Origin of the sequence: Citrobacter freundii complex sp. CFNIH4 (assembly GCF_002934505.1) — a bacterium.
Lineage (GTDB): Bacteria > Pseudomonadota > Gammaproteobacteria > Enterobacterales > Enterobacteriaceae > Citrobacter > Citrobacter freundii.
Genome location: NZ_CP026231.1, coordinates 1,544,933 through 1,602,603, shown reverse-complemented (window position 1 = coordinate 1,602,603; position 57,671 = coordinate 1,544,933). Strand labels below are relative to the sequence as shown.

The window sequence follows — 57,671 nt, the reverse complement described above, 5'->3', positions numbered from 1 at the left end:
CCTCAGTTACACCTGCTTTCCGGCGCAACCATGCTGGGTGCATTTTTTATTCTTACCGACCCCGTTACGGCCTCGACAACTAACCGCGGCCGCCTGATTTTTGGCGCACTTGCGGGGTTGTTAGTATGGTTGATTCGCAGTTTTGGCGGTTATCCTGACGGTGTAGCCTTTGCTGTATTACTGGCAAATATCACGGTTCCCCTGATTGATTATTACACCCGCCCTCGCGTGTACGGACATCGCTAAGGACTCCCAATGCTGAAAACGATTCGTAAACACGGTATTACGCTGGCACTGTTTGCTGCTGGTTCAACGGGATTAACCGCGGCAATCAATCAATTAACCAAGTCCACCATTGATGAACAGGCCGCGCTGCAGCAAAAAGCACTGTTCGATCAGGTGCTACCTGGCGATCGCTACAATAATAACTTGTCTGAGAGCTGTTATCTGGTCAATGCGCAGGCATTGGGCAAAGGTACTAACCGCGTGTATATTGCCCGCCAGGACGACCGTCCCGTTGCAGCAATTCTTGAAGCTACGGCGCCAGATGGGTATTCCGGGGCGATTCAACTGCTGGTCGGTGTCGATTTTACGGGTACCGTGTTGGGTACGCGGGTAACCGAGCATCATGAAACCCCGGGACTGGGCGATAAAATCGAACTGCGACTGTCCGACTGGATCACCCACTTTAGCGGCAAAACGATCGCTACGGGTAACGATGCCCACTGGGCTGTGAAAAAAGACGGCGGCGACTTTGACCAGTTTACTGGCGCAACCATTACGCCGCGGGCGGTAGTAAACGCAGTAAAACGCGCCGGTTTGTATGCGCAGACGCTACCCGCGCAGCTTCCTCAACTTAGCGCCTGTGGAGAATAAATCATGAGCGAAATTAAAGACGTTATTGTCCAGGGGTTATGGAAAAATAACTCCGCGCTTGTGCAGCTACTCGGGATGTGTCCGCTGTTGGCCGTTACCTCTACCGCCACTAACGCGCTGGGGCTGGGGCTCGCGACGACGCTCGTTCTGACGCTGACCAACCTGACGATTTCGGCCCTTCGTCGCTGGACTCCGCCTGAAATCCGTATTCCAATTTATGTCATGATCATCGCCTCCGTGGTGAGTGCGGTGCAGATGCTGATCAATGCCTATGCCTTTGGCCTGTATCAGTCTCTGGGCATCTTTATCCCACTGATTGTGACCAACTGTATTGTTGTTGGCCGCGCAGAGGCCTTCGCCGCCAAAAAAGGCCCTGCATTATCCGCACTCGATGGTTTTTCCATCGGTATGGGGGCGACCGGCGCCATGTTTGTTCTGGGCTCGCTGCGCGAAATAATTGGTAACGGTACACTGTTTGATGGCGCAGACGGTTTGTTGGGTAGCTGGGCCAAAGTATTGCGCGTTGAGATCTTCCATACTGATACGCCGTTTCTGCTGGCCATGCTGCCACCAGGCGCGTTTATTGGTCTGGGCTTGATGCTGGCAGTTAAGTACCTGATTGATGAGAGAATGAAGAAACGTCGTGCCGAAGCGGCTGTCGCGGACAGTCCAGCTGGTGAAACAGGGAATGTCTCATGAACAAAGCAAAACGTCTGGAAATACTGACTCGCCTGCGGGATAACAACCCGCATCCGACAACCGAGCTTAATTTTACATCGCCGTTTGAACTGCTGATTTCGGTCTTGCTATCCGCTCAGGCCACCGATGTCAGCGTCAATAAAGCGACGGCTAAACTATACCCCGTCGCCAATACGCCTGCTGCGATGCTGGAGCTCGGAGTTGAAGGTGTTAAGTCCTACATCAAGACAATCGGTTTGTTTAACAGCAAAGCGGAAAACGTAATTAAAACCTGCCGCATTCTGCTGGAACAACATAATGGTGAAGTGCCTGAAGACCGTGCTGCGTTAGAAGCTCTCCCTGGCGTTGGGCGCAAGACGGCTAATGTGGTGTTAAATACCGCCTTTGGCTGGCCCACTATTGCCGTAGATACCCACATTTTCCGGGTATGTAACCGGACACAATTCGCCCCAGGTAAAAACGTCGAGCAGGTAGAAGAAAAGCTACTGAAAGTCGTACCCAGTGAATTTAAAGTCGATTGCCACCACTGGTTAATTCTTCATGGCCGCTACACCTGTATAGCCAGAAAGCCACGTTGTGGTTCCTGTATCATCGAAGATCTCTGCGAATTCAAAGAGAAAGTCGATATCTAATGCTGCCGGGGCATCCTCTTTGCCCCATACATACATAACGTTTAGTTATGCACTCCCCAAAGTTTCTTTTCCCGACAATGATGCCATTCAATTGCTCATATCTAATGCAATATTCTTGTTAATTAACACCTGAGCAGGTTAATCGTTTTTTTAGCAAAAGAAATTTCTATCTATACGTGATCCAGATCATCCAGCTAACACAATGTTAATAAGTTTTTATTTTTTAGTTAAGGTGACAATTAGATGACCTAACTGCACAGTTTATAAACAAAACATTACACTGCCTATTTTTCAGATAATGGCCTATATCACTGGATTCAACCTTAAATAGCAGAACATATCGCCACATTCCGGTTTTAGCGGTGATTAAACAGTGTAAAAATCTGCCATTTTACAAATGAAGAAATTTAACGCTAGATAACATTTCGCAGCTCCGACGATTTCACCAGTCATGATATATGTAACAGATTATTACAAACCACTTGTCTGAATGGTCAAGATAGTGAACATTACTTGCCGTTTCCCCTCCCACTATAACAATCGGACGGATGAACTTGACTCATCACGTACCTGAACACCCCCGTTGATATGGGATGTAAAAAAAGAGGTAAAAGTGTCTACTGCAAACAATAAACCAACAGAAAGCGTAAGTTTAAACGCCTTCAAACAACCAAAAGCGTTCTATCTCATTTTCTCTATTGAGCTGTGGGAACGTTTTGGTTATTACGGCCTGCAAGGGATTATGGCCGTCTACCTGGTTAAACAGCTGGGTATGTCAGAAGCGGATTCCATCACCCTTTTCTCGTCCTTTAGCGCCCTGGTGTACGGTCTGGTTGCCATTGGCGGCTGGTTAGGTGATAAAGTTCTGGGAACAAAACGTGTCATTATGCTGGGTGCCGTTGTCCTGGCCATCGGTTATGCGCTGGTAGCATGGTCCGGTCACGATGCGGGTATCGTTTATATGGGCATGGCGGCTATCGCGGTCGGTAACGGCCTGTTTAAAGCAAACCCATCCTCCCTGCTCTCTACCTGCTATGCCAAAGATGACCCGCGTCTTGATGGTGCATTTACCATGTACTACATGTCCGTCAACATCGGTTCATTCTTCTCTATGCTGGCAACGCCATGGTTAGCTGCGCGTTACGGCTGGAGCACCGCGTTTGCGCTGAGCGTCGTGGGTATGCTGATTACCGTTGTTAACTTCGCATTCTGTCAGCGCTGGGTTAAACAATACGGTTCTAAACCTGACTTTGAACCAATCAACTTCCGTAACCTGCTGCTGACTATCGTTGGCGTTGTGGTTCTGATCGCGATTGCGACCTGGCTGCTGCACAACCAGCAGATCGCACGTATGGTTCTGGGTGTAATTGCCATTGGTATCGTGTTTATCTTCGGTAAAGAAGCCTTCACCATGAAAGGCGCTGCGCGTCGTAAAATGATCGTCGCCTTCATTCTGATGCTGGAAGCGATTATCTTCTTCGTGCTGTACAGCCAGATGCCGACTTCACTGAACTTCTTTGCGATTCGTAACGTTGAGCACTCTATTCTTGGCATTGCTTTCGAACCTGAACAGTACCAGGCGCTGAACCCGTTCTGGATCATCATTGGTAGCCCAATCCTCGCCGCTATCTATAACAAGATGGGCGATACCCTGCCGATGCCGACCAAGTTTGCGATTGGTATGGTGTTGTGTTCCGGTGCATTCCTGATCCTGCCGCTGGGCGCGAAATTCGCTACCGATGCGGGCATCGTTTCCGTTAACTGGCTGATTATCTGCTATGGCCTGCAAAGTATCGGTGAGCTGATGATCTCCGGTCTGGGTCTGGCAATGGTGGCACAGCTGGTTCCGCAACGCCTGATGGGCTTCATCATGGGTAGCTGGTTCCTGACCACTGCCGGTGCAAACATCATCGGTGGCTACGTCGCTAACATGATGGCTGTACCAGAGAATGTGACTGACCCGCTGATGTCCCTTGAAGTCTACGGTCGTGTGTTCCTGCAGATTGGTGTTGCGACGGCTGTTATCGCTGTTCTGATGCTGCTGACGGCTCCGAAACTGAACCGTATGACTCAGGATGACGAAGCCGATGAGAAAGCCGCTAAGGCCGCGACAGCGTAATTCTCAGGGAAACTCATTTTCAGGCCGCTAACTGTTGTTAGCGGCTTTTTTTTTGCATGAGGTAGCACTACCATACGATATACCTCAGCCAAAAGGAGTTACCGATGAAACTGTTCTACAAACCGGGCGCTTGTTCTCTCGCTTCCCACATCACACTTCGTGAGAGCGGTAAAGATTTCACGCTGGATGGTGTTGATCTGATGAAGAAACGTCTGGAAAATGGCGATGATTTTTTCGCGGTAAACCCAAAAGGGCAAGTTCCAGCACTGCTGCTGGATGATGGTACGCTACTTACCGAAGGTGTCGCCATCATGCAATACCTGGCGGACAGCGTGCCAGACCGTCAGCTCCTTGCCCCTACCAGCAGCCTCTCCCGTTACAAAACCATCGAATGGCTTAACTACATTGCGACAGAACTGCATAAAGGCTTTACGCCACTGTTCCGTCCCGATACGCCGGAAGACTTCAAGCCAACCGTTCGCGCGCTGCTGGAGAAAAAAATGCAGTATGTGAACGACTCGCTAAAAGATAACCAATGGATCTGCGGCCCGCGCTTCAGCATCGCCGATGCCTACCTGTTTACCGTACTGCGTTGGGCCTATGCGGTTAAGCTGAATATGGCAGGATTAAGCCATATTGACGCGTATATGGCGCGTATGGCTGAACGCCCGGCGGTTGCCGCGGCGCTTAAAGCAGAAGGGTTAAATTAATTGTTGCTGCCGGGTGGTGCTTGCGCTTGCCCGGCCTACAGCTAAAAATATGCCCGATAAGCGTGAACGCCATCGGGCATTGATTACAACTGCGTTGCGCTGAAGTAGTGTTCAGGCTTGGCAATGCGATCCTGCGCGGCCACCACCTGCAACTCATACTCGTGCATCTCTTCAGTGGCGATCATCACTTCGTACACTGCCGCAGTCACATGCTCAAGCGCCTGCTGTAAAGACGCGCCCTGCAACAGTTTCACCAGCAACAAGCCACTGGTAACATCACCCACACCAACCGGTTGACGTGCGCCAAAATCGACCAGCGGGCGACTGATATGCCACGCCTGTTCAGCGGTGACCAGCAGCATCTCGAAACGGTCGGTGCTAATACCTGCGCGTGCCAGATGCTTCACCAGTACAATTTCAGGTCCCTGAGCGATCAGTTCACGCGCCGCCGCAACAGCCTCATCAACATTGTCCACCGCATGCTCGCACAGAATTTCGAGCTCAACCAAATTAGGGGCAATAATGTCACTAGCCGGAAGCGCATGACGTACATGAAATTCCGCCACACCCGGAGCTACGATACACCCCTTTTCAGGGTGTCCCATCACCGGATCGCAAAAGTATTTTGCCTGCGGGTTGGCCGCTTTTACTTTACGTACAATACCCAGAATATGCTCGCCCTGTTCAGCGGAGCCAAGATAGCCGCTCAGTACTGCGTCACAGGTCTGGAGTTTATCAATATCAGCAATGCCCTGGACAATTTCAGTCAGGTGGCTCGGCGGCATAACGCAACCGGTCCATTTGCCATACTGCGTGTGGTTTGAAAACTGGACGGTATTCAACGGCCAGACGTTTGCGCCAAGACGACGCATCGGAAATTCTGCTGCACTGTTGCCCGCATGGCCAAAAACAACGTGGGACTGGATGGCGAGGATATTCTTCATTTTACTTATCACAACCCTGAAAAAATAAAGGGGCGTAGTTTCCCACGCCCCTGCTAACTCAATCTTACTTCCAGCAAATCAGACAATAGTTCTTCTTGCCACGGCGCAGTAAGGTATAGCGCCCGAACAGGATATCACTCTCCTGGAAGAAATATTCCGGATCGGACTGCTTCTCACCGTTGATGGTCACTGCGTTAGACGCAATGGTCTTACGGGCCTGACCGCGAGAAGGTTGCAGCTCGGAGTCCACCAGCGCCTGCATCAAATCGGCACCTTTGTCCATCTCGATCATCGGCACGCCATCCTGCGCCAGCTGTTCGAAATCTGCTTCACTCAAATCGCTGAGATTGCCGTTGAACAAGCTTTCGGTAATGCGTTTTGCCGCGACCAGACCTTCTTCACCGTGAACCAGACGCGTAACCTGTTCGGCCAGAACATACTGGGCGCGTGGCGCTTTACCGCTGTTCTTATCCTCTTCTTCCAGCGCATTGATCTCTTCAATGTCCATGAAAGTGAAGAATTTCAGGAAGCGATAAACGTCCGCATCGGCGGTGTTAATCCAGAACTGGTAGAATTTATACGGACTGGTTTTCTTCGGATCCAGCCACACTGCGCCGCCTTCCGTCTTACCGAACTTGGTGCCATCAGCTTTAGTAATCAGCGGAACGGTCAGACCAAACACCTGATTCTGATGCAGACGACGGGTCAAATCGATACCCGAAGTAATGTTACCCCACTGGTCAGAACCACCAATCTGCAGCGCCACGCCGTGTAGTTTATTCAGGCAGGCAAAGTCATAACCCTGCAGCAGGTTGTAAGAAAACTCAGTAAAGGAGATCCCCTGATCGTCACGGTTCAGACGCTGCTTAACCGCTTCTTTGTTGATCATCTGGTTGACGGAGAAGTGTTTGCCGATATCACGCAGGAAAGTCAGTACGTTCATACTGCCAAACCAGTCGTAGTTGTTCGCAGCAATCGCCGAGTTGTCGCCACAGTCGAAATCGAGGAACGGTGCAACCTGTTTGCGGATTTTATCCACCCACTCCTGCACAGTGTCTTCGGTATTCAGTTTACGCTCGGCGGCTTTAAAGCTCGGGTCACCAATCAGACCGGTTGCGCCACCTACCAGTGCGACAGGCTTATGGCCTGCCTGCTGGAAGCGTTTCAGGCATAACAATGGAACCAGATGCCCCAAATGCAAGCTGTCAGCGGTAGGATCGAAGCCGCAATAGAGCGCGATCGGGCCTTGCGCCAGTCGCTCTGCTAACGCTTCCTCGTCCGTCACCTGGGCCACCAGCCCCCGCTCTTGCAATTGTTTAATCAAGTTACTGCTTGCCATCAAAATCTCCATGTATAAAACGACTGCACCTTTGCCGGTACACGACTTTTCGCCTGATGCGAAAGAAACATAGAATAAAGCGCCGGATTGATCAGCACCAGCGCTTAAAACAAGAAATTTGCATCTTTAAGGGGCCAGGCGATCAATTTTCCACGCGTTATCTTCGCGTTGGTATAAAAAACGATCGTGTAAGCGGTTTTCACCACCTTGCCAGAACTCCATTTGCTCAATACTCACGCGAAAGCCGCCCCAGAAACTGGGCAGTGGAACTTCTCCTTGCTGAAACTTCTGCTTCAGTTCGAGAAATTTACTTTCGAGAATACCACGAGCTGAGATCCTGCTGGATTGCTTAGAGACCCAGGCGCCAATCTGGCTGTCGCGTGGGCGACTGTGGAAGTATTTCACTACTTCTAACGTGGAGAGACGCTCAGCCTTACCGATCACCATCACCTGTCTTTCCAGCGTATGCCAGGGAAATAAAAGGCTGATGCGTGGGTTTTTCTCGATCTGATGCGCCTTACGGCTGCCAAGGTTGGTATAGAACACCAGCCCTTTGTCATCATAATGTTTGAGTAACACGATACGCTGATACGGCTGGCCATTTTCATCGACGGTCGCAACGACCATCGCGGTGGGATCGGCCAGTTTGGCGTCACAGGCTTGCCCCAGCCAGCGCTCAAACAGCGCAAGGGGTTCGGCGGGAAGATCGCGGCGGCGAAGACCGCCTTTCGTGTATTCACGGCGCAGATGCGCGATTTGCTGCAATTCGTCGTTATCAGACATGATCTTGGGCTACGGATTGTCAGTGGGTGACGCTATTGTGCGCCGCCCAGGTGAAAATCTCAACGCTTCGGGTTCTGTAACTGACAGTTATTTAGCACAATTCTGTCTCGTTTATAGACCGTTGCCTCGTCGCCTTTAGACCAGAAAACGTAGATCCCATCGGTATAGCGCGCACCTGATGCCGACACGCCCTGTTTGAGGTTCAATAGCTGATTATCATAAACAAAGCTTGCCGTCTGGCGGGTATTGTTCAGCTTGACGGTAAGCGGTTTTTCGTCGCAGCGGTATTCGAGCGTATCCGTTTGCATACGCTCAACAAATTGGTTGTATACGCTACACCCGCTAAGCAGTACCGGCAGACACACTAACAATAGTTTTTTCATAGCCATATCCTGAAGACTTTCCTGGTCCCGGAGGGTAATGGAACCCTCCCTAATATCCCTAGTTTACCGGCATACGGTGCTGAATAATTTCAGTTAACTCTGAGTTTGTGGGTTAGCAGGATAAATCGCCCCTAAAACGCTCGGCTCTGATGCGCCAGTCACAGAAGGCAGATTTCCAGGTAATCCGGCCAGTGTCCGCCACGCCAGCCAGGCAAAGGCTAACGCTTCCATATCATCGCCGCTGATCCCGGCTTCATCCGTTGAGGTGACCTCTGTTCCCGGCAATAGTGCCGCCAGACGCATCATCAGCAGCGGATTACGGCTTCCTCCACCGCAGACCATGAGCCGTTCACAACCGCCGCTTAGCAAGACCTGCTCTGAAATGGTCACCGCGGTCAGTTCGGCAAGCGACGCCTGCACATCCCGCGGACTAATCCCCGGGAACTGCACCAGATGACGTTCTATCCAGCCATAATTGAAATACTCACGACCAGTGCTTTTCGGCGCAGGCGCGGAGAAATAAGGGTCGTTAAGCATATTTTGCAGTAACGGCAGGATAATCATTCCCGAAATGGCCCACTGCGCATCTTTGTCGTAAGGTTGACCGCATTGCCGCCAGATCCAGGCATCCATCAGCATATTGCCCGGCCCGGTGTCGTATCCACGAACGGGTTGTTGCGGAATAAGCAGAGACAGATTGGCAATCCCGCCGATGTTTAACACCATCCGCCGTTCCGTTGGATGTGCCAGCAGTGCCTGATGAAACGCGGGAACGAGCGGTGCACCCTGCCCGCCAAGGGCGATATCACGTCGACGAAAATCGCCGACTACGGTTATCCCTGTACGCGCAACAATCTGGTTGTTATCGCCAATTTGCAGCGTGTGTGGCGCAGCACCGTTCGGTTCATGCCACACGGTTTGCCCGTGGCAACCAATCGCAACGATATCCTGCGGTTTCAATTTTTCTTGCGCCAATAACGCATTCACTGCCTCAGCAAATAAATAACCGAGCTGTGCGTCCAACTGACCAAACTGAGAAAGTGTAAGCTGCTGCCCCTGGCAGATATCCAGAATCGCTTGTTTAACATGAATGGGGATGGGCCAGGTCAGACTCGCCTGCTGCGCAACCATCGTTTCATCTATTGTCGCCAGCACAACATCGACGCCATCAAGGCTGGTTCCAGACATTACACCGATAAAACGGCCCGATTTCATAGGTCATCCTTTTAAGCAAATTAGCCTTGACACTCAACCATAAAGTGTCGACTAATGCCATGCTTCCTTAATGATTTTTGGTGGCTAATCATTACAATGATCGTTTAATTACATCAATTACATGAATGATTCGTTTATACTCGGTTGATCCGATTTCGGTTAAGATTTTCATATTGTTCCAGTAGAACATGTGATCTTAGGCTCACAAATGCCATATAATTTAACCATGAAGGGTGCTTTATTAGCGTTTCGTGGTGACAAAGGAGATTTGTAAATGATTAAACGTGTGCTGATTGTTTCATTAATGGGCGTATCTTTAGCGGGTTGCGTTAACAATGATAGCCTTTCAGGTGACGTGTATACCGCATCCGAAGCGAAACAAGTTCAGAACGTTACCTACGGTACGATTGTTCATGTTCGTCCGGTGCAAATCCAGGGTGGCGATGACGCAAACGTGATTGGTGCTATTGGTGGTGCGGTACTCGGCGGGTTCCTCGGTAACACCGTCGGCGGCGGTACGGGTCGTTCATTAGCGACGGCTGCAGGCGCAGTTGCCGGTGGCGTAGCGGGTCAAGGCGTACAAGGTGCGATGAATAAAACCCAGGGTGTGGAACTGGAAATCCGTAAGGATGATGGTAATACCATCATGGTGGTTCAGAAACAGGGTGCGACCAAGTTTTCAGCCGGCCAGCGCGTTGTTATGGCTAACAACGGCAGCCAGGTTACCGTGTCTCCACGCTAATCAAATTCACGTGTGGTCAGACTCTGGCCACACGTCATTTGTTGCTTCAGCCCTGTGACTGCAGCTCAATAATATTGTGTTCCAGCCTGGCGACCAGTTTAATCAGCAGATCAATTTCCTCAGCTGAAATCCCTTCCAAAATTTCTCCACGCGTCTTGTTGATAACCGCTTCCATATCAGCGATCAACGGCTCTGCTTTTTCTGTCAGTTTAATTCTCTTTGCCCGACGATCGCTGGCGCAAGTCTGTCGTGAAATGAGTCCCTTTTCCTCTAACTGGTCAAGCGTACGTACCAACGAAGGCTGCTCGATGCCAATCGCTTTAGCCAACTGAATCTGCGATTGATCCGGCGGCAACTGATGAATGTTGTGCAGCGTAACCCAATGCGTCTGCGTCAACTCCAGAGGTTTCAGGCGATGGTCAATCAGAGCACGCCAAATGCGCACCAACCGTGCCAGATCAGAACCTAATGGCGATTCCAATTTCATCTCCTTATAATTAGCTTGCTAAGTTATTGTGCTGATTTTAGAATAGTGTGCAGCATTTGTATTCCCAAAACAAATGTATTGCCAAATTTGCTTACCGGCTGACATTTTTTCAGACATCATGCGTTACGGAGACTCATTGTCTCTTTTTTGCTAAACCTATAGCAATGCTCTCTTCCGCCAAGGATTTTGCCCGTGAAGTTTATGTTTAATGCAACAGGATTGCCCCTACAAGATTTAATGATCGGCGCATCTGTCTACTTCCCTCCTGTTTTCAAGGCGATTGTAGCAGGCTTTATTCTCTGGTTGGTTGTTCATCGCCTACTGCGCGACTGGATTTACTCTGGCGAAATCTGGCATCCCTTGTTAATGGATCTGTCACTCTTTACGCTTTGCGTATGTCTGGCCTTTGTTATGCTGATAGCGTGGTGATTATGTCGCTTAAAACCGTTAAATACTTCTCCACTATTATAGTCGCTGCAATCGCAGTTTTCGCCGGATGGTGGATGTGGAATTACTATATGCAATCGCCCTGGACACGTGATGGCAAAGTGCGAGCTGAGCAGGTCAGCATTACGCCACAGGTGTCAGGTAGCATTAGCGAACTCTATATAAAAGATAACCAGTTTGTGAATAAAGGCGATGTCCTTTTTATTATCGACAAGACACCATTTCACATTGCTGAACTGAATGCGCAAGCGCAACTTGCAAAAGCGCAGTCTGACCTGGCGAAAGCCAATAACGAAGCCAACCGCCGCCGTCATTTATCGCAAAATTACATCTCAGCCGAGGATCTGGATACCGCAAATCTCAACGTGAAAGCCATGCAGGCGAGTGTTGAAGCAGCAGAGGCCAGTCTGCGCCAGGCACAGTGGCAATTGACGCAAACGGTGGTCAAAGCCCCCGTAGCGGGCTGGGTCACCAATCTTTCAACCCGTCCTGGAGACTACGCTTCAACCGGGAAACCTCTGTTTGCTCTCGTCGACAGTCACTCTTTTTATGTAATGGGGTATTTTGAAGAAACTAAGTTGCGCCACATTCGCGAAGGTGCACCTGCCCTCATCACGCTCTACAGCGGTGATATAAAGTTACAGGGTCACGTTTCCAGTATTGGTCGTGCTATCTACGATCAAAGTGTGGAAAGTGATTCCGGCCTGATTCCAGATATCAAGCCCAACGTGCCGTGGGTGCGTCTGGCGCAGCGTATCCCGGTACGCATCGAATTCGACGCCCTGCCGCGGGATGTAACGCTGGTATCAGGTACAACCTGCAGCGTATCCATCGGCCAGCGTAAATGAAACTACCCCGCCTGACACCTGGCAATTTGCCGTGGTTTAAAGCCACGGCGGCACAGTGGCGTTATGCGCTGCGTAACACCATTGCGATGTGTCTGGCGTTAACTTTTGCTTATTATCTGAATCTGGACGAACCCTATTGGGCGATGACCTCAGCGGCGGTGGTCAGTTTTCCCACCGTTGGCGGGGTTATCAGCAAAAGTCTGGGTCGCGTGGCGGGGAGCTTACTGGGTGCCACCGCCGCATTGATTATTGCCGGTCATACCCTTAATGAGCCGTGGTTGTTCTTGCTGAGCATGTCGGTGTGGATCGGTTTTTGTACCTGGGCCTGTGCGCATTTCACCAATAACGTTGCCTACGCCTTTCAACTGGCAGGTTATACGGCGGCAATCATTGCGTTTCCCATGGTCAATACCGTGGAAATTACGCAGTTATGGGATATCGCGCAGGCACGCGTGTGTGAAGTCATCGTCGGTATCTTGTGTGGCGGTGTGATGATGATGATCCTGCCCAGCACCTCCGATGGCATCACGTTACTGACTGCATTGAAAAACATGCATTCACGTTTACTGGAACATGCCAGCCTACTCTGGCAACCAGAAACCACGGACGCCATTCGCACAGCCCATGAAGGTGTTATCGGTCAGATTCTTACCATGAACCTGCTGCGTATTCAGGCGTTCTGGAGCCACTACCGTTTTCGCCGACAAAATGCTTTGCTCAATTCGCTGTTGCATCAACAGTTAAGGATGACCAGCGTGATTTCCAGTCTGCGCAGGATGCTGCTGAACTGGCCTAATCCCCCGTCCAATACCCGGGAAATTATCGAACAGTTGCTCAGCGAACTGATAAAATCCAATGCTAATAGCTACACCGTTGCACGTATTATTGCCCCACTGCGACCCGTCGATGCACGCGACTATCGACACGTCGCCTTCTGGCAACGACTGCGTTATTTTTGTCGGCTCTATCTGCGCAGCAGTCATTATCTGCATTTACTGGAAAATGGCGTTACCGCCGAGCGTATTAATATCGTCCGCACGCCGGGGCTTGCCCGTCATACCGATAATGCGGAAGCTATCTGGAGCGGGTTACGTACGTTCTGCACTTTGATGCTTATCGGCGCATGGAGCATTGGCGCACAATGGGAATCAGGCTCTGGCGCACTCACGCTCGCCGCCATCAGCAGCGTGCTGTATTCCGCCGTTGCCACGCCGTTCAAGTCGCTTTCTTTGCTGATGCGCACACTGGTTCTGCTGTCGCTGTTTAGCTTTGTGGTTAAGTTTGGCCTGATGGTGCAAATTTCCGACCTCTGGCAATTCATTCTCTTTCTCTTCCCGCTACTCGCCACCATGCAACTGTTAAAGCTGCAAATGCCAGCGCTGGCAGGTCTTTGGGGGCAACTGATTGTATTTATGGGTTCGTTTATCGCGGTGACCAATCCGCCGGTATATGATTTTGCTGATTTCCTGAATGACAATATGGCGAAAATCACTGGCGTGGCGCTGTCATGGCTGGCCTTCGCCATTCTGCGGCCTGGATCGGATGCACGGAAAAGTCGCCGCCATATTCGCGCCCTGCGCCGGGATTTTGTCGATCAGCTCAGCCGACACCCATCACTCAGTGAAAACGAATTTGAATCGCTGACCTATCATCACGTCAGCCAGCTCAGCAGCAGTCAGGATGCGCTGGCGCGACGCTGGTTATTACGTTGGGGGGTCGTATTGCTGAACTGCTCGCACGTGGTGTGGCAACTGCGCACCTGGGAGGCGCGTTCGGATCCGCTGGCTCGCGTCAGGGACGTGTGTATCTCTCTGCTGCGCGATGTAATGAGCGAACGTGGCGTCCAGCAACGACCACTGAATGCCACGCTGAGTGAGCTACAACGCATCTGCGATACGCTTGCCCACCATCATCAACCTGCTGCACAGGAGTTATCGGCATTGGTCTGGCGGCTACACTGCTCGCTTTCACAACTCGAACAGGCGCCACCGCCGGGCACTCTCAGTAGTTGATTATTTGATAACACCACAGGCGTAGCGCGCTCCGCCACCGCCAAGCGGTTTCGGTTGATCGGACATATTATCGCCGCCCACATGGATCATCAGCTCTTTGCCTTTAACCTCATCGAGCGTTTTGAGGCGCGGCGCAATGACCGGTGTTGTGGCGTTTCCGTCGTTATTCACCACCAGCAGCGGCAGGTCACCCATATGACCTGCGCCTTCCGGGCCTTCGTGTTTGCCGGTTTGGTGCGGATCATAATGGCCTCCAGCCGATTCCGCGGCTGAGGCTTTCCCTTCTTTAATCGCCGGTTGGCAGCTGCCGTTCATATGCACGTGGAAGCCATGTTCTCCCGGCGGCAACGCTTTCAGATCGGGCGAAAACTCCAGCCCCTTTGCGGTTTCAGCAATAGTGACCGTACCAATCGCCTGGCCAACGCCTTGCGACGTGACCAGATTCATCGTCACTTTTTCTTCAATGGCAGCCTGCGCACCTGCACAGGCGAGTAGAGTGATGATGGCCAAACTCAAACGCTTCATAAGACCTCCGTCCAAAAGGTGTCTGATTGTTAAGTGTAAACCAGTGACGCAATTTTGAACGGAGATGCACCAAAAACACGATTAAGGTACGTCGTAACCCAGTGCAGCTTTACGAATGCGGAACCATTGCTGGCGAGACATGTTCAGCGTCTCAGACTCAATGGCGGCGCGTACGCGCTCTATTTTTCCTGAGCCAATAATCGGCAGCGGCTGAGACGGCAAACGTAAAATCCAGGCGTACACCACCTGCTCAATAGACTGCGCGTTTAACTCTTCTACGATCGCGGCAAGTTCATTTCGTAATGGCTGGAACGCATCGTCATTAAACAAGCGACCGCCGCCGAGGCAGGACCAGGCCATTGGACGAATACGCAACTGTTGCAGTTGATCTAAAGTGCCATCCAGCAGGAGCGGCTGATGTACCGGAGAGATTTCAACCTGGTTGGTCGCCAGCGTAAACGGCAGACGCGATTGCAACAATGAGAACTGTGCCGGGGTGAAATTAGAGACACCAAAGTGACGCACTTTGCCACTGTGGTGCAATTTTTTGAAAGCGTCGGCGACGTCGTCAGCATCCATAAGCGGATCGGGACGGTGGATGAGCAACAGATCAATATGATCGGTCGCCAGCAGCTTCAGCGATTCTTCCGCACTGGCAATAATATGCGCGCTGTCGGTAATGTAATGTCCCAGCGCATTTTCCGCGCGCGCCGTCGTCGCGATCCCGCATTTGGTCACAATCTGCATTTTTTCACGCAAATACGGAGCCAGTTTCATTGCCTCACCAAACGCCGCTTCACACTGGTATCCACCGTAGATATCGGCGTGATCGACGGTGGTCACGCCCAGATCCAGATGCTCTTCAATAAAGCTGACTAGCTGGCGCGCGGACATATTCCAGTCCATCAGGCGCCAGTACCCCATCACAAAGCGAGAAAATTCTGGGCCTTGCGGCGCAATAGTAATACGCTGAACCATAGCAGCTTCCTTTTAAGTGAATGTGCCTCGAGTATACGCAATTACGCTTTTAAAAGAGTGAAGGTTGTTGCGGTTCTTCCGAAGGGTTGGCTTTGTTCGCTCGTAATTTACGCATCAGGCGCTGACGACAAAGCCGTAGCACTTCCTGCTTTTGGGCATCGCTCATCTTTTGCCAGTTAAAACGTTCATCCCGACTGCGAAAACAGCCACGGCAAAATCCGCGTTCGTCAGACTGACATATTCCACGGCATGGGCTCTGGACGGGGAAAAACTCCAGCTGTTCGGCCACATCCCCTCCTTTAGTAAGATTGATATACTTATTGAAGACGTTAACTGAATTTCTCGCAAGCGCTATTGCATTAGACCGACTGGTCTATTACACTCCTTTACATGAACAAAATCACTGAACACGATACACGCGAACATCTGCTGGCGACTGGCGAATTGCTGTGTATGCAGCGCGGCTTCACCGGCATGGGTTTAAGCGAACTACTGAAAACCGCTGAAGTGCCCAAAGGTTCGTTTTATCATTATTTTCGCTCTAAAGAAGCGTTCGGTGTCGCGATGCTGGAACGCCACTATGCGGCCTATCATCAGCGACTGGCTACGCACTTTGATATGGGGGCGGGAAACTACCGCGACCGCATTCTGGCCTACTATCAGGAAACCCTGAACCAGTTTAGCCAGCACGGCATTATTAGCGGCTGTTTAACTGTAAAACTGTCTGCCGAAGTGTGCGATCTGTCAGAAGATATGCGCACAGCGATGGATAAAGGCGCGCGGCACATTATTGTGCTGTTAGCGCAGGCACTGGAGAAAGGTCAGGCCAGCCATTGTCTGTCCTTTGTTGGCGAGCCGTTACAGCAGGCGCAAGTACTGTATGCGCTGTGGCTTGGCGCCAACCTACAGGCCAAGATTTCTCGTAGCGCTACTCCGCTGGAAAATGCGCTGGCGCACGTTAAAAACATCATCACAACGCCTGCCGTTTAACAGGCGTTTTTATTTCTTTTATTACTAGACGACCGGTCTATTCAGGAGTGCCACATGTCATCTGAAAAACTGTTTTCCCCACTGAAAGTGGGTGCCATTACGGCAGCAAACCGCGTATTCATGGCGCCACTGACGCGTCTGCGCAGTATTGAGCCTGGCGACATCCCTACTCCGCTGATGGCCGAGTATTACCGTCAACGCGCCAGCGCGGGTCTTATTATCAGCGAAGCGACGCAGATTTCCGCACAGGCGAAAGGCTATGCCGGAGCACCCGGCTTACACAGCGAAGCGCAAATTGCCGCATGGAAGAAAATCACCGCTGCCGTACACGCTGAGCAAGGTCATATTGCTGTCCAGTTGTGGCACACCGGACGCATCTCTCACGCCAGTCTGCAGCCAAATGGTCAAGCTCCAGTTGCACCTTCCGCGATTAGTGCTGGAACCCGCACCTCGCTGCGCGATGAAAACGGCCTGGCAACGCGTGCCGATACCTCAATGCCACGTGCGCTGGAAACCGAAGAGATTCCGGGCATCGTTAATGACTTCCGTCAGGCGATAGCCAACGCGCGCGAAGCGGGTTTCGACATGGTTGAACTACACTCTGCCCACGGCTACCTGCTGCACCAGTTCCTGTCGCCAACCTCTAATCAGCGTACCGATCAATACGGCGGTAGCGTCGAAAATCGTGCGCGTCTTGTGCTGGAAGTGGTTGATGCCGGTATTAAAGAATGGGGTGCCGATCGTATTGGTATTCGCGTCTCCCCGATTGGCTCATTCCAGAACGTTGACAACGGTCCGAACGAAGAAGCCGATGCGCTGTATCTGATTGAACAATTGGGCAAGCGTGGAATCGCTTACCTGCACATGTCTGAGCCGGATTGGGCCGGTGGTGAGCCGTATTCCGATGCGTTCCGCGAAAAAGTTCGCGCGCGCTTCCACGGTCCTATCATTGGTGCTGGTGCCTACACCCCTGAAAAGGCAGAAGCGCTGATCGAGAAAGGTCTGATCGACGCCGTTGCTTTTGGTCGCGCCTATATTGCTAACCCGGATCTGGTGGCGCGTCTGCAACGCAAAGCGGAACTGAATCCGCAACGTGCCGAGAGCTTCTACGGCGGCGGCGCGGAAGGTTACACCGACTATCCTACCCTCTAACGTCACAATCTCCGTTCTGCCATTGATAGCGGCGTAACAACGCCGCTATACTAAAACAACATTTTGAATGTATTAGCCATTTTCGAAGGGGAAAAAGATGCGTTTACTCCATACCATGCTGCGCGTGGGTGACCTGCAGCGTTCCATCGAGTTTTATACCAACGTGCTGGGCATGAAGCTGCTGCGTACCAGCGAAAACCCTGAATACAAGTACTCTCTGGCTTTTGTCGGCTACGGTCCTGAAACCAGTGAAGCCGTAATCGAACTGACCTATAACTGGGGTGTCGACAAGTATGAGCTGGGTACTGCCTATGGCCATATCGCCCTGAGCGTAGACAACGCGGCTGAAGCCTGTGAACGTATTCGCCAGAATGGCGGTAACGTAACGCGTGAAGCGGGTCCGGTAAAAGGCGGCACCACAGTGATTGCGTTCGTTGAAGATCCGGACGGCTATAAAATTGAGCTGATCGAAGAGAAAGACGCCGGGCGCGGCCTGGGCGACTAACTTCCCCCTCGGGCGCAGATCGTCTGTGCCCGTAGTTTTATACTCATCATTTTGCCATAATACGCGCTGCAATTTTCCCGTATTAAGAGACCCAGATGTCCGATAACGCTCAACTTTCCGGTCTGTGTGACCGTTTTCGTGGTTTTTATCCTGTCGTCATTGATGTCGAAACCGCAGGGTTCAATGCCAAAACCGATGCGCTGCTTGAGATTGCAGCCATCACACTGAAAATGGATGAACAAGGCTGGCTGATGCCGGACACGACGTTGCATTTCCACGTAGAGCCGTTTGAAGGCGCGAATCTGCAGCCGGAGGCCCTCGCCTTTAACGGTATTGACCCGAACAATCCGCTACGCGGCGCGGTCAGCGAATATGACGCTCTGCATGCCATCTTCAAAATGGTGCGTAAAGGCATTAAAGACAGCGGCTGCAATCGGGCAATCATGGTGGCGCATAACGCTACGTTCGACCACAGTTTCATGATGGCAGCGGCAGAACGCGCCTCGCTGAAACGGAATCCGTTTCATCCGTTTGTCACCTTTGATACGGCGGCATTAAGCGGTCTGTCATTGGGGCAAACGGTGTTGTCAAAAGCGTGCCTGGCGGCGGGAATGGAGTTTGACGGGAATCAGGCACACTCGGCACTGTATGACACCGAACGTACGGCCGTGCTGTTTTGCGAAATCGTTAACCGCTGGAAACGTCTCGGTGGTTGGCCTCTTCCCGTGCCTGAAGAAGCATAACGGCGACATAAAAAAAGCGACCATTTCAGGTCGCTTTTTTACTTCTGCTGATATTACTCAGCGTCCGGCTCTTCGGTTTTGTATTTCGCAGCTGTTTCTTTAATCAGCTGCTGCAACTCACCGCGCTGGTACATTTCGATCAAAATGTCACAACCGCCAACCAGCTCACCATCAACCCACAGTTGTGGGAAAGTTGGCCAGTTTGCATATTTCGGCAGTTCGGCGCGAATATCCGGGTTCTGCAGAATATCAACGTAAGCAAAGCGTTCACCACAGGCTGACAGCGCCTGCACAGCCTGAGCGGAGAAACCGCAGCTTGGCAGTTTAGGAGAACCTTTCATGTACAGGAGAATCGGGTTTTCAGCGATCTGGCGCTGGATTTTTTCGATAGTGGTGCTCATTATCTTGCTTCCTTAAACTTCTTTTACGGCAGTAGTCTGACATTGTAACGGGTCAGACAGGCAACGGAAAATAACATTTTCATTACGCGTTATTATTTTATCCCCTGAGGCTAAAAGTTGCATTCATAATCTCATTTATCCCCTTCAAACATGTGGTTTTGATTATCTGTTCACCAACTCCAACGTTAATTGATGTTTTTTTTTGCGGTCGGTTACGAAACATAGTTTTAAACAAAAAAAGCTATTAACTTTCCCTCTTTCTATAGATTAGAATCGTCAAGTTTTGAAAATCACACGCAGGCACGATAGACCTGCCTTACCAGAGGACTGCTCAGTGGCGCGGATAAACCGAATCTCGATCACGCTCTGTGCTTTACTTTTTACTACACTGCCCTTTACGCCTATGGCTCATGCTTCCAAGCAGGCCAGGACGACACCTACCAATTCTCACACCATCAAAACGGTAGATAAAAAGAAAAGCGCAACAACCAGCCAAAAAACAACAAAGACCAGCAAGAAAACGGCGACAAAAACCACCAGTAAAACCAGCACCAAAACCGCTTCCTCTTCTAAAAAACGCACTGCCACTCCGGCAAAGTCGACTAAAACTGCAAATCGTCGTGGTAAAACTGCCGTAGCACAAACCGCAGCCGTTACCTGGACTGAAAAATGCACACCGCGCAAAGGCCATAAACCACGCTGCGTGAAGGTGAAAACCACTGCACCGACTACACTTGCTGACGCACATAAAGTGAAAGTGCAGAAAGCGACTAAAACCGCTATGTCCACCTTGATGAACCAAATCGGTAAACCTTATCGTTGGGGCGGCTCCTCGCCAAGAACCGGGTTTGACTGCAGCGGTCTGGTTTATTACGCCTATAAGGATCTGGTGAAGTTCCGCATTCCGCGTACCGCGAACGAAATGTATCATCTGCGTGATGCCGCACCGATTGAACGTGGCGAACTGAAAAATGGCGATCTGGTCTTCTTTCGTACCCAGGGTCGTGGAACAGCCGATCACGTCGGCGTCTACGTCGGAAACGGTAAGTTTATTCAGTCACCGCGTAGCGGGCAGGAAATTCAAATCACCTCTCTGAGCGAAGATTACTGGCAGCGCCACTATGTGGGCGCTCGTCGGGTAATGACGCCAAAAACAATTCGCTAAAAACTTACCCTACAGAACATGCTGTAGGGTAAGTTCTTCTTTTGCATAACCTTTCAATTTGCTACCCTATCCTTACTCACAATGAGGCTATTGTGTGTACTCAATATAAATAATAAGGAGAGAAGCAATGTCGTTTGAATTACCTGCATTACCGTATGCCAAAGATGCTCTGGCACCGCACATTTCTGCCGAAACGCTGGAATATCACTATGGCAAACACCATCAAACCTACGTGACCAATCTGAACAATCTGATTAAAGGCACGGCGTTTGAAGGCAAATCACTGGAAGAGATCGTTCGTAGCTCTGAAGGCGGTGTATTCAATAACGCAGCACAAGTATGGAACCACACGTTCTACTGGAACTGCCTGGCACCGAACGCAGGTGGCGAACCAACCGGTAAACTGGCCGATGCTATTGCCGCCTCCTTTGGCAGCTTTGCAGATTTCAAAGCGCAGTTTACCGATGCCGCTATCAAAAACTTCGGTTCTGGCTGGACCTGGCTGGTTAAAGGAACTGATGGCAAACTGGCTATCGTCTCCACCTCCAACGCAGGTACTCCGCTGACTACCGACGCGACGCCGCTGATGACCGTTGACGTATGGGAACACGCCTACTACATCGACTATCGCAATGCCCGTCCTGGCTACCTGGAACATTTCTGGGCGCTGGTGAACTGGGAATTTGTTGCGAAGAACTTCGCAGCATAAAAAAGATAACGCAGAAGGGCTTCCTTCTGCGTTTTTGCGTTAATTCGCGGTCGTGAAAGCCTCTTCTGGCTGTCTTCTTGCGGAAATAAACACCAGCAGCAGCGCAAGACCCGCCACAATCGCCCCCATCACTGGCACAAAACTGTAGCCCAGGCCGCCTGATATCACCGCCCCACCGGCCGCTGCACCCAGAGCGTTCCCCAGATTAAACGCGCCAATATTGACTGACGATGATAATCCAGGCGCTTCACTGACAACGCGCATCACACGCATCTGCAACGGTGGAACGACCGCGAACGTCGCCGCGCCCCAGACCACCATACAGATCGCCGCACCCAGCTCATTACGCGCAAGGAAAGGAATGGCCAGCATAATAACCATCAGCAGCAGTAAAAAGCCTTTCAACGTACCGTTGACTGAACGGTCAGCAAACTTGCCACCAAAGTAGTTACCGATCGAGAAACCAATGCCTATCAACACCAGCATCCCGGTAACAAATGCCGGAGTGGCATGAGTGATAGTATGCAGAACTGGCGAGATGTAAGTATAAAGCGTGAACATCGCCCCAGCACCCAGTACAGTAGTCAGTAACGCCGACAACACCTGTGGGCGCATAAGTACCGCCAGTTCGCTGCGAACATCCGGGCGCTCTCCGGCTCCACCCTTGGGTAAGGAGAAGAACAGGCTAACCATAGCAATGACGCCCAGACCCGCAGTGGCCATAAATGACATGCGCCAACCGATGGTTTCACCAAGCCATGTCGCCGCCGGAACGCCGCCAATATTGGCGATGGTTAACCCCATAAACATCGTTGCTACGGCGCTGGCCTGCTTATGTTTGGGTACAACACTGGCAGCAACCACTGAACCGAGACCAAAAAAGGCCCCATGGTTAAGACTGGTCAAAATACGCGATAGCATTAGCGTGGTGTAATCCGGCGAGATAGCCGAAAGTACATTACCCAGCGTGAAAATCGCCATCAGGAATATCAAAGCATTACGTCGCGCGCGATGAGACAGCAGCAATGTCATCAGCGGTGCACCTACCATCACACCTACCGCATAGGCGCTGATCAGCATGCCAGCCGCCGGAATCGAGACATCCACACCTTTGGCTATGACGGGCAATAATCCCATTGGCGAAAATTCGGTGGTGCCAATGCCAAACGCTCCGATCGCCAGCGCCAGTAAAGGATAATTGAGTTTCATATTGCGACTCCGTAACGTCGAGCCGTGGCGCGACATAAAATAAGAGTCAAAAGCATGACATTGATCGCAAAATTAATAAAGTTAACAAAATTGCAAAAGACTTTTGCTTATTCGCAAACAATAGAAGAGATAGACGAGCGGAAAGAGTGAGGGAGAGCTAACTCCCTCGGGGAAATCAATGCAGCGCTGCGGTCAGGCCACCCGCGACGATCAAACCCAGAACAATAATGGTAGTCACTAACGAAAATTTCAGATCGGTGCTCATCAAGTTTTCTCCTTTTTATTCCCACACAAAAAGTGATATTGCGCATTTTTACACACTTGAAAGCAAAAATCTCTCACGATTTATATTGATAACTGCTTTTAACTCTTCCCCTTTTCGTTAAGATCAGACAAAATTCCACGCTTACTTGATTAGCGTACCGGCCATTGACCCCTTCCTGACGTTCCGTGTCGTTTTCCCGGCGTGCCGCAACCCTTACGTTGCGCTAAGGGTGTGTAAAGGCAAACGTTTACCTGGAGTATTCTCAGGAGCTTAGGATATGGTCTGGAGTGAGATGTAATGGCAACAATTAAAGATGTAGCGAAGCGAGCAAACGTTTCCACTACAACCGTATCACACGTAATTAACAAGACGCGCTTTGTCGCGGAAGAAACGCGTAATGCTGTCTGGGCAGCGATCAAAGAACTGCACTATTCTCCGAGCGCAGTTGCCCGCAGCCTGAAGGTGAATCACACCAAGTCTATTGGCTTGCTGGCGACCAGCAGCGAAGCGGCCTATTTCGCAGAAATTATCGAAGCCGTGGAGAAAAACTGTTTCCAGAAAGGCTATACGCTGATTCTGGGTAACGCATGGAACAGTCTCGAAAAGCAGCAGGCCTATCTGTCGATGATGGCGCAAAAGCGCGTTGATGGTCTGCTGGTGATGTGTTCTGAGTATCCGGAGTCGCTGCTTTCGATGCTCGAAGAGTATCGCCATATTCCGATGGTCGTCATGGACTGGGGCGAAGCTAAAGCCGACTTTACCGATACGGTCATTGATAACGCCTTCGAAGGCGGTTACATGGCGGGTCGGTATCTGGTAGAACGCGGTCATCGTGAAATTGGCGTGATCCCAGGTCCAATGGAACGTAACACCGGGGCCGGGCGTCTGGCGGGCTTTATGAAAGCGATGGAAGAAGCGCTGATTAAAGTGCCTGATAACTGGATTGTCCAGGGCGATTTCGAGCCTGAGTCCGGCTATCGCGCCATGCAGCAAATTCTGTCGCAATCGCATCGTCCAACCGCTGTCTTCTGCGGTGGCGATATTATGGCGATGGGTGCGCTGTGCGCCGCTGACGAAATGGGTCTGCGCGTACCACAGGATGTCTCACTCATCGGCTACGACAACGTGCGCAACGCCCGCTTCTTCACGCCGGCCTTAACGACCATTCACCAGCCGAAGGATTCACTAGGTGAAACGGCCTTCAACATGCTGTTAGACCGTATCGTGAATAAACGTGAAGAGTCACAGTCTATCGAGGTGCATCCACGTCTGGTTGAGCGTCGCTCCGTTGCCGACGGTCCGTTCCGAGATTACCGCCGTTAAGCCTGTTGTGCGGGAGTCTCATCTGGCTCCCGCAGCCATTCCTTGTTCAACGTTTCACTATCCCCTAAATAGTCCAGCAGCCAACTCAATGCCGGTGACGTATCGTTCTGCTGCCATGTCAGACAGCATGCAGCATCAGGAAAGGGGTTCTCCAGTTGCAGCGCAACCCACTTGCCGCTATCGATCCACGGCTTGGCAAAATGCGTCGGTACCATGCCAACACACAGCCCTGCTGATAAGCAGGTAGCGGATGATTCCCAGTCAGGCACCACGACGCGCTTTTGGTTATCCAGCAGCCAGGTAATACGCTTTGGCAGTGTACGGGAGGTATCTTCGCGCACCAGTGACGGCCAGTTGCGCAACGTATCATCACTTAGCGGTCCGGGCATTGATGCCAGTGGATGATGGCTGGCTACCACGCAACTCCAGCTCAGCATTCCCATATCGCGGAAGGTATAGCGCCCCCCTACCGGAATCGCCTGTGTGGCGCCGATGGCCAGCTCCACGCGTCCATCGGACAGCGCGTCCCATACGCCGTTAAACACTTCCTGAAAAACTAACAACTCCACATCATCAAAGTGACGGTAAAAATCCACGATCATCTGTCGGGTACGATCCGGGCGGACAATGTTATCGACTGCGATCGCCAGCTGTCCGCGCCAGCCGTTGGCAATTTGCTGGCATTGCTGGCGCGTGATCTGCATTTTTTTGATAACAGAGCGACCTTCTTTTAAAAACCATGCCCCGGCAGGCGTTAATTCCACATCCCGATGGCGTCGCTCAAAAAGCGGTACCGCCAGCCACTCTTCCAGTTGGCGCACAGTGTAGCTTACCGCCGAAGGTACACGGTGTAGCTCCTGTGCGGCTGAACTAAAGCTACCGTTACGCGCAACCGCATCAACCACTTCAAGTGAATATTCCGACCACATATTCTGCCTGCAAAAATTTTGAAATCAGTAAGCAAATATTAGCGTTTCACAGCGAGAATTACACTCACTACACTCAGCGGCATTGTTCTACTGCTAAAAAAAGAGAAATGATGATGCAACCTGGGAAAGGGTTTTTAGTCTGGCTGGCGGGCCTTAGCGTGCTCGGCTTTCTGGCAACAGATATGTATCTGCCCGCCTTCGCCGCAATTCAGTCCGATCTGCAAACGCCTGCATCTGCCGTCAGCGCTAGCCTGAGCTTGTTCTTAGCCGGTTTTGCCGTCGCACAACTGCTGTGGGGACCGCTCTCTGACCACTATGGTCGCAAGCCTATTTTGCTGCTGGGTTTATCTATCTTCGCACTGGGCAGTCTGGGCATGCTGTGGGTTGAAAACGCCGCAGGCCTGCTGGTACTGCGATTTGTTCAGGCCGTTGGCGTCTGTGCAGCATCGGTTATCTGGCAAGCGCTGGTTACCGACTATTATCCTTCACAAAAAGTAAACCGCATCTTTGCCACCATTATGCCGCTGGTCGGGTTATCACCTGCCCTCGCCCCGTTATTAGGTAGTTGGATCCTGGTACATTTTTCCTGGCAGGCCATTTTTGCCACCCTGTTCGCCATTACTCTGATTCTGATGCTTCCGGCGCTGCGTTTAAAGCCTTCAGCTAAAGCACGAGATGACAGCCAGGATAAACTGACTTTCGCCACCTTGCTGCGCTCGAAAACTTACCGTGGAAACGTGCTGATTTATGCCGCCTGTTCCGCGAGCTTTTTTGCATGGCTGACGGGTTCCCCGTTCATCCTTAGCGAAATGGGTTATAGCCCAGCGGTAATTGGTCTGAGCTATGTTCCGCAAACTATCGCCTTTTTAATCGGTGGTTACGGCTGTCGTGCTGCGCTGCAAAAATGGCAGGGTCGTCAGCTGCTGCCCTGGTTACTCATTCTGTATGCCTTCAGCGTTGTAGGCACCTGGGCGACCGGCTTTATTCATCATGTTGCATTGGCTGAAATCCTGATCCCATTCTGCGTTATGGCGATTGCGAACGGCGCAATCTACCCTATCGTTGTCGCCCAGGCATTACGCCCTTTCCCACAGGCCACTGGACGCGCTGCCGCATTGCAGAATACGCTACAACTGGGTTTATGCTTCCTGGCAAGCCTTGTCGTTTCCTGGTTGATTGCTACCCCGCTGCTCACCACTACCAGCGTTATGCTGACCACGGTATTGCTGGCTGCTGTGGGTTACAAAATGCAATCGCAGAAAACTGACGCCCCGCAAACAGATGACCGCGCGCAAATTGCCCACGGAGAGTCTCACTAATAATTGTCGCGGGCAATTAATTAGCCCGCTAAGAATTATCGGTTGAATCGTCAAAAATTCAGGCCTATACTGATTTCCGGATGTTAAAAAAACGATAATTTTTATGTGTTAACGGGAACAAGAATGTTCCCGTATTCCCACGGATGGTCTTTTCGGCAAGGGTTCCTCCCTTCCTCTGTTCTACGTCGGATTATAGATTCACGGATTAATTCCGTGAGATTTCTCACAAAGCCCAAAAAAGCGTCTACGCTGTTTTAAAGTTCTGATCACCGACCAGTGATGGAGAAGCTATGAGTTCATCGTGTATAGAAGACGTCAGCGTACCGGATGATGACTGGTACCGCATCACCAATGAATTATTGAGCCGTGCAGGCATTACCATTAATGGCCCGGCACCGGCGGATATTCGCGTAAAGAACCCTGATTTTTTCAAACGAGTATTGCAGGAAGGATCGTTAGGGTTAGGTGAAAGTTATATGGATGGCTGGTGGGAATGCGACCGGCTGGATATGTTTTTTAGTAAAGTCCTACGCGCCGGTCTTGAAAACCAACTCCCCCGCCACTTCAAAGATACGTTACGAATTGCCGCTGCTCGCTTGTTCAATTTGCAGACCAAAAAGCGTGCATGGGTTGTCGGCAAAGAACATTACGATTTAGGCAACGATCTCTTTACTCGCATGCTGGACCCCTATATGCAGTATTCCTGCGCCTACTGGAAAGATGCCGATACCCTGGAATCTGCCCAGCAGGCGAAGCTAAAAATGATTGCTGAAAAGCTGCAGTTGAAGCCAGGGATGCGGGTGCTCGATATAGGCTGCGGCTGGGGCGGCTTATCCCAGTTTATGGCATCAGAATATGGCGTCAGCGTGGTGGGTGTAACCATTTCGGCAGAACAGCAGAAAATGGCGCAGTCACGGTGTGCGGGGCTTGATGTCACAATTTTGCTGCAGGATTATCGTGACCTGAATGACAAATTCGATCGTATTGTTTCCGTCGGCATGTTTGAGCATGTAGGGCCGAAAAACTACGCCACCTATTTTGACGTGGTCGATCGCAATTTAAAACCGGATGGTCTCTTTTTATTGCATAGCATCGGCTCCAAAAAGACCGACAATAACGTTGATCCGTGGATCAATAAATATATCTTCCCGAACGGCTGTTTACCATCAGTTCGCCAGATTGCCAACGCCAGCGAGCCACATTTTGTAATGGAAGACTGGCATAATTTTGGCGCGGATTACGACACGACGCTGATGGCCTGGCACGAACGTTTCATTAACTCCTGGCCTGAAATCGCCGATAACTATACCGAACGTTTCAAGCGGATGTTCAGCTATTATCTGAACGCTTGTGCCGGAGCGTTTCGAGCTCGCGATATTCAGTTATGGCAGGTGGTATTTTCTCGCGGCGTTGAACACGGCCTGCGCGTTCCCCGTTAATCGTTATCGCCCCCGTATCAACGAGGGCTTAACTCTCAGGCTTAGGCTCCCGCTTCGCCCGTTATGTTGCTGATGGCGCTTTCACGCGCCGCCAGTACACGCTCAACAGTATCAACCACCGCCTGCGTTTGGGGATCGATTTCGATATTGACCCTTGCGCCCAGCTTTTTCTTGCCAAGCGTCGTACGCTCCAGCGTTTCCGGGATCAAGTGCACACAGAAACGCGTCGGCGTCACTTCACCGACCGTCAGACTGATACCGTCAATACCAATAAATCCTTTGTACAGGATATATTTCATCAGCGACGGGTCCTGGACTTTAAACCACACCTGACGGTTATTCTCCGAGGTCAGAATTTTCGACACTTCGGCAGTGGTCATAATATGGCCCGACATTAAATGTCCGCCAATCTCATCACTGAATTTTGCCGCACGCTCAACGTTAACCAAATCACCGACCTTCAGATCGCCCAGATTGGTGATACGCAGCGTTTCTTTCATCAGGTCAAAGCTTATCTGGTTACCGTTAATTTCGGTGACCGTCAGGCAGCACCCATTGTGGGCAACCGATGCGCCGGTCTCCAGCGCATCCAGCATATATTCAGGCAACTCCACAACATGCGTACGAAAATTTGGTTTTTCATCAATGGACACCAATTTTGCGGTGCCCTGCACAATACCCGTAAACATACTTCCTACTCCTGAACTCAATTAAGACATCTCTGCACAGCACAATAGCAGGTGGAAATTCAGGTTGCCAGCAATGCGCCACCAGCGCCTGTTTTTTCACTGGAGAATTACGTATTCCTCGCTACAATAGACTGAAATTTCCCCTGCTTTTTCTCCTTGCTGCCATATAAGGCGGCTTTTTTAGTCTCTCAAATAACAACAATATAGTGGTGTACACGTGCAAAAGTATGTAAGTGAAGCGCGTCAGTTATTAGCTCTGGCAATACCGGTGATTCTTGCGCAAATCGCTCAAACCGCAATGGGATTCGTTGATACCGTCATGGCGGGCGGATACAGCGCTACTGATATGGCGGCAGTCGCCATTGGTACCTCTATCTGGTTACCTGCCATTCTGTTTGGTCATGGACTACTGCTGGCTTTGACGCCGGTCATTGCGCAACTCAATGGTTCCGGACGCCGCGACCGTATCGCCCATCAAATACGTCAGGGATTCTGGCTGGCGGGCAGCGTCTCCGTGCTGATTATGGTTGTGCTATGGAACGCAGGGTACATTATTCGCTCCATGCATAACATTGACCCGGCGCTGGCGGATAAAGCCGTTGGCTACCTGCGTGCCTTGCTGTGGGGTGCACCGGGGTATTTGTTCTTCCAGGTAGCTCGTAACCAGTGCGAAGGATTAGCCAAAACTAAACCAGCGATGGTGATGGGCTTTCTCGGCCTGCTGGTGAACATTCCGGTTAACTACGTTTTCATTTATGGACATTTAGGCATGCCGGAACTGGGTGGCGTAGGCTGCGGCGTGGCTACGGCGGCTGTTTACTGGGTGATGTTTATCGCCATGCTCTCTTACATCAAACGTGCGCGCTCGATGCGCGATATCCGTAATGAGCGTGGTTTCCAGAAACCTGACACCGCAGTAATGAAGCGTCTGGTGCAACTGGGTTTACCTATCGCGCTGGCGTTATTTTTCGAGGTAACGCTGTTTGCGGTGGTCGCTCTGCTGGTTTCCCCGCTGGGGATTGTCGACGTGGCCGGACACCAGATCGCACTGAACTTCAGTTCGTTAATGTTCGTCCTGCCGATGTCTCTGGCTGCTGCCGTCACCATTCGTGTCGGTTATCGTCTGGGCCAGGGCTCCACGCTGGATGCACAAACTGCAGCCAGAACGGGCCTGGGTGTCGGTGTCTGCATGGCGGTCGTAACGGCGCTTTTCACCGTGACATTCCGCGAGCATATTGCCCTGCTCTACAACAATAATCCGGAAGTCGTCACCCTGGCCGCGCAGCTCATGTTACTGGCCGCGGTGTATCAAATATCGGACTCTATCCAGGTTATTGGCAGCGGGATCCTGCGTGGTTATAAAGATACGCGTTCCATTTTCTTTATTACCTTTACGGCATACTGGGTGCTGGGTCTGCCGAGTGGCTATATTCTGGCGCTGACCGATCTGGTAGTTGACCGAATGGGGCCAGCAGGATTCTGGATGGGCTTTATTATCGGCCTGACCTCTGCGGCGGTGCTGATGATGCTGCGGATGCGCTTTCTGCAACGCCAGCCGTCAGCGGTTATATTGCAACGAGCTGCACGATAATGCCCAAATAGCCGCCGTCTGGCGGCTTTTTTTACATCCTCAGAACGGGCTGGCGTTTTGGGCGTTCATCCACGCTTCACTAATGGGATGCCTGAAATGCAGTTCACTGGCATGCAGCATCAGTCGCGGCACCCTTTCAGTGCCAGGCAGCAGACGCCCGCCATACAAATCACAGCCTAAAATCGGATGTCCCAACAGCTGACAGTGGATCCGCAGTTGGTGGGTTCGCCCGGTTTCAGGCATTAGTTGTACCCGCGTCAAGGGGAGCAACGCCCCCTTTTCCTGACGATGATAAAAGCGCTCGACAACCTGATAGCGCGAGCGTGCGGGTTTGCCGTTGAGAGCACAAATTGACATTAATGGAAACAGCTCCGGGTCTTTGGCAATCGCTGCATCGATAACTCCCTCGTCGTTTTCCAGATGCCCGCATAACAGCGCGCTGTACACCTTAGTGACCGTACGCTGGCTGAACTGCTGGCAAAGCGCAGCGTTGGTAGCCTTGTTACGGGCGACCACCATCAGTCCAGAAGTGCCGAAATCAAGCCGATGTACCAGCGTGCAGCCAGGGTAAATCTGTACCAGCCGATGATGTACCGAATCGAGATTCTGCGGATTTTTGCCCGACAAGCTAAGTAACCCGCTGGGTTTATTGATTAGCACCAGATGCTCGTCCCGATAGAGGGTCTCTATCTCGTCATGACAAGGCGGGGCAATAAAGGTATCGAGGATCGTAGACATCAGGCGGCCAGAATGAGGTGTGGGGACGGATGATAACGAATTTTCACCGCAGTGGCGAATCGGAGCGCTGACCCAATGGCTGGCATGGTAGAGTGTGATTTATCCTGAGTGCGATGAGAGGGTTATTCTGTGCAACAAATCGATTTTTACATGGTGGATGCTTTTACCACCACGACGTTTGGCGGTAATGCCGCAGCAGTCTGTCCGCTCACGGACTGGTTGCCCGATGAAACATTATTAAAGATGGCGCAGCAGCATAACCAGTCAGAAACCGCTTTTTTAGTCGCCAATGAGAGTGGTTTTGAGCTGCGTTGGTTTACCACTCAGGGTGAAATCAATCTGTGTGGGCATGCCACGCTTGCCGCCGCGCATGTCATCTTTGAACATCTGGATTACCCGGATACAAAAATCCATTTTGCTACCCGCTTTGTGGGACCGCTGACGGTCACGCGCAGCGGTGAATGGCTGACGCTCGATTTTCCAGCCTGGCAAAGCGAATCTGCCATGCCGCCCACTTTACTGCTGGAAACATTAGGCATCACCGAATACAAGGAGATGCGCGTGGCACGCGATTACATGGTGGTGTTGGAAAATCAACAGCAGGTTGAGGCTGTTCGCCCAAACATCCACGCCATGCTTCCGCTGGGGAAAATGGTGTGCATCACCGCGCCGGGTGACGGGGAATACGATTTTGTCAGCCGTTTCTTCTGCCCGGGTGAAGCCGTCGCTGAAGACCCGGTCACAGGCTCGGCACATAGCATGCTGATCCCTTACTGGGCTGCAAAACTGAATAAAACACAGATGCTGGCGCGCCAGGTCTCTGAGCGCGGCGGGGATTTACGCTGTCAGTTAGCAGGAACGCGTGTTTATATCAGTGGACAGGCAATAACTTATCTGATCGGTAAAGTGCTGCTGCGCTAGCAGCCTTACCCGAAATAACCAATCCATGGAGGATTTATGTCGAACAAACTCGTGCAGATACACTTTGATTTTCATGGTCCGTTTGGGGCTGAGATGTCGAGTCAGCTCGTTGAACTGGCCGAATCAATCAACCAGGAGCCGGGGTTCATCTGGAAAATCTGGACCGAGAACGAAGCAAATCACGAAGCGGGTGGCATCTACCTGTTCCGGGACGAAGACACCGCTCAGGCCTATATCAAAAAGCATACCGCCCGTCTGAAGCATCTGGGTGTGGAAGACGTGACGTTCAAAATCTTCGATATCAATGAACCGTTAACTAAAATTAACCACGGTCACATCGGCTAGTATTTTGCCTTAGACGCCCCGCCCGGGGCGTTTCTTCACTCTCCTGCCTTCCCCTCTTCGTTCCTACCCAGGTTAGCGATTTACGTTAGCCACATTTGCAATAGTTCACAAAATCATCACCCGCGAAAATTATCTCTAGCCGAAAGTGGCATATAGGCGTATAAAATAATACAAATTGTATTATTTTATACAAAGTGAATCATTAGCTACAGGAGGTTTATTATGTCCGCGGACATTACACTGAACTCATCTGCTGGAAGCTTCCCGCCAGCAGGTCATTACTCGCACAGTACAACGGCTGGCGGTTTCGTCTTCATTTCTGGGCAATTGCCGGTCACTTTCGACGGCGAGAAAAAAGCGGATGCCTCTTTTGAAGATCAAACCCGGCTGGTGCTACAGAATATTGATGCTTGTCTGGCGGGTGCTGGAGTTTCCCGCCAGCATCTGGTGTCAGTTCGCGTCTATGTGACGGATATGAATCAGTGGCCGACGTTTAACAAAATCTATGGGGAGTGGATCGGTGATTTCCATCCATCCCGTGCTGTAGCCGGTGTTGCGGAACTTCATTATGGTTTTGCGCTGGAAGTTGAAGCTATGGCGTTGGCCCCGCAAGCGTGACATTTAACAACATACAGGTGAACAACAATGACTGAAATGACACTGCCTGATTATAACGATGTTGCCGCTGCGGCAGCGCGCATCGCAGATTATGCTAACAAAACGCCGGTGATGACATCCCGAACGGTTAATGAAGAATTTGGCGCGGAAGTCTTCTTTAAGTGCGAAAACTTCCAGAGAATGGGCGCCTTCAAATTTCGCGGCGCTATGAATGCGCTACGCCAGTTCACACCACAACAACGTGCTGCGGGTGTCGTGACGTTTTCTTCCGGTAACCATGCGCAGGCCATTGCACTGTCGGCAAAATTATTGGGGATTCCAGCAACAATTATCATGCCGCATGATGCTCCGGTAGCTAAAGTTGCAGCAACAAAAGGCTATGGCGGAAAGGTGGTAACTTACGATCGCTATACTGAAGATCGTGAAAAAATTGGTCGGGACCTGGCAGAGAAACAGGGGTTAACGCTGATCCCCCCTTACGACCATCCGCACGTGATTGCAGGCCAGGGCACCGCCACAAAAGAGCTGATTGAAGAAGTGGGTCAGTTAGACGCCCTTTTCGTTTGTCTGGGCGGTGGCGGCCTGCTCTCAGGATCCGCTCTGGCGGCCAGACATCTGTCTCCTGACTGCATCGTCTATGGTGTAGAACCTGAGGCGGGGAACGATGGTCAACAGTCGTTTCGTAGCGGAAAAATTGTTCATATCGATACGCCCAAAACCATTGCTGACGGTGCTCAGACCCAACATCTCGGGAACTATACGTTTCAGATTATCCAGCAAAACGTGAACGATATTCTGACGGTTTCAGACGCTGAGTTAATCACCTCAATGAAATTTATCGCTGAACGCATGAAAATCGTCGTTGAGCCGACCGGGTGTCTGGGTTTTGCTGCCGCCAGAGCGCGCAAAGCTGAACTTCGCGGCAAGAAAGTCGGCATTATCATCAGCGGCGGAAACGTGGATATCAGCCGCTACAGTGAATTTCTGGCCGGATGATAAACAGGGTATCTGTCATGCAGATACCCTAATGTTACTGTCTGTACATTGCCGTCTGGAAAAACGATCCCAGGTCACTGTAAACTGCTCGCAATCATGGCAACAGGCATCACCGCAGGAGACTGGCATGCCAAAAACCGACAATAACTCGCTTCTCAGCCAAATTGATACTATCGCCAGGGGATTGAGTGAGACCTTCTCTCCGTTTTGCGAAGTGGTGGTTCATGACCTCAAAAATCCTGAACATGCCATTTTATCCATCCATAATAATCTGTCCGGACGTCAACCCGGCCAGCCAGCAACCGAGCTTGGCCTGGCGAGAATCGCATCGCCTGACTTTCCCAGCATCATTGCGAACTACAGTAATCAGTTTGCCGATGGTCGCCCGGTGAAAAGTACCTCAATTGGCATCAAGGACGAAGAAGGCAGATACGTAGCAGCTCTCTGTCTGAATGTAGATATGACGCTGTTTCGTGGTATGCAGAGTGCTCTTGCGCGTTTTACTGAAACCGAAAACTCCCCCATTAAGGAACATATCGATCCCGGCAGTAACGAAGTCATCCGCCAGCGTATTGATGACTTTGCCGCTAAACGCGCTACGACGGCCCGAGCCCTTAAACCTCAAGACCGTAAGCTGCTGATTCAACAATTACGCCAGGACGGTTTGCTGAACGTACGCAAATCTATGGATACGGTGGCACAGCATCTGGGCGTATCAAGGGCCACCGCCTACCTGTATGCCCGCCAGTCAGTTCAGGCGGGTGAATAAACGGGTTCAGTTGAACTGCACCAGCCGCAGCATAAAAAGTCTGATTTTGATTACCGACACGAAGCGCTCCCGCTATACTTTGGCCCGCTTCGTATCCGATATAGCCACCAACCAGTAAACAACGCCCCGCCGCTGGGAAAAATAAACCTTTATTTTCGTAGGCATTTATTGGCACTGAGTCAATAAATGATTTATTTTTGTACATACATAGTGAGATTACGTTTTCCTCAAATAACACCATCAGCATTGATTAAACATCATAATAAAACAGACAAAATCTAACCCATTGATTTAGAGGAATAAAAATAAAGCTGAATTTATTGCATCAATAATACCTATGCAATATATATAAATAGAGTGATATCTAAATTATAATTCTTTTACATCCGGCTGATTGGTGAGGTAAGAATGCGGTTAATCGTAATGTTAGTAAGCTTTGTGCTCACCACCCAGCTCTGGGCAGGTGAACTTCCCCAGCCTTCCGGTACAGTTCTTTTAACGCTGTCCGGTAATATTGAAAATACAAATGCAGACGGGAAAGCCGTTTTTGATACCGCCAGCCTTGAGAAGCTGGGCATGGTCAGTTTCCAGACCACCTCCCCCTGGTATAATGGACGCACTACTTTTACGGGTATTCCACTACAAAAGCTCATGGATTACGTCGGCGCGAGCGGCTCGGTTGTAAAGGTCACTGCGCTCAATGACTACACCACCGTAATCCCTCTCAGTGATTTCAAAAAATACAATGCCATCCTTGCGTTAAAAATCAACGGAAAATATATGCGCATCCGTGATAAAGGTCCTTTATTCGTTGTGTACCCCTATGACAGCATGCCGGAACTGAATAATCAGATTTATTATTCAAGGTCTGCATGGCAGGTCAGTAGTATGGATATTGAGTAAGCGTTCAGAGGAACATCATGAACAGAATACTGGCTGGCATCATCTTTTTTCTTTTTATATCTACCGGATATATCTCTTTCCTCGTGCATGAACGGCAACAAGAGTTACAGAAACTGACTCATTACACCGATTCCTGGTCTGCTGCTCAGCTGGTATCACAATATTACCGATTCGAGTCATTGCTGGGTCTTTACACTATCGATGATACGATGAATCTCGATGATGTACGCATGCGCCTCGACATTATGCTCAGCCAGAGTGATTTAATAAAAGAAGGTGACCTGGGGCGCTACATAGAAAGCAATATAGCCCACCGTGAGCTGGCGGTAAAACTTGAAAACACCCTTAGTTTTCTGGATGTTAATCTAGAGAAAATGAACCGTTCAGAACTCCAGGCTTATCTGAAAAAAATGCATACTCTGGATGCGCCACTGGGTCGTCTTTCATCTGGTGCGTTAAACAAAGATGTTAACTCGATCAATAACGCCAACCAAAAAATTCAAACGCTGTACTATATTTACTCAGCAACCTCGGTGCTGCTGATAATACTGAGTGCGATTCTGGGAGTGCTCATTTTCTATCAAAACAGAAATATTCTGCGGGCGCACCTGCAGGTCAAGAGTCTTGCCGAAGAACTGCAGAAATCTAAAGAAAAGCTGCAAATCCAGAATGCTAAACTGGAATATGACGTCTACCATGACTCTCTTACCGAGATGAATAATCGTCAACTATTCTGGAGCGATTTAAATAAAACAATTGAGATAGCAGAAAAAAATCACGATTCTGTGACTGTGATGTTGTTTGATTTAGATCGATTCAAAGAGGTAAATGATACGTATGGTCATGATGCCGGTGATATGTTGCTACGCCAGATATCAGACCGACTGGTTTCAATGAGTCTTACTTCGGATACGCTGTATCGCCTGGGTGGAGATGAATTTGCGTTTCTCTCAAGTGGCCTGACAGAAAGCCACGTCGTTTCGCGGGCCCAGAAAATATGTGAATTTATCAGCCAGCCCTACACTATTTATAACACGATTATCAACATAACCACCTGTGTTGGCATTGTTATCTCAGACACTGAACGTCGTTCCGACTATCTTTATAAATTTGCTGATCTGGCCCTTTATGAAGCCAAAGGTGAAGGCTCAGGTAAGATAAAAGTCTTCCGACAACGAATGTTAGAAAAGCTACAAGAAAGCAGAACGCTTGAGCATGATATGGCATTGGCAATAGTGAACAAAGAATTCGTGGTTTATTATCAGCCCATTGTTGACTCCTTCAGCCAGGAAATTTATAGCTATGAAGCCCTAATTCGTTGGCTCCATCCTCTAAAGGGCATCCTGTCGCCGGATAACTTTATTCCTGTTGCTGAAAAAACCGGAATGATTAATGAGATGGGGAAAGTAGTGCTTGAAATTGCCTGCAGGGAAGCTGCTTGTTGGGCGGTTCCTGCTAAAATTTCAGTAAATGTCTCCCCTGTCCAGCTAAGCAGCAAAGCCTTTGTCGGTATCGTACTGTCTATTCTGAAAGAAACTGGACTCCCAGCCGATCGTCTTGAACTGGAAGTAACAGAGTCCTCTCTCTTCACTGAGAGTACGACGCCGATGAATACGCTTAATAAGCTCAGAGCCCTGGGCGTAAAAATTTCCATCGATGATTTTGGTACCGGATATTCTTCTCTTTCGCGCCTGAGCAAGCTTGCCTTCGATAAAATTAAAATAGACAAGTCTTTTGTGCATTCAATATCCACACATGAAGATGCGCTTAATATCATCAAACTGATCACGGGCATGGCGAAATCCCTCAATATGAAGGCTGTTGCTGAAGGTGTTGAAACAAAGGAGCAACTAAAAAGCCTTCAGGCGCTGGGCTGCGATTTCGCCCAAGGATATCTGTTTGGTAAACCTCAACCTTGTGTCAATGAGGAAATCAGAAATGGTCAAGTTGTGCCAATAAACAACAGAAAAACGATGCCATGAAGATTTTCTATCAGGCTTCAACTGCCCGTAACGCGCTGAGTGGCAATGTCGACGCTAAACTCACCCTGACCTGAGGCTTAAAAAATGAACATTTTTCATCAACTTACCGCCACCAGCCTGAATGGTCAGCTTATTTCAATGGCCGACTATGCAGGCAAACTGGTACTGGTGGTTAATACCGCCAGCCATTGTGGCTTTACGCCACAATATGCGGGCCTTGAAGCACTGTATAAGAAATACGACACACAGGGCCTGGTGGTGCTTGGTTTCCCCTGCAACCAGTTTGGTAAGCAGGAACCCGGTGGGGCCGACGAAATCGCGCAGACCTGCTACGTCAACTACGGCGTGAGTTTTCCAATGTTTGAGAAAGTGGAGGTTAACGGTGCCGCTACACACCCGGTATTTCGTTACCTGAAAGATGAATTACCCGGCATACTGGGTGGGAGGATCAAGTGGAACTTCACTAAATTTCTGGTCGGACGCGACGGAAAACCGCTTAAGCGTTTTGCCCCCTTCACCACTCCAGAAAAAATAGAAACCGTCATCCTTGATGCACTAAAAATCTAATGGTTGCTGTCATTCGAATATCACATTAATACTGTGGATATTCATTGGTTTTTATCTTCAGTAAGTCACCGTATTAGCCAAAATAAGCGGCAATCTTCAGCTAAAGTTGGTAAATCCCCTGAACGGTTCTATAGTCTGGACTGCTTTTCATTACAGGGTTCACTAATGCGATTTAACGGACTGACTAAAGGTTTCTTCATTTTCATACTTGCCCTCGTGACCTGGGCGTTCTTCGATGTGCTGTCCCCCTACTTTTCCGCCATTTTGTGGGCCGCGATATTAACGACTATCTTTAACCCGGTAAAAAACAGACTGCGCAGCGCGCTTGGCGAACGCAACGGACTGGCATCGTTGATTACCATCGTCATTATCTGTCTGATTGTCTTTATCCCGCTGATGGTAATCCTGTCATCGCTGGCCATTGAACTGAACGTGGTGTACACCAAACTGCAACAGAATGACACGCAGTTCCCGGAGGTCGTCGCTTCTGTTCTTTCGTATCTTCCTGACTGGGCCAGAGGTTTTCTGGCAGAACACAATCTGGATGATGTCGCGCAGATCCAGAAAAAACTGTCCGATGTCGTGCTGCAGGGTGGACAGTACCTCGCCGGCAGCGCGTTCCTGATTGGTAAAGGAACATTCGGCTTTGCTATTAGCTTCGGCATCATGCTGTATCTACTGTTCTTCTTACTGAAGGACGGACCGTACCTGGTGCGCCAGATTCTGGACTCATTACCGCTTTCTGATTTTGCCAAACAGCACCTGTTTGCAAAATTCGTCGGCGTGACGCGGGCAACAGTCAAGGGCACGGCGGTCGTCGCTTTGGTTCAGGGTATTCTTGGCGGCATCGCGTTTGCGATTGTAGATATCGACGGTAGCGTTCTGTGGGGCGCGTTGATGGCGTTTCTCTCCCTCGTGCCCGCCGTCGGTTCAGCGATCGTCTGGGTACCAGCAGCAATATTTCTGTTCGCCACCCATCAGCTATGGCAAGGGCTGTTTATCGTTGGCTTCTTTGTGATTATCGTTGGGCTTGTGGACAATATCCTGCGCCCGCTGCTGGTAGGTAAAGACACCAAAATGCCTGATTACCTGATCCTGATAAGCACCCTCGGTGGAATGGAGATCTACGGTATCAACGGCTTTGTGATTGGCCCACTGATTGCCGCGCTATTCATTACCTGCTGGAACCTGTTTTCTGGGCGTGACCATGAAGGTAACGTGGAAGGAATTGACGAAGCCTTTATGGAAGAAGGAAAAAATCCTCCAGATCTGTGATGGCCGGACGATAATAAAAGGCGGTCTTCGGACCGCCTTTTTTATTTTCACGCAAAATCATACGTTTTCTATAATTTCAATCATGCGTATTCATTAATCGTCGCAGAAGGAACTAATCAGTGCGAATTGCCACAATCACCAACTGGGCCTATAGCGCGACGGTATGTCTGACCATCGCCTCCGGTATTGTCATGCTGATGGCATCCAGCGCCGATAACACAGAACGCCAGGTGGTAGAACAGCGTTATCAGTTCGATCAACTTACCGAAGAAGTCGAACTCGATGCCTGGTCGCTGTCCGACCTGGCGCGCGACTATGTTATTGCAAAAGATCCTGAGGTGCTCAACGCCTACCGCCAGAAAGAAGCGTCGCTGAAAGCCGTTGAGCATCGTCTGTCGAAGCTCAAAGACCTTGGTGCAACGGATGAAGAGCTGGCGCTATTGCACGAAGGGCTGCAGATTGTGGATGCTCTGCAGGATGAGCAGGCCGAGGCGCTTGCCAGCGTCGCGCGTGGAGAAGAGTCGCAGGCCATCACCCTGCTGTACGGGAAAGCCTATGAACAGGAACTGGAGCGAGCCCAGGACCGTATAGATCATTTCCGCCAGTTACTCGATAGCCGCGTACGCAACACGATTGAAGATGCAACCCAGTCATCCCGCATGCTGCGGACGGCCTCTGAAGTGATGGTCGGTCTGACGGCGCTGCTGTTTTTATTCGTTCTCGGTTTCATTTTAAAGCGTCGTGTCCTGCGCCCCGTCGTGCGTTTGAGCGATGTCGTAAACCGTCTCGCATCGCAGGATTATGCCGTTGAGACGCCCAGCTTTAACCAGATAGACGAAATAGGCGACATGGCACAGGCGATCCGGATATTCCGCGAGAACGGTCTGGCTCGTCAGAGACTGGAGAGGGAGCGAGATGCCGACTGGGCAATCCGCGATCTGCTGGCACGTATGACGCAGCGTCTGCAGGGCTGCGAGAATTTTGCCGATGTCATCAATGTGGCGGAACTGTTTGCACCGAATATTGCCCCAGGTATTGCCGGGCGGCTTTACATACTGGACCGGGAACCCTGGCAAATGCGCTGCGTTGCACAATGGCTCTCACCGCAGGGTAAAGCGGATGCGTTCCACCCGGACGAATGCTGGGCTGTGCGCCGCGGACAGAGCCACCCTCCGGTACAAGGTGAACCCGATATCGCCTGCTACCATCTGCCGGATTCATGCCAGCAGCATACCCTGTGCGTTCCGCTGATTGCCCAGGGAGAAGCCATCGGTCTGCTCTCATTCCAGAACCTTAGCGATGATTCCGCCCCCTCTCGTGCGTATCTGGAGCTAATGGCAGAAGCACTCGGCCTCGCATTAGCCAACCAACGTCTGCGTGACGCCCTGCTGGAGAAAGCGCTCTACGATCCGCTAACTGGTCTACGCAACCGTCATCATCTGGAAGATACCTTACGCACTCAGATGAGCCAGGCCGTACGCAACAAGGAGCCGATCAGTTGCCTGATGATCGATATTGACCATTTTAAAAATATTAACGATCGCTTTGGTCACGAGGCGGGAGACAGCGTGATAAAAAGTATCGCCGCCACCATTCAGCGCGTGGTTCACGACAGCGGCATGGCCTTCCGCTATGGCGGTGAGGAGTTTCTGGTGCTGCTGGCCAATACGGATGAACAGGACGCCAACCGCCTTGCGACGGATATTTATAACGGCGTACGCGAACTGTCGCTGCGCTTTGGCGTCTCTGAAATTGGTCACGTCGATGTCTCTATTGGCGTAGCCAGCTATCCGCAGCACGCCCAGAGCGACAACCTGCTGCGTGCTGCAGACGTGGCGCTGTATCGCGCTAAAGAGCTGGGACGTTCGCGCATCGTGAGCTTTGGCATGCTGGAGGCCAGTTGAACATGGCTTTACCTCAACGCCAGGCGGTGATATGTTAATTCAATGAACACAAAACACGATATCACCGCTTTGGTGATGCTGCCAACTTACTGATTTAGTGTATGATGGTGTTTTTGAGGTGCTCCAGTGGCTTCTGTTTCTATCAGCTGTCCCTCCTGTTCAGCTACTGACGGGGTGGTGCGTATCGGCAAAAGCACCGCCGGACATCAGCGCTATCTCTGCTCTCACTGCCGTAAAACATGGCAACTGCAGTTCACTTACACCGCTTCTCAACCCGGTACGCACCAGAAAATCATTGATATGGCCATGAATGGCGTTGGATGCCGGGCAACCGCCCGCATTATGGGCGTTGGCCTCAACACGATTTTCCGCCATTTAAAAAACTCAGGCCGCAGTCGGTAACCTCGCGCATACAGCCGGGCAGTGACGTCATCGTCTGCGCGGAAATGGACGAACAGTGGGGATACGTCGGGGCTAAATCGCGCCAGCGCTGGCTGTTTTACGCGTATGACAGGCTCCGGAAGACGGTTGTTGCGCACGTATTCGGTGAACGCACTATGGCGACGCTGGGGCGTCTTATGAGCCTGCTGTCACCCTTTGACGTGGTGATATGGATGACGGATGGCTGGCCGCTGTATGAATCCCGCCTGAAGGGAAAGCTGCACGTAATCAGCAAGCGATATACGCAGCGAATTGAGCGGCATAACCTGAATCTGAGGCAGCACCTGGCACGGCTGGGACGGAAGTCGCTGTCGTTCTCAAAATCGGTGGAGCTGCATGACAAAGTCATCGGGCATTATCTGAACATAAAACACTATCAATAAGTTGGAGTCATTACCCACCGCTTTTAATTACAACTTGTGGTGGCTGCCTTCTTAAAGGCGGTCAGAATGTGTTTTTCCCATTTTTAGATAACCGCCGAAAGGCGGTTATTTGCATTTAGAGACCCCTTTCGGTTTTATGACTAAGGAGTCTTACATGAACAATAAAACCATCATCCTCACTGGCGATCGTCCCACCGGCCCGCTGCATCTTGGCCATTATGTGGGGTCATTGCGCCAGCGCGCCGCGCTGCAACATGATTATCAGCAGTTTATATTGGTGGCTGACCTGCAAGGGCTAACCGATAACGGCAGCACACCGCAAAAGATCCGCAACAATATTCCCGAGGTACTTGCCGACTATCTTGCTGCAGGAATAGATCCTTCACTGACCACTATTTGTTTGCAATCGGCCCTGCCTGCCCTTGCGGAACTGACCGCGCTTTATATGAATATCGTCACCGTGGCTCGCGTAGAGCGTAATCCTACGGTTAAAAACGAAATTGCGCAGAAAGGGTTTGCCCGCTCGTTACCGGTTGGTTTTCTGGTTTATCCCATCAGTCAGGCGGCAGATATTACGGCCTTCAAAGCCGAAGTGGTTCCCGTCGGCGACGATCAGTTGCCAATGATTGAACAGACTAATGAAATCGTGCACAAGATGAATAGCCTGTTACCGGCCCCCGTCTTATCGCACTGCAAAGCGCTGCTGAGTGAAACCAGCCGCCTACCAGGGATCGACGGGAATGCCAAAATGTCAAAATCGCTTGGTAATACATTGCTCCTGTCAGCCAGCGAAGAAACCATTCATCACGCGGTCAGTGCAATGTACACCGACCCCAATCATCTGAAAGTATCCAACCCGGGGCAAATCGACGGCAATATGGTATTCACTTACCTCGACGCTTTTCATCCGGATAAAGCAAAAGTGGCGGAAATGAAAGCGCATTACAAACGGGGGGGGCTGGGTGACCGGACATGCAAAAACGAGCTGGAGGTGTGCTTGCAGGAACTCATCGCCCCAATGCGCGAGCTGCGGGCAACCTACATTCAGGATAAAGGCATGCTGATGGCAATGCTCAAAAAAGGCAGCGAACAGGCGCACGAGATCACGCAGCAGACATTAAGAGAAGTGAAGCAAGGGCTGGGTTTGCCGGTGTTCTGAACTCGACCTATTACAGTCGGCCCAATAAATAAAGACAGCTCCCAACGAGTTACCTTCGCCGGGAGCTTTCAGAATCTTCCCCACGTTTTATCAGCAAAATGCACTAATGTTTTATTTCGAAATCAAAACCTCATTTCAGGCGATGGCCCCTCTGAGAAAAGGCATGGATTGTCGCCGAAGAGACTATGCTACTCAACGAGTGGCAAAAGGAAGCATTTCATCTGTATCTACAGACAAAGATGCCCGTTTTTCAATGTGAGTTAAACCAATGGAAAGTCGATCATTTATTCTCATATTAGTTCAAACTGGAGATGCTGTTATCATTACCCCTATAATAGGAGCATTAAATATATTATAACGCTCCTATTGAACCTACCGCTTTGGTTAGGTAATGCTTATAGTTTAAAACGTTAGAGAAATTTACTCGGCTAAATATCCACCATCAATTGGATAAACTCCTCCGGTACAGAATGCGGATTTGTCTGATAGCAAAAACAATATGAAGTCTGCTATTTCTTGCATTTTTGCCATCCTTTTCATAGGGTGGCTATTGGCGAAGCTATGTACGATATTTTCAGGAAGTGCACTCATTCGCGGGGTCTGGACATAACCAGGAGCGACTGCATTTACTCGAATTCCTTGACATGCAAATTCTAGCGCTGCGGTTTGGGTTAAACCAATTATACCATGCTTAGCCACGGTGTAAGGCGCTAATCCAGGAATGCCAACCAGGCCATTTACGGCAGATAAATTCACTATTGAGCCACCAAACTTCATCATCTGAGGTATTTCATATTTTAGGCAGTAAAAAACTCCGCTCAATGAGGTGGCAATAACCTTATCCCAGTTCTCAACTGTTTGATCTGTTATGTTTTTACCATGATCACCTGTTAAGCCTGCATTATTTACAGCATAATCAAGTCTGCCGAAGCGTTCGATAACCTCATCGATCATTTGTCGTACTTGTTCGGGCTGTGATACATCACATCCGATCCCCATCGCTTGTTGACCCTGTGAAGATAATTGTTTCGCTTTTTGTTTAGCCTGCTCTGACGAACGGGCGACAATAATGACCTTAGCACCATGTATGTGTAATTGCTTTGCGACGGCCTCACCTATTCCTGTAGTGCTTCCTGTTATCACAGCAATTTTATTTTGGAAATTCATACTCCCCCCAAAGATGTAGAATTGAACCTTTCATCTGGGTTAGTATACAAATGAGCTGTGACAGTTTTTGTCAGTACTCTTTCTCCTCGCTAATCCCTTCTTTTACTCTCCATTTTTTCAATAAAACCGCCCTGCTTTCACTATAAAAGGAATCCAGTTGCTCAATTTCCTTAATTTTGTCAGTCCTAAAGTGGCGAAAATCATTTCTCATCTCACACCATGCAACCAAAAGCCAACATGACTCCATGTATACCAACCCAATGGGCCATATGACTCGAGAAGAGTAAGAGTCTTTCTTATCACAATACTTTATTTTGATTCTCTTTCGCTTTTTAATAGCATTGCGAATATCTTCAAAAAACATCTCATTTTTTTCTGAAGGACCAATCAGATAGGATTGACTTTCAATAAGATTTTTCAACTCACCGGAAATGACGGTATGTATTTTGGCAAGTGCATTCTTAGCGATAATTTTGAAATCATGGTCCGTATTATGAGAGACCCAATTCAATCCAAGCGTAATAGCATTGACTTCTTCATGAGACAGGTTTAAGGGTGGCAAATGAAAATCAGATTTAACGATATAACCAATTCCAGCACCACCTTCAATGCATACCCCTTGATGCTGCAGCGTTTTTATATCTCTGTAAAGGGAACGCACACTTATCCCTAATCTTTCTGAGAGTGTGGATGCAGTGATCGGATATCTTTGTGCCCTTAATATCTGTAGTAATTCGAGAAGCCTTTCTGTTCTAGTCATAGTGATAAATCCATCATGATCCTGAGACGATTTCTTAAAGCATCTATTAGATAAGCATCTTAGTACAAAGCAAGTGTAGATGGCTAAGTTGAACTGCCCCAAGGTCTGATACCGCGCTAAGTTCGTAATGCGTCCATCAGTGCGTCTGTTTTGAGGACACATTTCATCTCATTGCAGGTGGGTTGTAGCCATTCATCGCTTTTGTCGCCGGCAATACTGTGTCGGAAAGGCCACGGACTCCGACCAACTGCGGGGGATCTGTGGGGGATGAAATCAACGGCACGATCCGGAAAGAAGCGGAAAAGCCGCCCGTCCTGTGTCCACTCAGGCGCGGTACACTGGAGCCAACAATGGATATCCTTACGCATCGCGCGATATGGACATGGAACCGCAAAGCGTCATTACAAAACATCCGTAAAGCTGTTCGGATAGTATATCGTGCTGTGGGTGTGAGTGAATTCAGGCAACGGGCAGATATCACCGCAATTTTTACTCTGAACTATAAATTATGAGTCCCCTTTAATCATCAATATTATTGTTGAGACCTGACAATGGTCATTTCAGGCTTTATTTCTAATTTTCAGCACCAGATACCCGCTGATATTTATAGAATACATCTGTAATTTACTCCTTATTGGTGTAACGTGTAACTATATATTTCACGGAGTAACCAAATAATAGCAATTATGATTGCACGTGAAACTATTAGTGTATTCATGACTGTGAGATAAGTAGATCGTTATCATATATTATCTTTATTTTTCATGAAGATATAACCAAACCTCAAATTCATTTAATTTATTGAAACAATCGTTTAACCTGTTTTGATAGTTTTATTCTATTGATGATTTACTGACCGATCGATATTAACTTGTTTTAAGAGTAAAGGATGTTTGCAATACTTTTATGGCCGAAATATATGTCAACAAATAAATCAACATAAACAAATAGTAAACGGAGTCGCTAATGCACTTGAAATACAATATATCTAACGTTAACGCCAGAATCGGTCGATTCGTTCGTAGCAACCGACAAAGAATGAATATGAGCGCAGAAGAGTTAGCTGTTGAGTTAAATATATGTCAGCAGCATGTATCACGGTTTGAACGGGGGCAGTGCGCTTTTACGTTAGAGTTTATTCTGCGAATTCTGAACGTTTTTAACATAAGACTGAGTCATCTTGTCAGTGAAGTTTTCTATGAGGATTCACAGGTATTTAGCAAGGCCAGAAACATTATCCAAAACAATTCAATGACTAAGACCATTAATTAACGAGCTTGATTTTTTAAAAACAGCATTTACTGGACAATATTCTTCAAGAGAAACTAAATACAACATATTGCTTTTGTATTTCTCTAATTTTTACCGGGTGTGAATATCTAAAACCTGCTACGTGAAGAAAGTCATGCTCCGCATCGCCATGTTTACTTGAATAAAGTGAACATGGCGCTGCACAGGCGTTGTATTTTTAAATCCATAATTAGGAATATTACTTAAATGAAATTAAATAAACTACTGGTTGCTTTATCACTTACTTTTATTTCCGGCTCAGTCCTTGCGGCAGGTGGAGACACGGCCACGCTTAAAGTCACCGGGAAATTAGTGCCGGGCGCATGCGCCGTCAATCTGGATAACGCCGGTATTGTTGACTACGGAACAATGTTAATGACGAACCTGTCTGCAACTGAAGACAATCAACTGCCGGAAAAACGTATTAATATGGGTATTAAATGCAATTCCGAACGACTTGTTGCGTATACCCTTCATGATGAACGTAGAGATTCTCTTTATAATGGTGTGATTAAAAATGCCACCGTTGATGGCAGCGATATACCCGCAAGCAGCAATCAATTTGGTCTGGGGCTTACGAACGACGGTGAAACAACACTGGGGGCATATACTGTTATTAACTGGTTCCCTGATATGACTTATTCGGGTAGCACTGACAATCTGGTGTTTATCAGTAAAAAAATTACCAGCGACGACTGGTCACGCACGGCCTCTGGCAGCACCGTAAACGGCGTGGATGTTGCGGCCAGGTTACACACCTTAGGAAATCCTGATACATTAACCCCGGCAGCTTTCTCTGAATTGAAAGTTCCATTATCTATTAAAGGAGTTCTTCGCAAAGGGGAAGACCTTAAGATTACGGATGAAACGAATCTCGACGGTGAGGCAACGATTTCTCTGGTTTATCTTTAATAATATCCCGTAAATTAATACGATAAAATCAATTTTATCGACTCTGTTTATTACCGGGCCATGTTCTAATGGCCCGGTAAATATACTGGAATAACTACAATGCGTCAGCCATTTTTCTTCTGGAAAGTTCTTTTCATTCTTTCACTTTTCCTGATATGCGTCCCACAGGTTAGTATGGCCACCGGAATGCAGCCTGACAGTTCCCTTTTACTGATCCAGGAAAAGGAAAGCGGAGGCAGCATGAATGTCACCAATACAGACAATATCCCTTCCCTGCTTTACACACAGGTCATTAATGTTGACGGTGAGGATGACACGATTAAACTCCTGCCGACTCAGCCGGTAGTCCGGGTTGAAGGAGGTAAGACTCAGCAAGTTCGATTTATTCTTAAAACGGAAAAGCCGCTAATTACTGAGCATCTTAAACGTGTCATTTTCGAAGGTATCCCCCCAAAAATTCCCGGTAGTAACAAAATTGGTATTACCATACGTCAGAATTTACCCGTACTTATTCATCCAGAAGGATTACCGGAACGAAAAGATCCCTGGACGTTACTTACATGGCATAAAGAAGGCAATCAGCTGAAAGTTACTAATCCAGGCCCCTATGTCGTCCGCCTGGCCCAGCAGTTTGTCACACTACCGTCGAAGACACAATTTGACCTCGGGAGAACGTATTTACTGCCGGGCCAGCATATAACCTTATCATCAGCATCCTCGCTTACGGCTGATAACGAAGTACGTTTTGTTCCAGTCAGCCGTTACGGTGTTCAGGTGTCGGAGTTTATTGCTTCGCTAAATTGAAAGAAACTTTAGCGCCAGACCGGATGTCAGGTTTCAACGCTGAATATTTATTATAAAAACCTATTTCGCATCAGAACGATTTATATCCGAGCTCCTGCAAGGATAGCTATAAGGTTAATAAATGCCCTTTAATTTAATCAGAACATTGCCTGTTCACAGGTATGCATATTATTTATTTCTCGGTCTACTTGGTAGTTACAGTATGATGTTATCCGCCGAACCTTTACTATTTGATGACGGAAGATTAAAAAACCGTGGACTGGATGCTGGTCTGAGTCATTATTTTTCTCACGCCGCACGTTTTTCACCAGGCGAATATCCTGTTAGTTGGGTGATTAACGGGCGCAATAAACGTCAGCTTATGACGCGATTTAATGCGCAGGGCGAACCCTGTATAACCCCTGAAACATCCCGAAATCTCGGACTTGCGTATGAGTTTAATCAAGGATGTCTGGATTATCAGACGCTTTATCCCACAGCACAGTTAACGGCAGACCCGTATAAAAATCAGATTAGTTTTACAGTTCCGACATCTGCGCTGACGCCAGAAAGCATCTTATTACGGAAGGATATTATTCAGGGAGGCACATCGGGGCTGCTTAATTATAATCTGCAGTCGTCAACCACAGTTCAGTCCGGAAAGCACGAAACTTATCAACTGGGACTATTTGAATCAGGACTGAATCTGAATGACTGGCTGCTTCGCAGTCGTCATACGGTATCGTACAGTGACGGAACACGTCGTTCTCAGCGACTATATACTTATGTCCAGAAGACGTTTCAGTCGCTACAACAGACCTTTCAGGCAGGAGAGATATACGCTCGTCAGACGCTACTCGCCATTCCTGGATTAACGGGGCTTCAACTGTTTCCTGATAGTGCACTGCGTCCTGCTCGTAGCGGCGTTTCTGTTCAGGGAATAGCGCGTTCCGCGCAGGCTCGTGTTGAGGTTTATCAAAACGGACAGTTAATCGAGGCAACACAGGTTCCTGAAGGACCGTTTTCATTAGATAACATTTCCATGCTCAGCACGCAGTTTCCGCTGGATGTGAAAGTGACGGAACAGGATGGTCAGTTAACAACGTTTTCAGTACCTGTCACGGCCTTACAAACTCCGGCCGACGCTCCCCTTTATGGGTCTGTGGCACTCGGTAAAGTGCGCGAGACAGTTGCCAGCGATGAATCGGCCCCCTGGCTCATTACCGGAAGTCAGGGGATGCGGATTTCCCGACAGGCAACGCTAAGCGGTAGCGCTCTGGCCTCAGCACAGTATCAATCCGCGGCGGCATCCCTGAGTTTTATTCCGATACCGGCATGGTCACTGTCGCTGCAAACCACGATGGCACAGGAACAGTACACGCATCATGCGGGCAGCAAGGAAAGCCTCAGTCTCCGCTACCAGCTTAACCCTTCCGCCAGTATTCAGGCGGCCTGGACCACAACATCTGCGGGATTTCGTGAGCTCAGCGACGCTGTAAATCATACGACTTCCACAGCGAACAGTTACTACAATGTGGGAGGTAACTGGGCTCATGAACATTTAGGTCTGTTTTCGCTGAGTTACTCGACCTCCTCCGCGCGTGACCATGCCGCCACACCGAAATCATGGTATGCCTCATGGTCAAAAAACTGGCGCTGGGCTGGACATGGTCAGATTGACCTTTCGGCCACATGGCAACGTGTTTCTGGTTCCCGGACGAGTACGCAACGTGACGATGATGTTTTTTATATCCGACTTGGGCTGCCTCTGGGACACGATCGCGTAAATCTGTCCCTTCGTCGACAGGGCTCCCGGACTTATAACGATGTTCAGACCAGCGGACAATGGGACGATATGTCATATTCGCTATCGGCAGGACGGGACTGGCAAAATGCCCAAAATACCATCAGCGGCAGTTTTGGGCAGAATTTGCATTATGCCCAGATGAGTGGGTATGCCAGCCAGACCGCCAATTATTGGGGGTATGGCGGTTCGCTAAGCGGTGGGATTTCCGTTAATCAGGAAGGGATACTTTTTTCACCTTATGCGATTCAGGAATCATACGGCGCGCTTTCATTAAATTCTCCGCTTTCCGGGATCAAAGTATCTACCCCGCAGGGCCCCGTCTGGACTGATTATCGCGGCAAAGCGCTGGTTCCCGGCTTAACACCGTGGCAGCCCTCTCGTCTCAATATTGATGTTAAAACGTTGCCCAGACATGTCGACTTAACCAATGGTGCCGCGGAGCTTACCGTTTCGCGAGGAGCCGTCGCATTCACACAATTCAGGGTATCAGACACCCGCAGGGTACTCATGACAGTCAGACGTATTGACGGAAAGCTTCTGTCTAAAGGAAAAGGGATCGTAGACAGCGATGGGCAGTACGTGACGAATTCTCTGGAAAAAGGCCTGGTTTTCTTTAGCAACCTGCAGCCCGGTGAGTCGTTCTTTGTGGGGGATGACAACGGTAGCCCCATGTGCCAGCTACAGTATTCCCTGCCCCCAACACCACCTCAGGATGGTTTATATGAAGAGTTAACGGGAGTATGCGAATGATTCGTTTAATATCATTATGTTGCGGCATCTATTTTATTGTCAGTCCGGTCGTTCAAGCGCAGTGCAATATTATTGCCAGCCAGTTGCGCCACGAATACGGCAAAGTCCGGTTTCAGGATACTGAGCCCACCGGGCAGGTACAATGGCAGCAGTTGCCCGCCCGTCAGGTACAGGTACAGGTGCGGTGTGATGTTCCTCAACCCATACATATCCGGTTTGATGACAATGACCGTCGAGGACTCGACTTCAGTTTCGGTGAGGAGGGACGGGCAACGGTGATGTTCAGTGAAGCGTTTGTCGATAATAAGAGCAGCCAGTTCGTTGTTCACCACGAGCTTAATAAATCGTCTGAATCACGGTCGCAGACCCCTATTGCTGTTCTCAACGGAGACACAGTTGAGCTCCAGCAGCATCATCAGCCCGTGAACGGGATGTCGGCCACTTTCCTGCTTACGGTTATTCCCCGTGTACAGGCCCGCAGCTTTCAGGTTTCAGATCAGCAGGCGTCAACATTGTCATTACGTATGACCGTACCAGAGAGAGAATAACTCGATGATTTCATTTTGGTTCAAGGAAATTTTTCAGCGTGTTATATACCACCAGTCAAGTGTTACAGGAAAGATGCGCCTGATTTCGCTTATTAAAAGCCGGATACATCGGTGGCTTTGTTGTGCCGGGGGGATATTTTGCCTGTTGATTACGAAGGCGTATGCGGAAAATACGGTGGATGTGAGCTTTTCAGCTGAAATGATCCCGGCGGCATGCCGGGTATCGCTGGATAATGGCGGCACTGTGGATTACGGTACGCTGAGTCTCTCATCGATCCGTTCTTCATCTCCCTATCTGTTGACGCCACGTGTTATCGGCTTGCATATACAGTGCGAGAGCCTGCGACAGGTGGCATGGATGGTCAATGATGAAAAAGCGGAAACCCGGGTCCGTAACCTGATAATTGACTCTCACGATGATAAGACATCTGGTCGGCATTCATCTGACACCCTCTTTGGACTGGGTGTTACCTCAGGTCAAAAACCGATTGGTGGTTACCTGATAACCGCATTAGCCGGGGAGAGCGCCGTGGAAGGCGATATCGCGTCATGGGGGTATCAGACGGGGGAACAAGAACGGAGCATGTGGCAATCAGCCGGGACAGCACTAACACTGATTTCAGGCATCATGAGACTGACTCCGGTGGATGCGAAAAATAATCCCGTGGCAATTCGTCAGTTGACAATCCCCCTCAGGATCTCTGCCGCCATTGCCTCCGATGGCCTGAGCTTACAGGATGAGACTGAGTTACAGGGCGAGGCCACAATCAGCCTGATTTATTTGTAATATTGGGACAAGAATAGTATCCCGCAACACATGTCTGTTGACTTATTTTGTAAAAAGACTACTTTTCAGGACATGAAGAAGATACTCATCATTGTTCCCGATGGCGGCATGCTGTTTGAATCCGCCGGTATTGCCGACATCATGATGCAGGCCAACCGCCTGCATCCCAAAAGCGCTACGGAAACCTGTTATCAGGTTCAGTTAGCCACAACGCAACCACATCAGGTGATCCATGGTCAGTCCGGCCTGAACCTACTGGCAGATCATCGCCTGCATAAGATAGATCCTCGCGAACCTCTCGATACCATCATTATCACCGGCAGAGGTCAAAATCCGCAGGAAGGAATTGCTGTGGTTGACTGGCTGCGCCTTGCCGCTCCCCATGCCCGCCGCATTGCATCCATTTGCGGCGGTGCGATGCTGCTGGCACAAACCGGGCTGCTGGACGGCAGACGAGCCACCACCCACTGGAAACTACTTGAAACCATGCAGGCAGAATTCCCTCAGGTGCGCGTCGAAAGCGGTCCGCTTTATATTCAGGACGAACACATCTGGACATCGGGTGGCGTGAGCTCCGGCTTTGATCTAACGCTAGCGCTGGTTGAAGAGGATTATGGTTTCAGTCTGGCGCGCGACGTCGCTCAAGACTTCGTCATGTACCTGCGCCGTCCTGGGGGCCAGCTGCAGTTTAGCCGCTACAACCTTCAGCATACCAGTACTCTGGGCCCGATTAACGATCTGCTGGTCTGGCTGCTTGAGAACCTCACCGCCGACCTCAGCGTGGATAAACTGGCGGAAAAAGTCGCCATGAGTCCACGTAACTTCACCCGCGTGTTTACCCGGGAAACAGGAGCTTCACCGGCGCGCTATGTAGCTGAAGCTCGTCTGGCCGCCGCCCGGCAGCGTCTGGAGCAGACCAACGAGACGCTGGAGCGTATTGCCGAACAAACGGGATTCGGCAGCAGCATCAACCTGCGACGACTATTCGAAAAACAGCTTCACCTGACCCCGGGCGAATATCGCCAGCGTTTTCATTGTCGTAAAATGGCCTAAAGTGATCCTTTTTTGTCGTTTACGCCAAGCAGTGATCGGCCTAAATTTATGCCAGAGACAACAGATAAGGAGTTGATCATGGTAAAGGTCGGTATTAACGGTTTTGGCCGTATCGGACGTAACGTACTGCGTGCTGCACTGGGTAACTCGGATATTCAGATTGTGGCAATCAACGATCTGACTGACAGTAAAACATTGGCGCACCTGCTGAAATACGATTCGCTGCTGGGTAAACTCGATGCCGACGTCGCCGCCAGTGAGGGGCAACTGGTCGTTAACGGTAATTCCATTACTGTTTTTAGCGAACGCGACCCAGCCAAAATCCCCTGGCGTCAACGTGAAGTCGATATTGTCATTGAAGCAACCGGCTTCTTCACTGAACGAGACAAGGCGGCAGTACATATCCACAGCGGTGGCGCAAAGCGCGTAATTATCTCTGCTCCAGGTAAAAACGATGATTTAACCATCGTGATGGGCGTTAACGATCATCTCTACTCGGCGGATAAACACTTTGTCGTCAGCAACGGTAGCTGCACCACCAACGGTCTGGCACCTGCCGCGCAGGTTTTGCACCAACATTTCGGTATTAAGCATGGTCTGATGAACACCACCCATGCCTACACCAACAGCCAGGCGCTGCACGACCAACCGGAAAAAGATCTTCGTGGCGCCCGCGCCGCTGCATTGTCGATAGTGCCCTACTCAAGCGGTGCTGCAAAGGCGCTTGGCAAAGTCATCCCTGAGCTGGATGGTCGCTTAACCGGTTATTCGCTGCGCGTATCAGTTCCGGTAGTGTCAATTGTCGACCTGACCGTCACGCTTGAGCGGGATGTAACGGAAGAAGAAGTCAATAATGCATTTCGTAACGCCGCCGCGACGGGGCCGCTGAAAGGGATCCTGGGCTATAGCGATGAACCGCTCGTTTCAAGCGACTACCAGGGTGACCCGCGTTCATCCATTATCGACGGCCTGTCAACGTTGGTAATTGGTGGCAATATGGTCAAAATTCTCGCCTGGTACGATAACGAATGGGGATTCTCCAATCGGCTCGTCGACCTGGCGCTGTTAATGGCAAAAAACGAGCGCTAACTCCTGCTTCCCACGCCCTCTTAAAATCCACGCCTGGCGTGGATTTTTTAACTCTGCCACGGCAGATTAAATGTGAGTTTGATGGCGGAGCAATTCCTCTCAACTTAGTCATTTTATTAATCTTACGGTTGCTACCATAATAAAAAGTCACTAAGCGAAGCCTATAACCCGCAGGCAATATGAGTAATGTGAACTTAATTGAGGATTCCGGTATGACCACCTTTCATCAACTTACTGCCACCAGTCTCAATGGCCAACCCATCTCGATGGCCGATTACGCTGGCAAACTGGTGCTGGTGGTTAATACCGCCAGTCATTGTGGATTCACGCCACAATAGCAGGCCTCAAAGTGCTCTATAAGAAGTACGCCGCACAGGGTCTGGCGGTGCTGGGTTTCACCTGCAACCAGTTCGGTAAACAGGAACCTGGTGGAGCCGATGAAATCGCACAAACCTGTCACATCAACTACGGTGTGAGCTTCCCGATGTTTGAGAAAGTGGACGTCAACGGCGCTGGGACGCATCCGGTGTTTCGTTTCCTGAAAGATGAATTACCCGGCGTGCTGGGTGGATCAAGTGGAACTTCACTAAATTCCTGATCGGGCGCGACGGTAAGCCGCTTAAGCGTTTTGCCCCCTACACGACTCAAGAGAAAATAGAAGCCACGATCCTTGCAACGCTAAAAGACTGAGTGCTCATGTCATTCAAACCGTTCCCATTATGCCCCTGCCTGCTGCCTGAATAAAAAACACGCTGCAAAATCAACAAAATATAATCAACTTGCTTAATTACTCTGCAATCGCGTGAGATCAGGAAGAAAAATGCCATTTCCCTCTTGCCTCATTCGGTCTGTGCCGCTAATATTCGTCCCCGTTGTCACCTACAACGTTGCGTTCATAGCTCAGTTGGTTAGAGCACCACCTTGACATGGTGGGGGTCGTTGGTTCGAGTCCAATTGAACGCACCATCTTGCGTCCGTAGCTCAGTTGGTTAGAGCACCACCTTGACATGGTGGGGGTCGGTGGTTCGAGTCCACTCGGACGCACCAAATCATCTCTTCGATTTGGTGCTATTTCCCCTCAAAACTATCGTTTATCTTCAGTTTTATCATTTCCTACGTTGCTACAATAGCAATGCGTTAAATCATTCTAAATTCCATGCTCAACGCGTATCATTCATCTTCTTCGTATAATGTCTTTCGTCAGAGCCCGGATACCATGCCCTCTTCCATTCTCCTGTTCGCCGCGGGCAGTTTACGCCCAGCATTTACCCCGCTGATAAGCCAGTTCACGCGCATGAGTGGAATAGACGTCAAGATTGAATATGGTCCGGCCGGTTTACTGCGCGAGCGTATTGAAACGGGTGAACCGTGTGCGCTCTTTGCCTCCGCCAACCGGGAACATCCGCAAAACCTGCTGGTACGTAATAAAGCCGTCTCAACGCACACCTTTTGCTGGAACAAACTGAGCCTTGTCAGCAACCGAATCGGAACCTGGCTGGATTTACTCCGCGACCCAACGCTGCGACCAGGGACATCAACGCCCGGCTGCGACCCTTCCGGAGACTATACCTGGGCATTTTTCGACAATATGGATGTACTGGAACCAGGACTCGGGCAGCAACTTCGGGCGCGCGCTATCCCACTGGTTGGTGGCCGTGATACGATAAAAATCCCGCAAGGAGAACTGGCGAGCGCCTGGATCCTGCGCCAGGGGCTGGCCGATCTGTTTATCGGTTACGCGCATTACGCACACGCGCTGCACGCGATGACCGACGTACATTACGTGGCTATTCCGGACGAGCACAATATTTGCTGCGAATACCAACTGGCGGTGCTTGATGCATCCAAAGAAGTCATGGCGCTGGTTGAATTCATACTTTCCCGCAGCGGTCAGGCGTTCCTTACCGCCGCAGGATTCTTACCGCTTAACGCCGAATAGAAAACAACGGTGCGATAAACGGCGTAGGGTGATTCTCCACGCTAAGTTTTCGCAGCGGTAAGCCATAGGCCAGAAACAGATTCTCTTCGGTCACAATGCTGTCCGTTGGCCCTGCCCGCCATTTACCTTCAGGGAGTAGCAGCAAAGTATGGGAAGCAACCTGCAACGCATGAAGCGGATCGTGGGTCGAAAAGAGAATGCTGCATCCCTGTTGATGGGCCAAATCGCTGATGAGCTGGAGCACCACCTGCTGATTGGCGAGATCCAGCGCGGAACACGGTTCATCAAGTAACAACGTTTGACACTCAGTCACCAGAGCCCGGGCAATCATCACTAACTGTTGCTGCCCGCCAGAAAGTGAGCCAAATGAGCTGGAGGCAAGATGCGCAATACTCAACTGCTCTAATGCCTGCATTGCTCTTTGTTGATCCTGCTGGCTGGGTTGCGCAAAAAGCTTCACGTGCTGTGCTCGCCCCATCAGCACCACATCGCTGACCGTATAAGGAAACGGTAGATGGCTATGCTGTGCCACAATTCCTATCCCACCGTTATTTTCAATACTCCCGCCTAAAGCAGGCAGCGTGCCGGTTAGCGTATCAAGCAGCGTACTTTTACCCAGACCGTTACGTCCAAGCACGGCCCAGATATCACCTTTCTGGCAACAGAACGTTAGCGGCTCAAATAGCGGCGCGCGATACCCATAAGAAAGCTGATTTACGCGCAGTGCGGCAGGTATCATGATTTCTCCCGACGGCTGGTACGAATGAGCAAGAAAGCAAACAACGGCGCACCGAACAATGCGGTGATGATCCCCAGCGGTATCTCCGCGTGCATCAGGGTGCGGGCAATATCATCCACGACAATCATAAAACCGCCCCCCAACCAGAAGGCGCACGGCAGTAGACGACGATGATCAACGCCCACCAGCAAACGCGCCAGATGCGGAATAACCAACCCAACCCAGGCAATACTGCCGCTGACCGCCACCTGAGCGGCGACCAAAAATGCGCAGCACACCAAAACGCTGCGTCGCAGAGGAACCACCGCCACCCCCAGTGCTCTGGCATCTTTGTCATTGAGCGATAACAGGTTTATCCGCCAGCGTAGCTGGAACAAAACCGTCGCGGCGATACCGACTGGAACCGCCAATAGCAGTACTTTATGCCAGTTGGCCGTCGCGAAGCTCCCCAGCAGCCAGAACACAATATTAGGTAACGTCTCTTCGGTATCAGCCTGATATTGGATCAGGCTCACCAGCGCGGCAAAAAAACCGCTCAAAATGATACCTGACAGGATCAACACCAGCGTATTCTCCAGCCCCTGTAACGCAGCAATGGCATACACCAGGATCAATGCCGTCAGACCGAAGAAAAACGTTGACCCCATCATCAGCAAGGGCGAAAGACCGAGCAGGATGGCCAGCGTTCCGCCAAAGGCCGCCCCCGACGTCACACCGATAATATGCGGGTCGACCAGCGGATTATGAAATACTCCTTGCAACGTCGCCCCGCATAACCCCAGCGCGCCCCCCGCCAGCAACGCCATCAGAATACGCGGTAATCTGACCGTCCAGATCACCTGGCTGGCTATTCCCTCAGCGTCGCTATAGTGCGTCAG

The 57,671-nt window shown here is 50.1% G+C and carries 59 protein-coding genes, 2 tRNA genes and 3 pseudogenes (2 of these 64 running past the window's edge); 44 read left to right on the top strand and 20 right to left on the bottom strand.

Annotated features, from left to right (window positions below):
* The 6 genes from rsxD to gstA all read left to right on the top strand — a co-directional run.
* A protein-coding gene (gene rsxD / locus C2U41_RS08235; protein WP_103848740.1) for an electron transport complex subunit RsxD crosses the window boundary here: on the top strand, positions 1-246 show its final stretch. Its footprint begins 807 nt before the window's first position; only the last 246 of its 1,053 coding nucleotides appear in the window; the start codon falls outside the window, past its left edge; the stop codon is at positions 244-246.
* 9 nt (positions 247-255) lie between these two features.
* Positions 256-876, top strand: a complete 621-nt coding sequence (gene rsxG, locus C2U41_RS08230) for an electron transport complex subunit RsxG (protein WP_103848739.1) — start codon at positions 256-258, stop codon at positions 874-876.
* 3 nt (positions 877-879) lie between these two features.
* A complete protein-coding gene (locus C2U41_RS08225) occupies positions 880-1,575 on the top strand; it encodes an electron transport complex subunit E (RefSeq protein WP_032949225.1) in 696 nt (231 codons plus the stop codon).
* Positions 1,572-2,207 carry an endonuclease III gene (gene nth, locus C2U41_RS08220; protein ID WP_003029161.1) on the top strand — a complete coding sequence of 212 codons (636 nt, stop codon included), beginning with the start codon at positions 1,572-1,574 and terminating at the stop codon, positions 2,205-2,207. The genes C2U41_RS08225 and nth overlap by 4 nt, the downstream gene beginning before the upstream one ends.
* A gap of 613 nt (positions 2,208-2,820) precedes the next feature.
* Entirely contained in the window at positions 2,821-4,326 is a 1,506-nt protein-coding gene (gene dtpA, locus C2U41_RS08210) for a dipeptide/tripeptide permease DtpA (RefSeq protein WP_003029162.1), read from the top strand.
* A 104-nt stretch (positions 4,327-4,430) separates the two neighbouring features.
* Entirely contained in the window at positions 4,431-5,036 is a 606-nt protein-coding gene (gstA, locus tag C2U41_RS08205; RefSeq protein ID WP_003029164.1) for a glutathione transferase GstA, read from the top strand.
* Positions 5,037-5,119: 83 nt separating this feature from the next.
* Here gstA and pdxY read toward each other — a convergent pair whose 3' ends face one another.
* From pdxY to anmK, 5 genes are all read right to left on the bottom strand, one after another.
* Complete coding sequence (gene pdxY, locus C2U41_RS08200) at positions 5,120-5,980, bottom strand: pyridoxal kinase PdxY (protein ID WP_103848738.1); 861 nt, start codon at positions 5,978-5,980, stop codon at positions 5,120-5,122.
* A gap of 64 nt (positions 5,981-6,044) precedes the next feature.
* Positions 6,045-7,319, bottom strand: a complete 1,275-nt coding sequence (gene tyrS / locus C2U41_RS08195) for a tyrosine--tRNA ligase (protein WP_003836431.1) — start codon at positions 7,317-7,319, stop codon at positions 6,045-6,047.
* 126 nt (positions 7,320-7,445) lie between these two features.
* Entirely contained in the window at positions 7,446-8,102 is a 657-nt protein-coding gene (gene pdxH, locus C2U41_RS08190) for a pyridoxamine 5'-phosphate oxidase (RefSeq protein WP_003029169.1), read from the bottom strand.
* A gap of 59 nt (positions 8,103-8,161) precedes the next feature.
* A complete protein-coding gene (gene mliC, locus C2U41_RS08185; RefSeq protein WP_003029170.1) occupies positions 8,162-8,491 on the bottom strand; it encodes a C-type lysozyme inhibitor in 330 nt (109 codons plus the stop codon).
* 87 nt (positions 8,492-8,578) lie between these two features.
* On the bottom strand, positions 8,579-9,700 hold the full coding sequence (anmK, locus tag C2U41_RS08180) for an anhydro-N-acetylmuramic acid kinase (RefSeq protein WP_103848737.1): 1,122 nt from the start codon (positions 9,698-9,700) through the stop codon (positions 8,579-8,581).
* Between the two features lie 274 nt (positions 9,701-9,974).
* Between anmK and slyB the strand changes: the two genes are divergently transcribed.
* Positions 9,975-10,442, top strand: coding sequence for an outer membrane lipoprotein SlyB (slyB, locus tag C2U41_RS08175; RefSeq protein WP_003029175.1), 468 nt, complete (start codon positions 9,975-9,977; stop codon positions 10,440-10,442).
* 46 nt (positions 10,443-10,488) lie between these two features.
* Here slyB and slyA read toward each other — a convergent pair whose 3' ends face one another.
* Positions 10,489-10,929, bottom strand: a complete 441-nt coding sequence (gene slyA, locus C2U41_RS08170; RefSeq protein ID WP_019076732.1) for a transcriptional regulator SlyA — start codon at positions 10,927-10,929, stop codon at positions 10,489-10,491.
* A gap of 192 nt (positions 10,930-11,121) precedes the next feature.
* Between slyA and C2U41_RS08165 the strand changes: the two genes are divergently transcribed.
* From C2U41_RS08165 to C2U41_RS08155, 3 genes and pseudogenes are all read left to right on the top strand, one after another.
* Positions 11,122-11,358, top strand: a complete 237-nt coding sequence (locus C2U41_RS08165) for a DUF1656 domain-containing protein (RefSeq protein ID WP_003029180.1) — start codon at positions 11,122-11,124, stop codon at positions 11,356-11,358.
* Between the two features lie 2 nt (positions 11,359-11,360).
* Positions 11,361-12,224 (top strand): efflux RND transporter periplasmic adaptor subunit, encoded by an 864-nt coding sequence (locus C2U41_RS08160; RefSeq protein WP_003836440.1) that lies wholly within the window; start codon positions 11,361-11,363, stop codon positions 12,222-12,224.
* Positions 12,221-14,261, top strand: a pseudogene (locus C2U41_RS08155) (FUSC family protein). Before C2U41_RS08160 ends, C2U41_RS08155 begins: the two are co-directional and overlap by 4 nt.
* Here the strand turns inward: C2U41_RS08155 and sodC are convergent.
* The 3 genes from sodC to C2U41_RS08140 form a co-directional block, all read right to left on the bottom strand.
* Positions 14,237-14,761, bottom strand: coding sequence for a superoxide dismutase [Cu-Zn] SodC (gene sodC, locus C2U41_RS08150; RefSeq protein ID WP_103848736.1), 525 nt, complete (start codon positions 14,759-14,761; stop codon positions 14,237-14,239). The pseudogene C2U41_RS08155 and the gene sodC sit on opposite strands and share 25 nt — an antisense overlap.
* Positions 14,762-14,842: 81 nt before the next feature.
* Positions 14,843-15,739, bottom strand: coding sequence for an aldo/keto reductase (locus tag C2U41_RS08145; RefSeq protein WP_103848735.1), 897 nt, complete (start codon positions 15,737-15,739; stop codon positions 14,843-14,845).
* Positions 15,740-15,788: 49 nt separating this feature from the next.
* Positions 15,789-16,028 carry a DUF1289 domain-containing protein gene (locus C2U41_RS08140; RefSeq protein WP_003029191.1) on the bottom strand — a complete coding sequence of 80 codons (240 nt, stop codon included), beginning with the start codon at positions 16,026-16,028 and terminating at the stop codon, positions 15,789-15,791.
* Between the two features lie 101 nt (positions 16,029-16,129).
* Between C2U41_RS08140 and C2U41_RS08135 the strand changes: the two genes are divergently transcribed.
* The 4 genes from C2U41_RS08135 to rnt all read left to right on the top strand — a co-directional run bounded on the left by C2U41_RS08135 (position 16,130) and on the right by rnt (position 19,129).
* Entirely contained in the window at positions 16,130-16,729 is a 600-nt protein-coding gene (locus C2U41_RS08135) for a TetR/AcrR family transcriptional regulator (RefSeq protein WP_103848734.1), read from the top strand.
* A gap of 54 nt (positions 16,730-16,783) precedes the next feature.
* The gene (locus tag C2U41_RS08130; protein WP_003029197.1) at positions 16,784-17,881 is read left to right on the top strand and encodes an alkene reductase; all 1,098 of its coding nucleotides are present in this window, start codon (positions 16,784-16,786) and stop codon (positions 17,879-17,881) included.
* Between the two features lie 97 nt (positions 17,882-17,978).
* On the top strand, positions 17,979-18,386 hold the full coding sequence (gene gloA / locus C2U41_RS08125) for a lactoylglutathione lyase (RefSeq protein ID WP_003029198.1): 408 nt from the start codon (positions 17,979-17,981) through the stop codon (positions 18,384-18,386).
* A 95-nt stretch (positions 18,387-18,481) separates the two neighbouring features.
* The gene (rnt, locus tag C2U41_RS08120; protein WP_003029200.1) at positions 18,482-19,129 is read left to right on the top strand and encodes a ribonuclease T; all 648 of its coding nucleotides are present in this window, start codon (positions 18,482-18,484) and stop codon (positions 19,127-19,129) included.
* Positions 19,130-19,182: 53 nt separating this feature from the next.
* On the opposite strand, the gene grxD is transcribed toward rnt, so the two are convergent.
* A complete protein-coding gene (gene grxD, locus C2U41_RS08115; RefSeq protein ID WP_003832760.1) occupies positions 19,183-19,530 on the bottom strand; it encodes a monothiol glutaredoxin 4 in 348 nt (115 codons plus the stop codon).
* Positions 19,531-19,864: 334 nt separating this feature from the next.
* Here grxD and C2U41_RS08110 point away from each other — a divergent pair, with 334 nt between their 5' ends.
* Complete coding sequence (locus tag C2U41_RS08110) at positions 19,865-20,695, top strand: C40 family peptidase (RefSeq protein WP_032935840.1); 831 nt, start codon at positions 19,865-19,867, stop codon at positions 20,693-20,695.
* A 127-nt stretch (positions 20,696-20,822) separates the two neighbouring features.
* Positions 20,823-21,404, top strand: coding sequence for a superoxide dismutase [Fe] (gene sodB, locus C2U41_RS08105; RefSeq protein ID WP_003029205.1), 582 nt, complete (start codon positions 20,823-20,825; stop codon positions 21,402-21,404).
* A 39-nt stretch (positions 21,405-21,443) separates the two neighbouring features.
* On the opposite strand, the gene C2U41_RS08100 is transcribed toward sodB, so the two are convergent.
* Together C2U41_RS08100 and cydH are read right to left on the bottom strand one after the other, a co-directional pair.
* Positions 21,444-22,613 (bottom strand): MFS transporter, encoded by a 1,170-nt coding sequence (locus C2U41_RS08100; RefSeq protein ID WP_103848733.1) that lies wholly within the window; start codon positions 22,611-22,613, stop codon positions 21,444-21,446.
* 175 nt (positions 22,614-22,788) lie between these two features.
* Complete coding sequence (gene cydH, locus C2U41_RS08095) at positions 22,789-22,878, bottom strand: cytochrome bd-I accessory subunit CydH (RefSeq protein ID WP_003029209.1); 90 nt, start codon at positions 22,876-22,878, stop codon at positions 22,789-22,791.
* A gap of 297 nt (positions 22,879-23,175) precedes the next feature.
* Here cydH and purR point away from each other — a divergent pair, with 297 nt between their 5' ends.
* Positions 23,176-24,201, top strand: coding sequence for an HTH-type transcriptional repressor PurR (gene purR, locus C2U41_RS08085; protein WP_003029211.1), 1,026 nt, complete (start codon positions 23,176-23,178; stop codon positions 24,199-24,201).
* Here the strand turns inward: purR and punR are convergent.
* Entirely contained in the window at positions 24,198-25,130 is a 933-nt protein-coding gene (gene punR / locus C2U41_RS08080; protein WP_003029215.1) for a DNA-binding transcriptional activator PunR, read from the bottom strand. The genes purR and punR overlap by 4 nt on opposite strands.
* A gap of 113 nt (positions 25,131-25,243) precedes the next feature.
* On the opposite strand from punR, the gene punC reads away from it, so the two are divergent.
* Together punC and cfa are read left to right on the top strand one after the other, a co-directional pair.
* Positions 25,244-26,449: a purine nucleoside transporter PunC gene (gene punC / locus C2U41_RS08075; RefSeq protein ID WP_048241056.1), complete on the top strand. Its 1,206-nt coding sequence runs from the start codon at positions 25,244-25,246 to the stop codon at positions 26,447-26,449.
* A gap of 290 nt (positions 26,450-26,739) precedes the next feature.
* A complete protein-coding gene (gene cfa, locus C2U41_RS08070; protein ID WP_003029219.1) occupies positions 26,740-27,888 on the top strand; it encodes a cyclopropane fatty acyl phospholipid synthase in 1,149 nt (382 codons plus the stop codon).
* Positions 27,889-27,929: 41 nt separating this feature from the next.
* Here cfa and C2U41_RS08065 read toward each other — a convergent pair whose 3' ends face one another.
* Positions 27,930-28,577: a riboflavin synthase gene (locus C2U41_RS08065; RefSeq protein ID WP_003832752.1), complete on the bottom strand. Its 648-nt coding sequence runs from the start codon at positions 28,575-28,577 to the stop codon at positions 27,930-27,932.
* A gap of 217 nt (positions 28,578-28,794) precedes the next feature.
* On the opposite strand from C2U41_RS08065, the gene mdtK reads away from it, so the two are divergent.
* Positions 28,795-30,168 (top strand): multidrug efflux MATE transporter MdtK, encoded by a 1,374-nt coding sequence (gene mdtK / locus C2U41_RS08060; RefSeq protein WP_003029224.1) that lies wholly within the window; start codon positions 28,795-28,797, stop codon positions 30,166-30,168.
* 39 nt (positions 30,169-30,207) lie between these two features.
* Here the strand turns inward: mdtK and C2U41_RS08055 are convergent, their stop codons facing one another.
* On the bottom strand, positions 30,208-30,906 hold the full coding sequence (locus tag C2U41_RS08055) for an RluA family pseudouridine synthase (protein ID WP_032935847.1): 699 nt from the start codon (positions 30,904-30,906) through the stop codon (positions 30,208-30,210).
* Between the two features lie 129 nt (positions 30,907-31,035).
* On the opposite strand from C2U41_RS08055, the gene C2U41_RS08050 reads away from it, so the two are divergent.
* The 12 genes from C2U41_RS08050 (at position 31,036) to trpS (ending at position 43,169) form a co-directional block, all read left to right on the top strand.
* On the top strand, positions 31,036-31,827 hold the full coding sequence (locus C2U41_RS08050; protein ID WP_103848732.1) for a PhzF family phenazine biosynthesis protein: 792 nt from the start codon (positions 31,036-31,038) through the stop codon (positions 31,825-31,827).
* A 36-nt stretch (positions 31,828-31,863) separates the two neighbouring features.
* Positions 31,864-32,172 carry a monooxygenase gene (locus tag C2U41_RS08045; protein WP_003836470.1) on the top strand — a complete coding sequence of 103 codons (309 nt, stop codon included), beginning with the start codon at positions 31,864-31,866 and terminating at the stop codon, positions 32,170-32,172.
* A gap of 222 nt (positions 32,173-32,394) precedes the next feature.
* Positions 32,395-32,790 carry a RidA family protein gene (locus C2U41_RS08040; protein ID WP_032935853.1) on the top strand — a complete coding sequence of 132 codons (396 nt, stop codon included), beginning with the start codon at positions 32,395-32,397 and terminating at the stop codon, positions 32,788-32,790.
* A gap of 27 nt (positions 32,791-32,817) precedes the next feature.
* Positions 32,818-33,786 (top strand): threo-3-hydroxy-L-aspartate ammonia-lyase, encoded by a 969-nt coding sequence (locus tag C2U41_RS08035; protein WP_016150184.1) that lies wholly within the window; start codon positions 32,818-32,820, stop codon positions 33,784-33,786.
* 127 nt (positions 33,787-33,913) lie between these two features.
* On the top strand, positions 33,914-34,555 hold the full coding sequence (locus C2U41_RS08030; protein ID WP_003029239.1) for a helix-turn-helix transcriptional regulator: 642 nt from the start codon (positions 33,914-33,916) through the stop codon (positions 34,553-34,555).
* A gap of 408 nt (positions 34,556-34,963) precedes the next feature.
* The gene (locus C2U41_RS08025) at positions 34,964-35,458 is read left to right on the top strand and encodes a molybdopterin-dependent oxidoreductase (protein ID WP_046670624.1); all 495 of its coding nucleotides are present in this window, start codon (positions 34,964-34,966) and stop codon (positions 35,456-35,458) included.
* 17 nt (positions 35,459-35,475) lie between these two features.
* Positions 35,476-37,440 carry a putative bifunctional diguanylate cyclase/phosphodiesterase gene (locus tag C2U41_RS08020; RefSeq protein ID WP_103848731.1) on the top strand — a complete coding sequence of 655 codons (1,965 nt, stop codon included), beginning with the start codon at positions 35,476-35,478 and terminating at the stop codon, positions 37,438-37,440.
* A gap of 84 nt (positions 37,441-37,524) precedes the next feature.
* Positions 37,525-38,007: a glutathione peroxidase gene (locus C2U41_RS08015; protein WP_048241060.1), complete on the top strand. Its 483-nt coding sequence runs from the start codon at positions 37,525-37,527 to the stop codon at positions 38,005-38,007.
* A 165-nt stretch (positions 38,008-38,172) separates the two neighbouring features.
* A complete protein-coding gene (locus tag C2U41_RS08010; RefSeq protein WP_003836479.1) occupies positions 38,173-39,282 on the top strand; it encodes an AI-2E family transporter in 1,110 nt (369 codons plus the stop codon).
* A 119-nt stretch (positions 39,283-39,401) separates the two neighbouring features.
* Complete coding sequence (locus C2U41_RS08005; RefSeq protein ID WP_048241062.1) at positions 39,402-41,186, top strand: diguanylate cyclase; 1,785 nt, start codon at positions 39,402-39,404, stop codon at positions 41,184-41,186.
* A gap of 126 nt (positions 41,187-41,312) precedes the next feature.
* A protein-coding gene (locus C2U41_RS07995) for an IS1-like element IS1B family transposase (protein WP_233901292.1) occupies positions 41,313-42,010 on the top strand; the annotation gives its coding sequence in 2 pieces (ribosomal slippage) (positions 41,313-41,562 and positions 41,562-42,010; 699 coding nt in all).
* 154 nt (positions 42,011-42,164) lie between these two features.
* Complete coding sequence (trpS, locus tag C2U41_RS07990; RefSeq protein ID WP_048241064.1) at positions 42,165-43,169, top strand: tryptophan--tRNA ligase; 1,005 nt, start codon at positions 42,165-42,167, stop codon at positions 43,167-43,169.
* 420 nt (positions 43,170-43,589) lie between these two features.
* Here the strand turns inward: trpS and C2U41_RS07985 are convergent, their stop codons facing one another.
* From C2U41_RS07985 to C2U41_RS30090, 3 genes and pseudogenes are all read right to left on the bottom strand, one after another.
* Positions 43,590-44,336: an SDR family NAD(P)-dependent oxidoreductase gene (locus C2U41_RS07985; protein ID WP_048241065.1), complete on the bottom strand. Its 747-nt coding sequence runs from the start codon at positions 44,334-44,336 to the stop codon at positions 43,590-43,592.
* 70 nt (positions 44,337-44,406) lie between these two features.
* Positions 44,407-45,096 (bottom strand): helix-turn-helix transcriptional regulator, encoded by a 690-nt coding sequence (locus tag C2U41_RS07980; protein WP_003836487.1) that lies wholly within the window; start codon positions 45,094-45,096, stop codon positions 44,407-44,409.
* A gap of 134 nt (positions 45,097-45,230) precedes the next feature.
* A pseudogene (locus tag C2U41_RS30090) lies at positions 45,231-45,389 on the bottom strand (DNA methylase); the annotation flags it as partial.
* A gap of 673 nt (positions 45,390-46,062) precedes the next feature.
* Here C2U41_RS30090 and C2U41_RS07970 point away from each other — a divergent pair.
* The 12 genes and pseudogenes from C2U41_RS07970 to C2U41_RS07910 all read left to right on the top strand — a co-directional run bounded on the left by C2U41_RS07970 (position 46,063) and on the right by C2U41_RS07910 (position 56,054).
* Positions 46,063-46,368, top strand: a complete 306-nt coding sequence (locus C2U41_RS07970) for a helix-turn-helix domain-containing protein (RefSeq protein ID WP_032935865.1) — start codon at positions 46,063-46,065, stop codon at positions 46,366-46,368.
* Between the two features lie 225 nt (positions 46,369-46,593).
* Complete coding sequence (locus C2U41_RS07965) at positions 46,594-47,298, top strand: DUF1120 domain-containing protein (RefSeq protein ID WP_016150178.1); 705 nt, start codon at positions 46,594-46,596, stop codon at positions 47,296-47,298.
* 99 nt (positions 47,299-47,397) lie between these two features.
* A complete protein-coding gene (locus C2U41_RS07960; protein WP_003029264.1) occupies positions 47,398-48,102 on the top strand; it encodes a fimbria/pilus chaperone family protein in 705 nt (234 codons plus the stop codon).
* Between the two features lie 202 nt (positions 48,103-48,304).
* The gene (locus tag C2U41_RS07955) at positions 48,305-50,638 is read left to right on the top strand and encodes a fimbrial biogenesis usher protein (RefSeq protein ID WP_071701377.1); all 2,334 of its coding nucleotides are present in this window, start codon (positions 48,305-48,307) and stop codon (positions 50,636-50,638) included.
* Positions 50,635-51,186 (top strand): hypothetical protein, encoded by a 552-nt coding sequence (locus C2U41_RS07950; protein ID WP_044699932.1) that lies wholly within the window; start codon positions 50,635-50,637, stop codon positions 51,184-51,186. Before C2U41_RS07955 ends, C2U41_RS07950 begins: the two co-directional genes overlap by 4 nt.
* 181 nt (positions 51,187-51,367) lie before the next feature.
* Positions 51,368-51,973 carry a DUF1120 domain-containing protein gene (locus tag C2U41_RS07945; RefSeq protein WP_230132586.1) on the top strand — a complete coding sequence of 202 codons (606 nt, stop codon included), beginning with the start codon at positions 51,368-51,370 and terminating at the stop codon, positions 51,971-51,973.
* A gap of 72 nt (positions 51,974-52,045) precedes the next feature.
* A complete protein-coding gene (locus C2U41_RS07940) occupies positions 52,046-53,026 on the top strand; it encodes a GlxA family transcriptional regulator (RefSeq protein WP_103848730.1) in 981 nt (326 codons plus the stop codon).
* Positions 53,027-53,104: 78 nt separating this feature from the next.
* Complete coding sequence (gene gap, locus C2U41_RS07935; RefSeq protein ID WP_103848729.1) at positions 53,105-54,115, top strand: type I glyceraldehyde-3-phosphate dehydrogenase; 1,011 nt, start codon at positions 53,105-53,107, stop codon at positions 54,113-54,115.
* Between the two features lie 212 nt (positions 54,116-54,327).
* Positions 54,328-54,805, top strand: a pseudogene (locus C2U41_RS07930) (glutathione peroxidase).
* A 199-nt stretch (positions 54,806-55,004) separates the two neighbouring features.
* Positions 55,005-55,081: transfer RNA gene (locus tag C2U41_RS07920), tRNA-Val, on the top strand.
* A gap of 4 nt (positions 55,082-55,085) precedes the next feature.
* Positions 55,086-55,162, top strand: a tRNA-Val gene (locus C2U41_RS07915).
* 169 nt (positions 55,163-55,331) lie between these two features.
* Positions 55,332-56,054: a substrate-binding domain-containing protein gene (locus C2U41_RS07910; RefSeq protein WP_044699935.1), complete on the top strand. Its 723-nt coding sequence runs from the start codon at positions 55,332-55,334 to the stop codon at positions 56,052-56,054.
* On the opposite strand, the gene C2U41_RS07905 is transcribed toward C2U41_RS07910, so the two are convergent.
* A complete protein-coding gene (locus C2U41_RS07905) occupies positions 56,041-56,793 on the bottom strand; it encodes an ABC transporter ATP-binding protein (RefSeq protein ID WP_003836510.1) in 753 nt (250 codons plus the stop codon). The genes C2U41_RS07910 and C2U41_RS07905 overlap by 14 nt on opposite strands.
* Positions 56,790-57,671: the 3' portion of a FecCD family ABC transporter permease gene (locus C2U41_RS07900; RefSeq protein WP_003029283.1), read on the bottom strand. Its footprint extends 123 nt past the window's final position; only the last 882 of its 1,005 coding nucleotides appear in the window; its start codon lies beyond the right edge, outside the window; the stop codon is at positions 56,790-56,792. Before C2U41_RS07900 ends, C2U41_RS07905 begins: the two co-directional genes overlap by 4 nt.

Bases quoted from the DNA above. Each gene is read 5' to 3' on its own strand.
- C2U41_RS08225 (WP_032949225.1), top strand. From the start codon at position 880: ATGAGCGAAATTAAAGACGTTATTGTCCAGGGGTTATGGAAAAATAAC.
- C2U41_RS07970 (WP_032935865.1), top strand. From the start codon at position 46,063: ATGCACTTGAAATACAATATATCTAACGTTAACGCCAGAATCGGTCGA.
- C2U41_RS07910 (WP_044699935.1), top strand. From the start codon at position 55,332: ATGCCCTCTTCCATTCTCCTGTTCGCCGCGGGCAGTTTACGCCCAGCA.
- punR (WP_003029215.1), bottom strand. From the start codon at position 25,130: ATGTGGTCGGAATATTCACTTGAAGTGGTTGATGCGGTTGCGCGTAAC.
- sodC (WP_103848736.1), bottom strand. From the start codon at position 14,761: ATGAAGCGTTTGAGTTTGGCCATCATCACTCTACTCGCCTGTGCAGGT.
- slyA (WP_019076732.1), bottom strand. From the start codon at position 10,929: ATGAAATTGGAATCGCCATTAGGTTCTGATCTGGCACGGTTGGTGCGC.
- nth (WP_003029161.1), top strand. From the start codon at position 1,572: ATGAACAAAGCAAAACGTCTGGAAATACTGACTCGCCTGCGGGATAAC.
- C2U41_RS07955 (WP_071701377.1), top strand. From the start codon at position 48,305: ATGATGTTATCCGCCGAACCTTTACTATTTGATGACGGAAGATTAAAA.
- C2U41_RS08135 (WP_103848734.1), top strand. From the start codon at position 16,130: ATGAACAAAATCACTGAACACGATACACGCGAACATCTGCTGGCGACT.
- rsxG (WP_103848739.1), top strand. From the start codon at position 256: ATGCTGAAAACGATTCGTAAACACGGTATTACGCTGGCACTGTTTGCT.
- C2U41_RS07980 (WP_003836487.1), bottom strand. From the start codon at position 45,096: ATGACTAGAACAGAAAGGCTTCTCGAATTACTACAGATATTAAGGGCA.
- C2U41_RS08045 (WP_003836470.1), top strand. From the start codon at position 31,864: ATGTCGAACAAACTCGTGCAGATACACTTTGATTTTCATGGTCCGTTT.
- grxD (WP_003832760.1), bottom strand. From the start codon at position 19,530: ATGAGCACCACTATCGAAAAAATCCAGCGCCAGATCGCTGAAAACCCG.
- punC (WP_048241056.1), top strand. From the start codon at position 25,244: ATGCAACCTGGGAAAGGGTTTTTAGTCTGGCTGGCGGGCCTTAGCGTG.
- C2U41_RS08020 (WP_103848731.1), top strand. From the start codon at position 35,476: ATGAACAGAATACTGGCTGGCATCATCTTTTTTCTTTTTATATCTACC.
- mliC (WP_003029170.1), bottom strand. From the start codon at position 8,491: ATGGCTATGAAAAAACTATTGTTAGTGTGTCTGCCGGTACTGCTTAGC.
- gstA (WP_003029164.1), top strand. From the start codon at position 4,431: ATGAAACTGTTCTACAAACCGGGCGCTTGTTCTCTCGCTTCCCACATC.
- rnt (WP_003029200.1), top strand. From the start codon at position 18,482: ATGTCCGATAACGCTCAACTTTCCGGTCTGTGTGACCGTTTTCGTGGT.
- cydH (WP_003029209.1), bottom strand. From the start codon at position 22,878: ATGAGCACCGATCTGAAATTTTCGTTAGTGACTACCATTATTGTTCTG.
- C2U41_RS07950 (WP_044699932.1), top strand. From the start codon at position 50,635: ATGATTCGTTTAATATCATTATGTTGCGGCATCTATTTTATTGTCAGT.
- gloA (WP_003029198.1), top strand. From the start codon at position 17,979: ATGCGTTTACTCCATACCATGCTGCGCGTGGGTGACCTGCAGCGTTCC.
- C2U41_RS08065 (WP_003832752.1), bottom strand. From the start codon at position 28,577: ATGTTTACGGGTATTGTGCAGGGCACCGCAAAATTGGTGTCCATTGAT.
- C2U41_RS08160 (WP_003836440.1), top strand. From the start codon at position 11,361: ATGTCGCTTAAAACCGTTAAATACTTCTCCACTATTATAGTCGCTGCA.
- C2U41_RS07905 (WP_003836510.1), bottom strand. From the start codon at position 56,793: ATGATACCTGCCGCACTGCGCGTAAATCAGCTTTCTTATGGGTATCGC.
- C2U41_RS07960 (WP_003029264.1), top strand. From the start codon at position 47,398: ATGCGTCAGCCATTTTTCTTCTGGAAAGTTCTTTTCATTCTTTCACTT.
- C2U41_RS08030 (WP_003029239.1), top strand. From the start codon at position 33,914: ATGCCAAAAACCGACAATAACTCGCTTCTCAGCCAAATTGATACTATC.
- sodB (WP_003029205.1), top strand. From the start codon at position 20,823: ATGTCGTTTGAATTACCTGCATTACCGTATGCCAAAGATGCTCTGGCA.
- C2U41_RS07965 (WP_016150178.1), top strand. From the start codon at position 46,594: ATGAAATTAAATAAACTACTGGTTGCTTTATCACTTACTTTTATTTCC.
- C2U41_RS08015 (WP_048241060.1), top strand. From the start codon at position 37,525: ATGAACATTTTTCATCAACTTACCGCCACCAGCCTGAATGGTCAGCTT.
- C2U41_RS08010 (WP_003836479.1), top strand. From the start codon at position 38,173: ATGCGATTTAACGGACTGACTAAAGGTTTCTTCATTTTCATACTTGCC.
- C2U41_RS08130 (WP_003029197.1), top strand. From the start codon at position 16,784: ATGTCATCTGAAAAACTGTTTTCCCCACTGAAAGTGGGTGCCATTACG.
- pdxY (WP_103848738.1), bottom strand. From the start codon at position 5,980: ATGAAGAATATCCTCGCCATCCAGTCCCACGTTGTTTTTGGCCATGCG.
- tyrS (WP_003836431.1), bottom strand. From the start codon at position 7,319: ATGGCAAGCAGTAACTTGATTAAACAATTGCAAGAGCGGGGGCTGGTG.
- C2U41_RS08100 (WP_103848733.1), bottom strand. From the start codon at position 22,613: ATGAAACTCAATTATCCTTTACTGGCGCTGGCGATCGGAGCGTTTGGC.
- C2U41_RS08040 (WP_032935853.1), top strand. From the start codon at position 32,395: ATGTCCGCGGACATTACACTGAACTCATCTGCTGGAAGCTTCCCGCCA.
- C2U41_RS07985 (WP_048241065.1), bottom strand. From the start codon at position 44,336: ATGAATTTCCAAAATAAAATTGCTGTGATAACAGGAAGCACTACAGGA.
- C2U41_RS08145 (WP_103848735.1), bottom strand. From the start codon at position 15,739: ATGGTTCAGCGTATTACTATTGCGCCGCAAGGCCCAGAATTTTCTCGC.
- C2U41_RS08055 (WP_032935847.1), bottom strand. From the start codon at position 30,906: ATGTCTACGATCCTCGATACCTTTATTGCCCCGCCTTGTCATGACGAG.
- trpS (WP_048241064.1), top strand. From the start codon at position 42,165: ATGAACAATAAAACCATCATCCTCACTGGCGATCGTCCCACCGGCCCG.
- C2U41_RS07940 (WP_103848730.1), top strand. From the start codon at position 52,046: ATGAAGAAGATACTCATCATTGTTCCCGATGGCGGCATGCTGTTTGAA.
- slyB (WP_003029175.1), top strand. From the start codon at position 9,975: ATGATTAAACGTGTGCTGATTGTTTCATTAATGGGCGTATCTTTAGCG.
- C2U41_RS08035 (WP_016150184.1), top strand. From the start codon at position 32,818: ATGACTGAAATGACACTGCCTGATTATAACGATGTTGCCGCTGCGGCA.
- C2U41_RS08025 (WP_046670624.1), top strand. From the start codon at position 34,964: ATGCGGTTAATCGTAATGTTAGTAAGCTTTGTGCTCACCACCCAGCTC.
- pdxH (WP_003029169.1), bottom strand. From the start codon at position 8,102: ATGTCTGATAACGACGAATTGCAGCAAATCGCGCATCTGCGCCGTGAA.
- gap (WP_103848729.1), top strand. From the start codon at position 53,105: ATGGTAAAGGTCGGTATTAACGGTTTTGGCCGTATCGGACGTAACGTA.
- purR (WP_003029211.1), top strand. From the start codon at position 23,176: ATGGCAACAATTAAAGATGTAGCGAAGCGAGCAAACGTTTCCACTACA.
- cfa (WP_003029219.1), top strand. From the start codon at position 26,740: ATGAGTTCATCGTGTATAGAAGACGTCAGCGTACCGGATGATGACTGG.
- anmK (WP_103848737.1), bottom strand. From the start codon at position 9,700: ATGAAATCGGGCCGTTTTATCGGTGTAATGTCTGGAACCAGCCTTGAT.